The 55,206-nt window shown below is 73.5% G+C and carries 50 protein-coding genes (2 of these 50 only partly in view); 21 read left to right on the top strand and 29 right to left on the bottom strand.

Annotated elements, in window-relative coordinates; all coding sequences use genetic code 11:
* Positions 1 to 143, top strand: the final stretch of a protein-coding gene (locus ACZ58N_RS02820) for a roadblock/LC7 domain-containing protein (protein ID WP_281209658.1). It extends 256 nt beyond the left edge of the window; only the last 143 of its 399 coding nucleotides appear in the window; the start codon falls outside the window, past its left edge; it ends in the stop codon at positions 141 to 143.
* Positions 144 to 500: 357 nt separating this feature from the next.
* Complete coding sequence (locus ACZ58N_RS02815; RefSeq protein WP_471154777.1) at positions 501 to 1,256, top strand: DUF6397 family protein; 756 nt, start codon at positions 501 to 503, stop codon at positions 1,254 to 1,256.
* Here the strand turns inward: ACZ58N_RS02815 and ACZ58N_RS02810 are convergent.
* The 3 genes from ACZ58N_RS02810 to ACZ58N_RS02800 form a co-directional block, all read right to left on the bottom strand.
* The gene (locus ACZ58N_RS02810) at positions 1,220 to 1,618 is read right to left on the bottom strand and encodes a YchJ family protein (RefSeq protein ID WP_471154775.1); all 399 of its coding nucleotides are present in this window, start codon (positions 1,616 to 1,618) and stop codon (positions 1,220 to 1,222) included. The genes ACZ58N_RS02815 and ACZ58N_RS02810 overlap by 37 nt on opposite strands.
* 83 nt (positions 1,619 to 1,701) lie before the next feature.
* Positions 1,702 to 2,604 (bottom strand): acyl-CoA thioesterase, encoded by a 903-nt coding sequence (locus ACZ58N_RS02805; protein WP_471154772.1) that lies wholly within the window; start codon positions 2,602 to 2,604, stop codon positions 1,702 to 1,704.
* 109 nt (positions 2,605 to 2,713) lie between these two features.
* On the bottom strand, positions 2,714 to 5,236 hold the full coding sequence (locus tag ACZ58N_RS02800; RefSeq protein WP_471154769.1) for a DEAD/DEAH box helicase: 2,523 nt from the start codon (positions 5,234 to 5,236) through the stop codon (positions 2,714 to 2,716).
* A 145-nt stretch (positions 5,237 to 5,381) separates the two neighbouring features.
* On the opposite strand from ACZ58N_RS02800, the gene ACZ58N_RS02795 reads away from it, so the two are divergent.
* On the top strand, positions 5,382 to 6,173 hold the full coding sequence (locus tag ACZ58N_RS02795) for a metal-dependent hydrolase (protein ID WP_471154767.1): 792 nt from the start codon (positions 5,382 to 5,384) through the stop codon (positions 6,171 to 6,173).
* A 135-nt stretch (positions 6,174 to 6,308) separates the two neighbouring features.
* Positions 6,309 to 7,484, top strand: a complete 1,176-nt coding sequence (locus ACZ58N_RS02790) for a hypothetical protein (RefSeq protein WP_471154764.1) — start codon at positions 6,309 to 6,311, stop codon at positions 7,482 to 7,484.
* 128 nt (positions 7,485 to 7,612) lie between these two features.
* Here the strand turns inward: ACZ58N_RS02790 and ACZ58N_RS02785 are convergent, their stop codons facing one another.
* The 4 genes from ACZ58N_RS02785 to ACZ58N_RS02770 all read right to left on the bottom strand — a co-directional run bounded on the left by ACZ58N_RS02785 (position 7,613) and on the right by ACZ58N_RS02770 (position 14,905).
* Complete coding sequence (locus tag ACZ58N_RS02785; protein ID WP_471154761.1) at positions 7,613 to 9,394, bottom strand: ABC transporter ATP-binding protein; 1,782 nt, start codon at positions 9,392 to 9,394, stop codon at positions 7,613 to 7,615.
* Complete coding sequence (locus ACZ58N_RS02780) at positions 9,391 to 11,280, bottom strand: ABC transporter ATP-binding protein (RefSeq protein WP_471154758.1); 1,890 nt, start codon at positions 11,278 to 11,280, stop codon at positions 9,391 to 9,393. The genes ACZ58N_RS02785 and ACZ58N_RS02780 overlap by 4 nt, the downstream gene beginning before the upstream one ends.
* Before the next feature lie 162 nt (positions 11,281 to 11,442).
* Entirely contained in the window at positions 11,443 to 14,379 is a 2,937-nt protein-coding gene (locus tag ACZ58N_RS02775) for an FAD-binding and (Fe-S)-binding domain-containing protein (RefSeq protein ID WP_471155214.1), read from the bottom strand.
* A 64-nt stretch (positions 14,380 to 14,443) separates the two neighbouring features.
* Positions 14,444 to 14,905, bottom strand: a complete 462-nt coding sequence (locus ACZ58N_RS02770) for a MarR family winged helix-turn-helix transcriptional regulator (RefSeq protein ID WP_471154756.1) — start codon at positions 14,903 to 14,905, stop codon at positions 14,444 to 14,446.
* 85 nt (positions 14,906 to 14,990) lie between these two features.
* Here ACZ58N_RS02770 and ACZ58N_RS02765 point away from each other — a divergent pair, with 85 nt between their 5' ends.
* Positions 14,991 to 16,898: an ABC transporter ATP-binding protein gene (locus tag ACZ58N_RS02765; RefSeq protein ID WP_471154753.1), complete on the top strand. Its 1,908-nt coding sequence runs from the start codon at positions 14,991 to 14,993 to the stop codon at positions 16,896 to 16,898.
* Between the two features lie 63 nt (positions 16,899 to 16,961).
* The gene (gene mltG, locus ACZ58N_RS02760; RefSeq protein WP_471154750.1) at positions 16,962 to 17,909 is read left to right on the top strand and encodes an endolytic transglycosylase MltG; all 948 of its coding nucleotides are present in this window, start codon (positions 16,962 to 16,964) and stop codon (positions 17,907 to 17,909) included.
* 34 nt (positions 17,910 to 17,943) lie between these two features.
* On the opposite strand, the gene ACZ58N_RS02755 is transcribed toward mltG, so the two are convergent.
* The 9 genes from ACZ58N_RS02755 to ACZ58N_RS02715 form a co-directional block, all read right to left on the bottom strand.
* The gene (locus ACZ58N_RS02755; protein ID WP_471155212.1) at positions 17,944 to 19,032 is read right to left on the bottom strand and encodes an FAD-dependent oxidoreductase; all 1,089 of its coding nucleotides are present in this window, start codon (positions 19,030 to 19,032) and stop codon (positions 17,944 to 17,946) included.
* Positions 19,033 to 19,221: 189 nt separating this feature from the next.
* Entirely contained in the window at positions 19,222 to 19,698 is a 477-nt protein-coding gene (locus ACZ58N_RS02750) for a hypothetical protein (protein WP_471154748.1), read from the bottom strand.
* Between the two features lie 16 nt (positions 19,699 to 19,714).
* Positions 19,715 to 19,972 carry a hypothetical protein gene (locus ACZ58N_RS02745; RefSeq protein WP_281207413.1) on the bottom strand — a complete coding sequence of 86 codons (258 nt, stop codon included), beginning with the start codon at positions 19,970 to 19,972 and terminating at the stop codon, positions 19,715 to 19,717.
* A 161-nt stretch (positions 19,973 to 20,133) separates the two neighbouring features.
* Positions 20,134 to 21,489, bottom strand: coding sequence for a cytochrome P450 (locus ACZ58N_RS02740; protein ID WP_471154744.1), 1,356 nt, complete (start codon positions 21,487 to 21,489; stop codon positions 20,134 to 20,136).
* Between the two features lie 207 nt (positions 21,490 to 21,696).
* Complete coding sequence (locus ACZ58N_RS02735) at positions 21,697 to 22,386, bottom strand: HAD family hydrolase (RefSeq protein WP_471154742.1); 690 nt, start codon at positions 22,384 to 22,386, stop codon at positions 21,697 to 21,699.
* A 46-nt stretch (positions 22,387 to 22,432) separates the two neighbouring features.
* A complete protein-coding gene (locus ACZ58N_RS02730) occupies positions 22,433 to 22,912 on the bottom strand; it encodes an Lrp/AsnC family transcriptional regulator (RefSeq protein ID WP_281207411.1) in 480 nt (159 codons plus the stop codon).
* Positions 22,913 to 22,937: 25 nt separating this feature from the next.
* Positions 22,938 to 23,756, bottom strand: a complete 819-nt coding sequence (locus tag ACZ58N_RS02725; RefSeq protein WP_471154738.1) for a DUF1295 domain-containing protein — start codon at positions 23,754 to 23,756, stop codon at positions 22,938 to 22,940.
* Positions 23,753 to 24,514, bottom strand: coding sequence for a DUF1365 domain-containing protein (locus ACZ58N_RS02720; RefSeq protein ID WP_471155211.1), 762 nt, complete (start codon positions 24,512 to 24,514; stop codon positions 23,753 to 23,755). The genes ACZ58N_RS02725 and ACZ58N_RS02720 overlap by 4 nt, the downstream gene beginning before the upstream one ends.
* Positions 24,508 to 25,791: an NAD(P)/FAD-dependent oxidoreductase gene (locus ACZ58N_RS02715; protein WP_471154736.1), complete on the bottom strand. Its 1,284-nt coding sequence runs from the start codon at positions 25,789 to 25,791 to the stop codon at positions 24,508 to 24,510. Before ACZ58N_RS02715 ends, ACZ58N_RS02720 begins: the two co-directional genes overlap by 7 nt.
* Positions 25,792 to 26,080: 289 nt before the next feature.
* On the opposite strand from ACZ58N_RS02715, the gene ACZ58N_RS02710 reads away from it, so the two are divergent.
* The 3 genes from ACZ58N_RS02710 (at position 26,081) to ACZ58N_RS02700 (ending at position 30,234) form a co-directional block, all read left to right on the top strand.
* Entirely contained in the window at positions 26,081 to 27,607 is a 1,527-nt protein-coding gene (locus ACZ58N_RS02710; RefSeq protein WP_471154734.1) for an SDR family oxidoreductase, read from the top strand.
* Positions 27,608 to 27,802: 195 nt separating this feature from the next.
* Complete coding sequence (locus tag ACZ58N_RS02705; protein ID WP_471154731.1) at positions 27,803 to 29,176, top strand: cryptochrome/photolyase family protein; 1,374 nt, start codon at positions 27,803 to 27,805, stop codon at positions 29,174 to 29,176.
* Positions 29,177 to 29,223: 47 nt separating this feature from the next.
* Positions 29,224 to 30,234, top strand: coding sequence for a MerR family transcriptional regulator (locus ACZ58N_RS02700; RefSeq protein ID WP_471155210.1), 1,011 nt, complete (start codon positions 29,224 to 29,226; stop codon positions 30,232 to 30,234).
* On the opposite strand, the gene ACZ58N_RS02695 is transcribed toward ACZ58N_RS02700, so the two are convergent.
* A complete protein-coding gene (locus ACZ58N_RS02695) occupies positions 30,158 to 30,847 on the bottom strand; it encodes an RNA polymerase sigma factor (RefSeq protein WP_471154729.1) in 690 nt (229 codons plus the stop codon). The two genes, ACZ58N_RS02700 and ACZ58N_RS02695, sit on opposite strands and share 77 nt — an antisense overlap.
* A 76-nt stretch (positions 30,848 to 30,923) precedes the next feature.
* A complete protein-coding gene (locus ACZ58N_RS02690) occupies positions 30,924 to 31,646 on the bottom strand; it encodes a YoaK family protein (protein ID WP_471154726.1) in 723 nt (240 codons plus the stop codon).
* Between the two features lie 67 nt (positions 31,647 to 31,713).
* Here ACZ58N_RS02690 and ACZ58N_RS02685 point away from each other — a divergent pair, with 67 nt between their 5' ends.
* Positions 31,714 to 32,307 (top strand): histidine phosphatase family protein, encoded by a 594-nt coding sequence (locus ACZ58N_RS02685; RefSeq protein ID WP_471154723.1) that lies wholly within the window; start codon positions 31,714 to 31,716, stop codon positions 32,305 to 32,307.
* A gap of 37 nt (positions 32,308 to 32,344) precedes the next feature.
* On the opposite strand, the gene pdxR is transcribed toward ACZ58N_RS02685, so the two are convergent.
* Entirely contained in the window at positions 32,345 to 33,805 is a 1,461-nt protein-coding gene (pdxR, locus tag ACZ58N_RS02680; RefSeq protein WP_471154720.1) for a MocR-like pyridoxine biosynthesis transcription factor PdxR, read from the bottom strand.
* 46 nt (positions 33,806 to 33,851) lie between these two features.
* Here pdxR and ACZ58N_RS02675 point away from each other — a divergent pair, with 46 nt between their 5' ends.
* The 4 genes from ACZ58N_RS02675 to ACZ58N_RS02660 all read left to right on the top strand — a co-directional run bounded on the left by ACZ58N_RS02675 (position 33,852) and on the right by ACZ58N_RS02660 (position 37,872).
* A complete protein-coding gene (locus tag ACZ58N_RS02675; protein WP_471154717.1) occupies positions 33,852 to 34,304 on the top strand; it encodes a carboxymuconolactone decarboxylase family protein in 453 nt (150 codons plus the stop codon).
* Between the two features lie 75 nt (positions 34,305 to 34,379).
* On the top strand, positions 34,380 to 35,909 hold the full coding sequence (locus ACZ58N_RS02670) for an APC family permease (RefSeq protein WP_471154715.1): 1,530 nt from the start codon (positions 34,380 to 34,382) through the stop codon (positions 35,907 to 35,909).
* A 101-nt stretch (positions 35,910 to 36,010) separates the two neighbouring features.
* Complete coding sequence (locus ACZ58N_RS02665; protein WP_471154712.1) at positions 36,011 to 36,433, top strand: universal stress protein; 423 nt, start codon at positions 36,011 to 36,013, stop codon at positions 36,431 to 36,433.
* Positions 36,433 to 37,872 (top strand): MFS transporter, encoded by a 1,440-nt coding sequence (locus tag ACZ58N_RS02660; RefSeq protein ID WP_471154709.1) that lies wholly within the window; start codon positions 36,433 to 36,435, stop codon positions 37,870 to 37,872. The genes ACZ58N_RS02665 and ACZ58N_RS02660 overlap by 1 nt, the downstream gene beginning before the upstream one ends.
* Before the next feature lie 128 nt (positions 37,873 to 38,000).
* On the opposite strand, the gene ACZ58N_RS02655 is transcribed toward ACZ58N_RS02660, so the two are convergent.
* Positions 38,001 to 39,632, bottom strand: coding sequence for an FAD-dependent monooxygenase (locus ACZ58N_RS02655; RefSeq protein WP_471154707.1), 1,632 nt, complete (start codon positions 39,630 to 39,632; stop codon positions 38,001 to 38,003).
* Between the two features lie 326 nt (positions 39,633 to 39,958).
* Here ACZ58N_RS02655 and ACZ58N_RS02650 point away from each other — a divergent pair, with 326 nt between their 5' ends.
* Positions 39,959 to 41,455, top strand: coding sequence for an FUSC family protein (locus tag ACZ58N_RS02650; RefSeq protein ID WP_471155208.1), 1,497 nt, complete (start codon positions 39,959 to 39,961; stop codon positions 41,453 to 41,455).
* Positions 41,456 to 41,464: 9 nt separating this feature from the next.
* On the opposite strand, the gene ACZ58N_RS02645 is transcribed toward ACZ58N_RS02650, so the two are convergent.
* Entirely contained in the window at positions 41,465 to 41,971 is a 507-nt protein-coding gene (locus ACZ58N_RS02645; protein ID WP_471154704.1) for a hypothetical protein, read from the bottom strand.
* A 142-nt stretch (positions 41,972 to 42,113) separates the two neighbouring features.
* Between ACZ58N_RS02645 and ACZ58N_RS02640 the strand changes: the two genes are divergently transcribed.
* The 3 genes from ACZ58N_RS02640 to ACZ58N_RS02630 all read left to right on the top strand — a co-directional run bounded on the left by ACZ58N_RS02640 (position 42,114) and on the right by ACZ58N_RS02630 (position 45,464).
* Positions 42,114 to 42,929, top strand: coding sequence for a hypothetical protein (locus tag ACZ58N_RS02640; protein ID WP_471154702.1), 816 nt, complete (start codon positions 42,114 to 42,116; stop codon positions 42,927 to 42,929).
* Positions 42,930 to 43,202: 273 nt separating this feature from the next.
* Complete coding sequence (locus ACZ58N_RS02635) at positions 43,203 to 44,342, top strand: nitric oxide synthase oxygenase (RefSeq protein ID WP_471154700.1); 1,140 nt, start codon at positions 43,203 to 43,205, stop codon at positions 44,340 to 44,342.
* 54 nt (positions 44,343 to 44,396) lie between these two features.
* Positions 44,397 to 45,464 carry a lactonase family protein gene (locus ACZ58N_RS02630; protein ID WP_471154698.1) on the top strand — a complete coding sequence of 356 codons (1,068 nt, stop codon included), beginning with the start codon at positions 44,397 to 44,399 and terminating at the stop codon, positions 45,462 to 45,464.
* 83 nt (positions 45,465 to 45,547) lie between these two features.
* Here ACZ58N_RS02630 and ACZ58N_RS02625 read toward each other — a convergent pair whose 3' ends face one another.
* From ACZ58N_RS02625 to ACZ58N_RS02615, 3 genes are all read right to left on the bottom strand, one after another.
* Positions 45,548 to 46,477, bottom strand: a complete 930-nt coding sequence (locus tag ACZ58N_RS02625) for a sirohydrochlorin chelatase (RefSeq protein WP_471154695.1) — start codon at positions 46,475 to 46,477, stop codon at positions 45,548 to 45,550.
* 97 nt (positions 46,478 to 46,574) lie between these two features.
* Positions 46,575 to 47,261, bottom strand: coding sequence for a uracil-DNA glycosylase (locus ACZ58N_RS02620; protein ID WP_385571435.1), 687 nt, complete (start codon positions 47,259 to 47,261; stop codon positions 46,575 to 46,577).
* Between the two features lie 35 nt (positions 47,262 to 47,296).
* Positions 47,297 to 48,385: a WD40/YVTN/BNR-like repeat-containing protein gene (locus tag ACZ58N_RS02615; RefSeq protein ID WP_471154693.1), complete on the bottom strand. Its 1,089-nt coding sequence runs from the start codon at positions 48,383 to 48,385 to the stop codon at positions 47,297 to 47,299.
* A gap of 201 nt (positions 48,386 to 48,586) precedes the next feature.
* Here ACZ58N_RS02615 and ACZ58N_RS02610 point away from each other — a divergent pair, with 201 nt between their 5' ends.
* Both ACZ58N_RS02610 and ACZ58N_RS02605 read left to right on the top strand, forming a co-directional pair.
* Positions 48,587 to 49,687, top strand: a complete 1,101-nt coding sequence (locus tag ACZ58N_RS02610; protein WP_471154690.1) for an NADH:flavin oxidoreductase/NADH oxidase — start codon at positions 48,587 to 48,589, stop codon at positions 49,685 to 49,687.
* A gap of 132 nt (positions 49,688 to 49,819) precedes the next feature.
* Entirely contained in the window at positions 49,820 to 50,179 is a 360-nt protein-coding gene (locus tag ACZ58N_RS02605) for an ArsR/SmtB family transcription factor (RefSeq protein WP_471154688.1), read from the top strand.
* Here the strand turns inward: ACZ58N_RS02605 and ACZ58N_RS02600 are convergent.
* The 3 genes from ACZ58N_RS02600 to ACZ58N_RS02590 are packed head-to-tail and all read right to left on the bottom strand — an operon-like array spanning position 50,176 to position 52,675.
* The gene (locus ACZ58N_RS02600) at positions 50,176 to 50,577 is read right to left on the bottom strand and encodes a hypothetical protein (RefSeq protein ID WP_471154687.1); all 402 of its coding nucleotides are present in this window, start codon (positions 50,575 to 50,577) and stop codon (positions 50,176 to 50,178) included. The two genes, ACZ58N_RS02605 and ACZ58N_RS02600, sit on opposite strands and share 4 nt — an antisense overlap.
* 36 nt (positions 50,578 to 50,613) lie before the next feature.
* A complete protein-coding gene (locus tag ACZ58N_RS02595) occupies positions 50,614 to 51,969 on the bottom strand; it encodes an FAD-dependent oxidoreductase (RefSeq protein WP_471154684.1) in 1,356 nt (451 codons plus the stop codon).
* Between the two features lie 52 nt (positions 51,970 to 52,021).
* Entirely contained in the window at positions 52,022 to 52,675 is a 654-nt protein-coding gene (locus ACZ58N_RS02590; RefSeq protein ID WP_471154682.1) for a DUF305 domain-containing protein, read from the bottom strand.
* Positions 52,676 to 52,751: 76 nt separating this feature from the next.
* On the opposite strand from ACZ58N_RS02590, the gene ACZ58N_RS02585 reads away from it, so the two are divergent.
* The gene (locus ACZ58N_RS02585) at positions 52,752 to 54,239 is read left to right on the top strand and encodes an LVIVD repeat-containing protein (RefSeq protein WP_471154680.1); all 1,488 of its coding nucleotides are present in this window, start codon (positions 52,752 to 52,754) and stop codon (positions 54,237 to 54,239) included.
* A gap of 33 nt (positions 54,240 to 54,272) precedes the next feature.
* Here ACZ58N_RS02585 and ACZ58N_RS02580 read toward each other — a convergent pair whose 3' ends face one another.
* Both ACZ58N_RS02580 and ACZ58N_RS02575 read right to left on the bottom strand, forming a co-directional pair.
* Complete coding sequence (locus tag ACZ58N_RS02580; RefSeq protein WP_471154678.1) at positions 54,273 to 54,893, bottom strand: TetR/AcrR family transcriptional regulator; 621 nt, start codon at positions 54,891 to 54,893, stop codon at positions 54,273 to 54,275.
* Positions 54,894 to 54,930: 37 nt separating this feature from the next.
* Positions 54,931 to 55,206, bottom strand: partial view of a phosphatase PAP2 family protein gene (locus ACZ58N_RS02575; RefSeq protein WP_471154676.1) — the final stretch only. The gene runs 399 nt beyond the window's last position; only the last 276 of its 675 coding nucleotides appear in the window; its start codon lies off the right edge, out of view; its stop codon occupies positions 54,931 to 54,933.

Raw genomic sequence — 55,206 nt, 5'->3', positions numbered from 1 at the left:
TGGCGGCGGGTTCGGGCAGCTGCCTGTGTGCGCTCAGCGCCGCGGAGGCGGACATCGTCCAGGTCGCGTACGAGATGACGCTGCTGGTCAACCGGGTGGGCGAGCACCTGGGTGTCGCCGAGCGGCGGATCACCGGGGGCTGATCGAGGGCGCCGGCCGGAGTTGTCCACAGGGCCGGCGGGCTGTCGTCGCGCTGAGTTACGGTCTTCACACAGAGTGATCGTCACTCGTGGGGGAGGGCCGTGATGAAGACCGTGACGCAGCATGTGACGAAGACCGTGACGCAGGGCGCGACGGAGACCGTGACGCCGTGCGTGGCGCGGAGCGTGACGCCGTGCGTGACACAGCGATCGACGAGGGCCACGATGCGGGCCGCGGCGAGGGTCGACGCGAAAGCAACGTGGGAAGCGGGCGCGACAGCGTGCGCGCGATCGGCGCCGCCGCCGGGGCGGGTCGTTTTCGTGGAGGCGGAACCTCGGGGGGAACCGAGGCGTGACGCCTTGCTCGGCGGGGTCCGGGCGGCAGCGGAACTGGGTCTCGGCCGGGCCGAGTTCGCGCGCGCGGTGCAACTGGGGCTGGTGCGGGCGGGCCCGCGTGTGCCGGGCGGCGCGGCACGCTTCACCACGGCCGAGATGGACCGGGTCAAGGCCGCGGACGGATTCCCGGACGCACTGCGCGCCCGGGTCGAGACGGTGGCCGGGGCCGACGCCGGAGCGAGGCGGCTGGGGATCGGGCCGAGTCGGTTCACCCGGCTCGCACGGTGCGGGCACCTCACACCCGTCGGATACCGGGTCAACCGCTACCGCGCCGTCGTATGGCTCTATCTGGTGGCGGAACTGGCGGAGTTCGCCGCCACGGATCCGGGAGCGCTGCGCGGTGCCGCTTCCGAGGCGGACCGGGAGCTGATCGCCGCCCGGGGGGACCTGCGGCCCGTCGGCTGGCGCGGCCGGCACGTGGACCTCCTGATGGGACGGATCTCCGACCCGTGGGAGCGGGCGGCCGTCCCGGCCTCCGTGCTTCCCGAGGACGAGGTCCTGGCCGCCGTACCGGACCCGGCCGAGCGGATCGTCCTGGCCGCACTCGCGCCACCGCCGCCCTACGGACACCCGAAGGTACCGGCGGCCGCGGCGGTGGCGCACCGGCTCCTGAGGGCCCAGTCGCCGGACGAGATCGAGCGGTACCGCACCGGCCTGCACGCCGCTCTGGCCGGAGCGCGCCGTCAGTCGAACGCGACGGGGGACAGCGGGCCGACGTAGACCCAGGCCCCGTCCTCGCGGGAGAAGGCGCTGTGTTCGTGCAGCGAGCCCGTGTGGCCGCCCTCGCGGTAGTGCGCGCGGAACTCCACCGAGCCCTCCGTCTCGAACAAGCCACCCCGTGCGGTGGCGAGGATCTCCAACCGCTCCCAGCGTTGGCCGGGATCCAGGTCCAGCCTGCCCGGACGGGTCGAGGAGTGCCAGGAGCGCAGCAGGTAGGCGGTGTCGCCGAGCGCGAAGGCGCTGAAGCGCGACCGCATCAACAGCTCGGCGGTGGGCGCCTGGCCGCCCGCGTGGAAGCGACCGCAGCACGCCGGGTAGGCGGCGGGCAGCCCGCAGGGGCAGGGGAGGGCCGGGGTGGGCATGGGCGTGCTCAGCTCTTCGTGTGAGGAGGACGGACGGCGAGCACCGCGGTCGGACGACCGCCGCGGTGACGGACGACGGGCGGCTACTGCGGTGACACGGCCGGCTTGGACGCGTCGGGCGCGTACGGGCGGAACAGGCCTTCCTGGACCACGGAGACCAGCAGCCTGCCCTCCACGTCGTAGATCCGGCCCCGGGCCAGCCCACGGCCGCCGTGGGCGATCGGCGACTCCTGGTCGTACAGGAACCACTCGTCGGCCCGGAAGGGCCGGTGGAACCACATGGCGTGGTCCAGGGAGGCCATGTCGAAACCGCGCATGCCCCACAGGGGTTCCACGGGGATGCGCACGGCGTCGAGGAGGGTCATGTCACTGGCGTAGGTGAGGGCGCAGGTGTGCACGAGCGGGTCGTCGCCCAGCGGGCCGACCGCCCGCATCCACACCGCGCTGCGCGGGTCGGCGTCCTTGAGGTCCTCCGGGGTCCAGCGGAGCCGGTCCACGTACCGGATGTCGAAGGGCTGGCGGCGGGCCATCCGCTCCAACGCCTCGGGCAGCGCGCCCAGGTGCTCGCGGATCTCGTCCGCGACCTTCGGGAGGGATTCCGGATGCGGGAAGTCGAGGCGAGGGGGCAGCTGGTGCTCGATGCCGCCCTCCTCCGGGTGATGGAAGGAAGCGGTCAGATTGAAGATGGTCTTGCCCTGTTGGACCGCGGTGACCCGGCGCGTGGTGAAGGACCGCCCGTCGCGCACCCGCTCCACCTGGTACACGATCGGCACGCCGGGGATGCCCGGTCGCAGGAAGTACGCGTGGAGGGAGTGGACCGGGCGGTCGCTCTCGGTGGTGCGGCCGGCCGCGACCAGCGCCTGCCCGGCCACCTGCCCGCCGAACACGCGCTGGAGCGATTCCTGGGGGCTCGCGCCCCGGAAGATGTTGACCTCGATCTGCTCCAGGTCGAGCAGGTCGACGAGTCTCTCGGCGGGGTTCGTCATCAGGGGTTCTCCACTGTCGGGTCCGGCGGGAACGGCGGGTCCTTCGGAAGCCTGGGCTCCGTCGGGGGCTGAGGGTCCGTCGTACGGGACGGGCGTGTACGGGTTCGGCTCAGAGTTGGCCGAGCTCACCGACCGAGGTGACCCGGAGGACCGCCCGACCCTCCTCGTCGGACGCCGCGAGGTCGACCTCGGCACTGATGCCCCAGCCATGGTCCCCGTTCGGGTCGGCGAAGGTCTGACGGACGCGCCACAGCCCGTGCGCCGGGTCCTCCTCGATCTGCAGGAGCTTGGGGCCCCGGGCGTCGGGACCCGTACCGAGGTCGTCGTACTCGTCCCAGTAGCCGTCCATGGCCTCGCCCCAGGCGTCGGCGTCCCAGCCCGACTCGGCGTCCAGCTCGCCCAGCACGTTGACGTGGTCGAGGGCCGCCAGCTCGACCCGGCGGAACATGGCGTTGCGGACCAGGACGCGGAAGGCACGGGAGTTCGCCGTGACCGGCTTGACCTGGTCGGCCTTCTCCTGGGCCTGCTCCGCCGTCTCCACCTCCGGGTTCGCCAGCTGCTCCCACTCGTCCAACAAACTGGAGTCGACCTGACGGACCAGCTCGCCCAACCAGGCGATGAGGTCCTGCAGGTCCTCGGACTTCAGGTCGTCCGGGATGGTGTGGTCCAGCGCCTTGTACGCGCCGGCCAGGTAGCGCAGCACGATGCCCTCGGTGCGGGCCAGCTCGTAGTAGGAGGTGAATTCGGTGAAGGTCATCGCCCGCTCGTACATGTCGCGGATGATCGACTTCGGCGAGACGGGATGGTCCCGAACCCACGGGTGGCTCTTGCTGTACACGTCGTAGGCGTGGAGCAGCAGCTCTTCGAGCGGCTTGGGGTAGGTGACCTCCTGGAGCCGCTCCATCCGCTCCTCGTACTCGATCCCGTCGGCCTTCATCGCACCGACCGCCATGCCGCGTTCCTTGTTCTGCTGCGCGGCGAGGATCTGGCGCGGGTCGTCCAGGGTCGACTCGACGACGGAGACCATGTCCAGGGCGTAGGAGGGGGACTCCGGGTCCAGCAGGTCGAAGGAGGCCAGCGCGAAGGTGGACAGCGGCTGGTTCAGCGCGAAGTCCTGCTGGAGGTCGACGGTGAGGCGGATCGTGCGGCCCTCGGCGTCCGGGGTGTCGAGCTTCTCGACCACGCCGCCGTCCAGCAGCGAGCGGTAGATCGCGATCGCCCGGCGAATGTGCCGCAGCTGCGCCTTGCGGGGCTCGTGGTTGTCCTCCAGCAGGTGGCGCATCGCCTTGAAGGCGTCGCCCGGCCGGGCGATCACCGACAGCAGCATGATGTTGGTGACCTTGAAGCGGGAGGTCAGCGGTTCCGGGTCGGCGGCGATCAGCTTTTCGAAGGTGGTGTCCGACCAGGCCACGAAGCCCTCTGGGGCCTTCTTGCGGACCACCTTGCGGCGCTTCTTCGGGTCGTCGCCGGCCTTCGCCAGGGCCTTCTCGTTCTCGATGACGTGCTCGGGCGCCTGCGCGACCACGAATCCGGCCGTGTCGAAGCCCGCCCGGCCGGCGCGGCCGGCGATCTGGTGGAACTCGCGGGCGCGCAGCGTGCGGACCCGGTTGCCGTCGTACTTGGTGAGGGCGGTGAACAGCACGGTGCGGATCGGCACGTTCACACCGACGCCGAGGGTGTCGGTGCCGCAGATGACCTTCAGCAGACCGGCCTGCGCCAGCTTCTCGACGAGACGCCGGTACTTGGGCAGCATGCCGGCGTGGTGCACGCCGATTCCGTGGCGGACGTAGCGGGACAGGTTCTGGCCGAACTTCGTGGTGAAACGGAAGTTGCCGATCAGCTCCGCGATCCTGTCCTTCTCCTCGCGGGTGCACATGTTGATGCTCATCAGCGACTGCGCCCGCTCGACGGCCTGGGCCTGGGTGAAGTGCACGATGTACACCGGGGACTGCCGGGTCTCCAGCAGCTCGGTGATGGTGTCGGTGATCGGCGTGGTCACGTACTCGTAGGACAACGGGACGGGCCGGGTCGCCGAGCGGACCACGGAGGTGGGACGGCCGGTGCGCCGGGTCAGGTCCTCCTCGAACCGCTTCATGTCGCCGAGGGTGGCCGACATCAGGACGAACTGGGCCTGCGGGAGCTCCAGCAGGGGGATCTGCCAGGCCCAGCCGCGGTCCGGCTCGGCATAGAAGTGGAACTCGTCCATGACGACCTGGCCGATGTCCGCGTACTTGCCGTCGCGCAGGGCGATGGAGGCCAGCACCTCGGCGGTGCAGCAGATCACCGGGGCGTCGGCGTTCACCGAGGCGTCGCCGGTGAGCATGCCGACGTTCTCGGTACCGAACAGCTTGCACAGGTCGAAGAACTTCTCCGACACCAGCGCCTTGATCGGGGCGGTGTAGAAGGTGACCTTGTCCTGGGCCAGCGCCGTGAAGTGGGCGCCCGCCGCGACGAGGCTCTTGCCGGAGCCGGTCGGGGTGGACAGGACCACGTTCGCCCCGGAGACGACCTCGATCAGTGCCTCCTCCTGCGCCGGGTACAGGGTGATGCCCTGGCCCTCCGCCCACGAGGAGAAAGCCTCGAAGAGGGCGTCGGGGTCGGCGTTCGGCGGGAGCTGATCAATGAGGGTCACACCCCCCATCTTGCCTGGCTTCACCCCGGATCCGGGAACCGGCGGACAAGAGGAAGATCACCGCCGGTACGCTGGGCCGTCCGGGCGGCCCGATCGACTTCCTCAACAGGGCCCCAACACCGAGGTACCGGGGCGGGGAACGAGCATGATGGGTCCGGCGCACTCATTGTCGGGAGCAGCGGCCTGGCTGGGGGTGGGCGCCGCCGCGGCGGCCGCCGGACACCCGATGCCCTGGCCGGTCCTCGTCGTCGGCGCGCTGATCTGCGCGGGCGCCGCCCTGGCCCCCGACCTCGACCACAAATCGGCGACGATCTCCCGCGCCTTCGGCCCCCTCTCCAGGGTCCTGTGCGAGGTCGTCGACAAGATCTCGTACGCCGTCTACAAGGCGACGCGCTCCCCGCGCGACGCCCGCCGCACCGGCGGACACCGCACCCTGACCCACACCTGGCTGTGGGCCGTCCTCATCGGCGGCGGCTCCTCCGCCCTCGCGGTCACCACCGACCGCTGGGGCGTCCTCGCCCTGCTCTTCGTCCACCTCGTACTCGCCGTCGAAGGACTGCTGTGGCGGGCGGCCCGGATGTCGAGCGACGTCCTGGTCTGGCTGCTCGGCGCGACCAGCGCCTGGATCCTGGCCGGGGTCCTCGACCAGCCGGGCAACGGCGCGGGCTGGCTGTTCAGCGACCCGGGCCAGGAGTACCTGTGGCTGGGGCTGCCCATCCTGCTCGGCGCCCTGGTCCACGACATCGGCGACGCCCTGACCGTGTCGGGCTGCCCCATCCTGTGGCCGCTGCCCATCGCCGGAAAGCGCTGGTACCCGATCGGCCCACCGAAGATGATGCGTTTCCGCGCGGGCAGCTGGGTCGAGCTGAAGGTCCTCATGCCCGTGTTCATGCTGCTCGGAGGGGTGGGCGGAGCCGCCGCCCTGAACCTCTTCTAGGCGGCGTCGCCGGCGTGGCGTCGGCCGGCCCGGGCCGCCGCGGGCGGGCCGTCTGTTCAGGCGTGTCCCGGCCGGACATCATGTGCCCCGACGAGCCGTCGGAGCAGCCGGCTCGCACGACGTCCGGGGGGACTCATGGGCAACACCGGCAGAACGATCGGCGCGGGCACGGCGGGAATGCTCCTGGCCGCGCTCGCCGTCGTATCGCCCGCGCACGCGGATCCGGGGGCGACCGGCACGGCCGCGCCGGGCGGCGCGGCCGCCTGCAGACCCGCGCTGCGCGTACTGGATTCGCTCCCCGGATCGGGCGAGGGCAACCCCTGGCTGCACACCGACCAGGTGAACGGCATCGGACCGGCCGGCCTGTCCGTCGGGGTCTCCAGGGGCAAACCCGTCTTCTGGCTCGGCACCTCCGTGCGCGCCGTACCGTTGCCGGTCGGGGCGACCGGGGGCAGCGTCGAGGCCGTCAACCGCTTCGGCCTCATGGTCGGCACCTTCACCACCCCCACCGGCCCCAAGGCCTTCGCCCACCGGCCGGGCGCACGGGCGGTCACGGTGTTGCCGGGCGGCCAGTACGCGACCGCCGTCAACGACCGGGGCCACGTCGTCGGCCACCGCCGCGACCCCTCGACCGGTACGAGCACCGGCCTCGAATGGTCCGGCGGCGCGCTGCGCAGGGAACTGCCCGTCCCGCCCGGGTTCCGTCTCGACGAGGTCACCGGGATCAACAACGCCGGGCAGATCACGGGACACGGCTCAGGGCCCACCGGCAACGACGAGGACCCGTACGACATGAACCCGGGCCTGCTCTGGTCCGCCGACATGGCGTCCGCCCCCACCCTGCTCCGGCCGGTCGGTGGCGATTACGAGTACTACAGGCCGCAGGCCATCGACGAGAGCGGCCGGATCGTCGGCCACCGTTGGTACTCCCGGGCCATGGAGGACGACCCGCTCGTGTGGAGCGCCCCGTATACCGAACCCACGTACGCGCCCAGGCTCGCCGGCAGCACCAGCGGCACCTTCGAGGACATCAGTCCGCGCACCGGGGTCGCGGTCGGCCTCGCCACCACCTACGACCCGCCCGAGGACACCGTCGTTCGGGCCCAGTACCGGTCCGGCAGCGGCCCGATGCGCGCCCTGCGCGGACTGACCGCCACCGGCCACGCCGCCGCCCACGCCGTCGGCGACGACGATCGGGTGGGCGGGGTCGCGCTGGACGCCGGGAACGTGGCCCGCCCCGTCGTCTGGACGTGTGCGGGCCGGCAGGCGTACGAGCCCACCGCGACGGCTCGGCCGGGAAACCGCGGGTGACGGGCGGCGGATGAGGAGCGGCGGGTGTGCCCACGGACCGGAAGTCGGGGACCGTCCCGAAATCCCGGCCTTCCGGCCGCACCGAGGACGGCGACGCCCGACCGCCCCGCCGCCGCCCGGTCGGCCGGTCAGCCGTGCCAGGAACGCCACAGGGCCGCGTAGGCCCCGTCGGCCGCCACCAACTCGTCGTGCGAACCGAGTTCGCTGATCCGGCCCGCCTCGACCACCGCGATCACGTCCGCGTCGTGCGCGGTGTGCAGGCGGTGGGCGATGGCGATGACCGTCCGGCCGTCCAGCACCCGGGCCAGCGAACGCTCCAGGTGCCGGGCGGCACGCGGATCCAGCAACGACGTGGCCTCGTCCAGCACCAGGGTGTGCGGGTCCGCCAGCACGAGCCGGGCCAGGGCGACCTGCTGGGCCTGCGCCGGCGTCAGCGCGCTGCCGCCCGAGCCGACCTCGGTGTCCAGTCCGGACTCCAGGGACCTGGCCCAACCGTCGGCGTCGACCGCTCCCAGCGCCGCCCACAGTTCGGCGTCCTGCGCGCCCGTGCGGGCGAGGCGCAGGTTGTCCCGGAGCGAACCCACGAACACATGGTGTTCCTGGTTGACCAGGGCCACGTGCTCGCGCACCCGCTCCGCCGGCATCCCCGACAGCCGCGCGCCGCCCAGGGTCACCTCGCCGGTCCGGGGCGCGTAGATGCCCGCCAGCAGCCGGCCCAGCGTGGACTTGCCCGCGCCCGAAGGGCCGACCAGCGCCATCCGGGTGCCCGGAGCCACGGACATCGAGACGCGGTGCAGGACGTCCACGCCCTCCCGGTAGCCGAAGTGGACCTCGTCGGCGCGGACTTCGCGGCCCTCCGGGGAGAGCCGCCCGTCGCCCGCCGCCGGTTCGATCTCGTGGACGCCCACCAGCCGGGCCAGCGACACCTGGGCGATCTGCAGCTCGTCGTACCAGCGCAGGATCAGGCCGATCGGATCGACCATCATCTGTGCCAGCAGGGCCCCCGTGGTCAGCTGCCCCACCGACATCCAGCCCTGGAGTACGCCGTAGCCGCCGATCATCAGTACCGAACCGAGGATCGTCACGTAGGTGACGTTGATGACGGGAAAGAGGACCGTCCGGAGGTAGAGGGTGTACCGCTCCCAAGCCGTCCATTCCTTGATCCGCCGCTCCGACAGGGCGATCCGGCGCCGTCCCAGGCGGTGCGCCTCGACGGTTCGACCGGCGTCGACCGTCTCGGTCAGCACCGCCGCGACCGCCGCGTACCCGGCCGCCTCGGAGCGGTACGCGGCAGGCGCCCGCCTGAAGTACCAGCGGCAGCCGATCACCAGCACGGGAAGCGCCACCAGCGCGGCCAGAGCCAGCGGCGGCGCGGTCACGGCGAGGGCCCCGAAGAGCAGTCCGGCCCACACCACGCCGATGGCCAGCTGCGGCACGGCCTCGCGCATCGCGTTGGCCAGCCGGTCGATGTCCGTGGTGATGCGGGACAGCAGGTCGCCCGTGCCGGCCCGCTCCAGGACGCCCGGCGGCAGGCCGACCGAGCGGATCAGGAAGTCCTCGCGCAGGTCGGCCAGCATCTCCTCGCCGAGCATCGCCCCGCGCAGCCGTACCAGCCGCACGAAGCAGGTCTGGACGACCAGGGCCAGCGCGAACAACAGCCCCACGCGCCCCAGATGGAGGTCGCGCGCGCCCGCCGAGAGTTCGTCCACGACCCGGCCCAGCAGGTACGGGCCGACCATGGAGGCGATCACCGCGACGGCATTGACCGTCACCAGGATCACGAAGGCCCGCCGATGGCGCAGGAACAGGCCGCGCACATACCCCCGTACGGTGCCCGACGAGCCCACGGGCAGCGTCGCTGCCGTCTCGGGGGCCGCCGGATCGTACTCCGGTGGTGCCACGCCGATCATGCGGACTCCTCGATCTCCGTGAGTGCTTCTTCCAACCCGACCATCGTGGTTCCGGGTCGGCGGGGCCGATCGGGCCCGTCGGGTTCGCGGGTCACCACCGCCCGGTAGCGCGGTTCGTCCCGCAGCAGTTCGCGGTGCGTGCCCGCGGGAAGGGCACGGCCCTCATGGACGAGCACCACCCGGTCGGCCCGGTCCAGGAGCAGCGGCGAGGACGCCAGGACCACTGTGGTCCGGCCCTTGCGCAGGGCCGAGATCCCGTCGGCGATGCGCGCCTCGGTGTGCGAGTCGACGGCCGAGGTCGGCTCGTCCAGCACCAGCACCTCCGGGTCGGTGACCAGCGACCTGGCCAGCGCCAAGCGCTGGCGCTGCCCGCCCGACAGGGACCGGCCGCGTTCGGTGATGCGGGCGTCCATCGGGTCCGTGACCCCGTCGGGCGCCGACTGGAGCAGGGCCTCCAGGACGTCTCCGCACTGCGCCGCCGCCAGTGCCGCCGAGGGCTCCACGGCCCCCGAGGCCGGCACGTCGAACAGTTCGCGCAGCGTCCCGGACAGCAGCACGGGATCCTTGTCCTGCACGAGGACCAGCGTGCGCGCCGTGTCCAGCGCGAGGTCGTCCAGCGCGACCCCGCCGAGCAGCACGGACGGCTCCTCGGTCGCGTCGTCGTCCGCGGGTACGGGCTGCCCGCCGAGGCGTTCGGCGAGCCGGCCCGCCACGTCCGGGTCCCCGCACACCACGGCCGTGAGCCGGCCCGCCGGAGCCAGCAGCCCGGTACCCGGGTCGTACAGGTCGCCGCCCGGTGCGGGTGCGTCCGGAACACCGGCGGCCGCGATCTCGCCCCGGTCCGGGCCCGTTCCGGTGCCGGTCACCGGGACGGTCTCCGCCTCGGCGTCCGTGCGCGTCAGCGACAGCACCCGCGCCGCCCGCTGGGCGGAGGGACGCGAGAAGGAGTAGGCCATGGCGATCTCCTCCACGTTCCTGAGCGGGTACAGCATCAGGGACACGGCGCTGAACACGGCGACGAGCTCGCCGATGTCCAGTCGCCCGGCCAGTACGAGGGAGGAGCCGTACCAGACCACCGTGATGAGCAGCAGGCCCGGCAGGAACACTTGGATGGCCGAGATCAGCGCCCACATCCGGGCGCTGCGCACGGCGGCGGACCGCACCTCCTGGGAGGCCTCGCGGTAGCGGCCGAGGAACAGTTCCTCGCCGCCGATGCCCCGTAGCACCCGCAGGCCCGCGACGGTGTCGGAGGCGAGCTCGGTGGCCCTGCCCGCCTTCTCGCGCTGGAAGTCGGCGCGCCGGGTGGCCCGGGGCAGCAGCGGCAGCGACGCGAGCGCCAGCACCGGCATGCCCACGGCCACGACCACGCCGAGGGCCGGGGCGTAGACGACCAGGCCCACGCAGACGAGCACGATGGCCAGTGCGGCCGCCAGGAACCGCGAGACGGCCTCCACGAACCAGCCGATCTTCTCCACGTCACCCGTGGAGACGGCGACGACCTCACCGGCGGCGACCCGTCGGGTCAGGGCGGCGCCGAGCTCGGCCGTCCGGCGGGCGAGCAGCTGCTGCACGCGGGCGGCGGCGGTGATCCAGTTGGTGACGGCCGTGCGGTGCAGCATCGCGTCGCCCAGCGAGATGGCGATGCCGAGCAGCACGATCACCGCGCCGACGAGCAGCAGCCTCCGGCCGTCGCCCTTGACCACGGCCTCCACCCCGAACCCCACCGCGAACGGCAGGCCGGCGATGCCGCAGTGGTGCAGGAGGCCCCAGCACAAGCTCTTGGCCTGTCCGCCGAGTTGCCCCCTGCCGAGCCACAGCAGGAAACGGGGGCCGGAACGGGCGTCCGGTACCCCGGGATCCGGATACGGAAGATCGCTGATCTGCATGACGCCCCATGACTGGTCGAGTGGTTCAAGCCACGCAAGGTTCGCCTTTCGGAACAGGCCCGGGCAATCGATTTTCCGGCCCCGACCGGGGTGCGGGAGGGTCCCTCCCGCACGGGGGCGCGCACTCCGGCGCGCTCTCGGAGCGCGCGGGTCCCGGTCGGTTCAGGGGCGGGTGGCCCGTTCCAGTTCGAGCAGGACCGAGTAGTAGCTCCGACCGGTGGCCCGGTCCATGCCCACCTCGCACATCCGGTTCGCCGAGAGGTGCGCGTCGAACGGTCGCGCCACCACCTCCCGCGCCTCCGGGGCCGTCGCGGCGGCGGTCAGCTCCGGGTGGAGCATGCCGCGATCGCCCGCGAAGGCGCAGCACCCGACGTCGTCCGGCACCACGACCTCCTCGGCGCAGGCCTCGGCCACGGTCCGCAGCTGTGCCTCGTCGTCGAGGTGCCGCATCGAGCAGGTGGGGTGCAGTACGGCCGAGCCCACGGTCCGACGGACCTCCAGACGCGGCAGCAGCTCCTCCGCCGCCCAGACGACCGAGTCGACGATCCGCAGCGCGGCGTGGAGTTCGCGGTTGTCGTCGGTCAGGTACGGGACCACCTCGTGGGCGATGCCGAGCGTGCAGGACGAAGCGTCGACCACCAGCGGGAGAAGGCCGCCGGCGGTCCAGCCCCAGGCGGCCTCGACGATCCGGTTGGCCATCACCCGGTTGCCCGCCTCGTAGCCCTTGGAGTGCCAGATCGTCGCGCAACAGGTCCCCGTCACGTCGTCCGGGATCCACACGGGCCTCCCGGCCCGTTCCGAAACGGCCACCACCGCCTCGGGCAGGGACGGGCCGGGGCGCCCGTCCGGGCCGCCGAAGATCCGGTTGACGCAGGCCGGGTAGTACACGGCGGTCGCGGTGACCCGATCGGTCGCGGGCAGCCGGCGGGCGGCGGCCCCCGGGATCTGCGGCAGCCACTCGGGGACCAGGTCCGGGCGCACGGCCTTGCGCGCGGCGGCGGTCACGGCCCCCAGCACCCGGTCGGACACCGCGTCCGGGAGCGCGCCCGCGGCGGCCACGGCCAGCCGGGCGGCCGCCTCCACGCCGCGGAACCGCCGGGCCGCGAGGGCCGCGGCCCGCTCCTCGCGCGCGCTGTGCCGCCGGTGGCGGAAGTCCTTCATGAGCGCGCCGGTGTCGATGCCGACGGGGCAGGCGATCCGGCAGGTCGAGTCGCCGGCGCAGGTGTCGACGGCGTCGTACCCGTACGACCCGAGCAGCCCGTCGAGCACGGGGGAGCCGGGCTCCTGCCGCACCATCTCGCGGCGCAGCGCGATGCGCTGGCGGGGCGTCGTCGTCAGGTCCTCGCTGGGGCAGGTCGGCTCGCAGAACCCGCACTCGATGCAGGGGTCGGCGACCGCCTCCACCCGCGGGATCGTCTTCAGGCCGCGCAGGTGGGCCCGTGGATCCCGGTCGAGGAGGACGCGCGGGGCGAGGATGCCGTCCGGGTCGACGATCCGCTTGGTGCGCCACATCAGTTCCGTGGCCCGGGGACCCCACTCCAGCTCCAGGAAGGGGGCCATGTTGCGGCCGGTCGAGTGCTCCGCCTTCAGAGAGCCGTCGAACCGCTCCACGGTGAGCCGGCAGAACGCCTCCATGAACGCCGCGTACCGGTCGACGTCGGCGGGCTTCGCCGCGTCGAAGGCGAGCAGGAAGTGCAGGTTGCCGTGCGCCGCGTGACCGGCGACGGCCGCGTCGAAGCCGTGCTCCTCCTGGAGGGCCAGGAGCGCCTCACAGGCCTCGGCCAGCCGGGACGGCGGCACGGCGAAGTCCTCGGTGATCAGGGTGGTGCCCGGGGGCCTCGCGCCTCCGACGGCGGTGACGAAGGCCTTGCGGGCCTTCCAGTAGCCGGCGATCGTCCTCGGATCGCCGGTGAAGACGTTCGTCACCGAGGGGACCGGCGCCACGAGGTCCAGCGTCGGCAGCAGGTCGGCCGCGCGTCGTTCGAGGACCACGCGGCCCGCCGCGTCCGGAGCCCGGAACTCCACGAGCAGGGCGGCCGTTTCCTTGGTCAGACGCGCCCAGTCGGCGGGCACCCCCGGGACGCTGACGGACGCGCGCAGCGTGTTGCCGTCCATCAGCTCGACGGCGAGGGCGCCGGCCTCGTTGAACAGCGGGACCGCGGCCGCCGCGGCGGGCAGCGAGGGGAAGAAGAGCAGGGCGCTGGTGAGCTCACGGTCGAGCGGGACGGTGTCGAGTACGACCTCGGAGATGAAGCCGAGGGTGCCTTCCGAGCCCACCATCAGACCGCGCAGGATCTCCACGGGTGTGTCGCCGTCGAGGTAGGCGTCCAGTCGGTAGCCGGTGGTGTTCTTGATCTCGTACTTGGCGCGGATCCGGGCGACGAGCGCCGGATCGGCCTCGATCTCCGCCTTGACCGCCATCAGGCCGTGGCACAGGGCCGGCTCCGCGCGGGCCAGTTCCTCGTCCGCGAGCGGGTCCGCGGTGTCCACGACGGTGCCGGTCGGCAGGACGAGGGTCAGGGAGGAGAGGGTGCGGTACGAGTTCCTGGTGGTCCCCGCCGTCATGCCGGAGGCGTTGTTCGCGACGACGCCCCCGACGGTGCAGGCGATGGCGCTGGCGGGGTCGGGCCCCAGGATCCGGCCGTGGCGGGCGAGCGCGGCGTTGGCCCGCAGCACGGTGGTGCCCGGCCCGATGCGGGCCCGCAGGCCGCCGTCGAGGACCTCCACGCCCGTCCAGTGGCGGCGCACGTCGACCAGGATGTCCTCGCCCTGGGCCTGGCCGTTGAGCGAGGTGCCGGCCGCGCGGAAGACCACGTCCCGTTGTTTGCCGTGGGCGTACGACAGGACGGCGGAGATGTCGTCGATGTCCTCGGCGACCACCACGACCTGTGGCACGAACCGGTACGGCGAGGCGTCGGTGGCGTAGCGGACCAGGTCGGAGACCTTCCACAGGACCTTCTCCGGGCCCAACAGGTCGGTCAGGTCCGCGCGCAGGGCGCGGGGGGTGCCGGTGGCCAACCGGTCCGGCACCCGATCGGGGGCGGGACCGGTGGTGCCGTTCGGGCGCAGCGCGCCGGGTTTCGGTTCCAGCAGCGGCATGTACGACCCCTCGTCCGTCTCGGCGGCGTCCGGCGGAGCCGCCGCCCCGGCGCCGGAGCGCGGATCAGCAGGGGCGCTCCGCCGGGACATCCGCCAGTGCGTTCAGCAGGCCGCCGAGCACCTCGCGCTGTTCGGCGGTCAATGGAGCCAGGATCTCCTCCGCGGCGTCGGTTCGCGCGTTGCGCAGACGGCGCAGCGTGGCGCGGCCGGTTTCGGTGAGCTCGATCCGGATGACGCGGCGGTTCGCCGGGTCGGGTGCCCGGCGGACGCAATCGGCCGCCTCCAGGCCGTCCACGAGGGTGGTCACTGCACGCGGCACGACCTCAAGACGCGCGGCGAGATCGGCCATCCGGGGCGGTTGGTCGCCGCCGTGGTGGGCGACGAGGCGCAGCAGCCGGCCCTGGGCCGGGGTGATGCCGAGCGGCTCCATCTGGCGTTTCTGTATGCGGTGGAGCCGCCGCGTCAGACGCAGCAGCTGCTCGGCGAGGACGCCGCCCGTGGTGTCGCTCTCGGAACCGGTGCTCATACTGGGAACAGTACCAGGACCGGATTCATTGTGAGTATAGGTAACAATGAGCTAAGCTCATCGGAGTCTCGCCAGAAGGAGGCCCATGCGCCCCGAAGAACCGAACTGGACACCATCGAACGAAGCCCTCGACCCCACCCGACCCGGCCCCGCCGAGCGCCCGCGCGAGCTGCGACGGATCGTCGGCCTCTTCCGGCCCTACCGAGGCCGGCTCGCCGTCGTCGGCTCCCTGGTGGCCGCCTCCTCGCTGGTCGGCGTCGCCTCGCCGTTCCTGCTCAAGGAGATCCTGGACGTCGCGATACCCGAGGGCCGCACCGGCCTGCTGAGCCTGCTCGCCCTGGGCATGATCCTCACCGCGGTCGTCACCAGCGTGTTCGGCGTCCTCCAGACCTACATATCCACCACCGTCGGTCAGCGTGTGATGCACGACCTGCGCACCGCCGTCTACGCCCAGCTCCAGCGGATGCCCCTGGCCTTCTTCACCCGCACCCGCACCGGCGAGGTGCAGTCCCGCATCGCCAACGACATCGGCGGCATGCAGGCGACCGTCACCTCCACGGCCACTTCCCTGGTGTCGAACCTGACGGCCGTGATCGCCTCCGTCGTCGCGATGCTCGCGCTCGACTGGCGGCTCACCGTCGTCTCCCTGCTCCTCCTTCCCGTCTTCGTGTGGATCAGCCGACGGGTCGGGCACGAACGCAAGCGGATCACGACGCAGCGGCAGAAGCAGATGGCCGCGATGGCGGCCACGGTCACCGAGTCCCTCTCGGTCAGCGGGATCCTGCTCGGCCGCACGATGGGCCGCTCGGAGTCCCTCACCGCCGCCTTCTCGGACGAGTCGGAGAAGCTGGTCGGGCTCGAAGTGCGCTCCAGCATGGCCGGTCGCTGGCGCATGTCCACCATCGGGATCGTCATGGCCGCCATGCCGGCGCTCATCTACTGGGCGGCCGGACTGGCCCTGCAGACGGGCGCGCCCTCCCTGTCCGTCGGTACCCTCGTCGCCTTCGTCACCCTCCAGCAGGGCCTCTTCCGGCCGGCTGTGAGCCTGTTGTCGACGGGCGTGCAGATACAGACCTCCCTCGCCCTGTTCGCCCGGATCTTCGAGTACCTCGACCTGCCGGTGGACATCACCGAGAAGGCGGACCCGGTCCGACTGGAGCGGGCGAGGGGCGAGATCCGGCTGGAGGACGTGCACTTCGAGTACGAGGCCAGGAGCGGCCCGACGCTCACGGCGATCGACATCACGGTTCCGGCCGGCGGCTCCCTCGCCGTGGTCGGTCCGACCGGCTCCGGCAAGAGCACCCTGAGCTACCTGGTGCCGCGGCTGTACGACGTGACCGGCGGCCGGATCGCCCTCGACGGGGTGGACGTGCGCGACCTCGACTTCGACTCGCTGGCCCGCTCCATCGGCGTGGTCTCCCAGGAGACCTACCTCTTCCACGCCACCGTCGCCGACAACCTGCGCTTCGCCAAACCGGACGCCACCGACGAGGAGGTCGTCGAGGCGGCCCGCGCCGCCCAGATCCACGACCACATCGAGTCCCTGCCCGACGGCTACGAGACGCTCGTCGGCGAACGGGGCTACCGGTTCTCCGGGGGCGAGAAGCAGCGCCTGGCCATTGCCCGGACCATCCTGCGCGATCCGCCGGTGCTCATCCTCGACGAGGCCACCAGCGCCCTCGACACCCGTACGGAGCACGCGGTGCAGCAGGCCATCGAGCACCTGTCCCGCGGGCGCACCACCATCACCATCGCGCACCGCCTCTCCACCATCAGGGACGCCGACCAGATCGTGGTCCTCGACGGGGGCCGCATAGCCGAGCGCGGTACGCACGAGGAGCTGATCGGTGCCGACGGCCGCTACGCCGCACTGGTCCGGCGGGACCGGGACGCCGCGCCTGCCCCCGTCCCCGCGCTGGTCGCGGCCGGCGGGGCGAACCAGGCGGGCTCGGGCTCCGCCGAGGAGCAGGCGCCCACTCCGGTGAACGTGTGATCATCTGACTGGTGCGCGGGTGGAATGCCGGAAATGATGCGCTTCGCCGGTTAGCGTGCGCGTATGCGTCTTGAGTACCGGCAGCCACAGCGCCGCCCCCGGCTCACTCGCCGGGGCCGTCTCGCCTTCTTCCTCGGCACGCTGATCGCGCTGGGGGTGGCGGTCCTGATCCCGCTGTTCCCCCGGGCGCAGCCGCCCGAGAAGCCGCGTCAGTTGGCGATCCCCGAAGGATGGCGGGCCCCGCAGGTCTACACCGCGGTCGACCGCGCGCTCGGGCTCCCGACCGGCTCCACGAAGGCGGCCGTCCCCACGGCCGGGCTGGAGCTGCCCCCGGAGGCCAAGGGCAACCCGGAGGGCTACCTCTTCCCGGCGACGTACCCGGTGACCTCGAAGACCACCCCGGGCACGCTGCTCGCGTACATGGTGCGCACGGCCAACCAGAAGCTCGCGACGAAGGCCGTCGCCGACGGCGGCAGGGCGCACGGCATGACCCCCTACCAGACGGCCACCCTCGCCAGCATCATCGAGGCGGAGGCGGACACCCCCGCGGACATGGGGAAGGTCGCGCGGGTCGTGCACAACCGGCTCGCGAAGTCGATGCCGCTCCAGATGGACTCCACCATCAACTACGCGCTCAACCGCACCACCGTGGACACCAAGCTCAGCGACACCCGGATCGACCACCCCTTCAACACGTACGAACGCCAGGGCCTGCCCCCCACCCCGATCGACAGCCCCGGCCTGCGGGCCATGGCCTCGGCGGTCGCGCCCACCCCGGGGGACTGGCTGTTCTTCGTCACGGTCAAGCCCGGGGACACCCGGTTCTCCGCGACCTACGAGGAGCACAAGAAGCACGTCGCGGACTTCAACCGGCTGCGCGCCGCGGCGGGCCCCCCGGCCGCCGGCGGGACCGCGACCCCGGCGGCCCGCGGGACCCGCCCACCGGCGGTCCGCGAGACCTCGACCCCGGCCGCCCGCGGCGCCTCCTCCCCGGCCGCCCGGTCCACCTGAGCCCGGTCCCGGTCCGGACTTCCCGCTCTCCCGGCTATCCGCCGGCCGCGGCCGGTTCCGGGGTGCGGGTCAACAACCGGCGGATCTCGCGGACGGCGGCACCACCCGCGCGGTTGGCGCCGATCGTCGAGGCGGAGGGTCCGTAGCCGACCAGGTGGATCCGCTCGTCACGGACCGCCCGCGTGCCCTCGACCCGGATTCCCCCACCGGGCTCGCGCAGCCGCAGCGGCGCCAGGTGGTCGACGGCGGCCCGGAAGCCGGTGGCCCACAGGATCACGTCGGCGTCCACGCTGCGGCCGTCGCCCCACACGACTCCGGACGGGGTGATCCGTTCGAACATCGGGAGCCGCTCCAGCACCCCGGAGTCCAGCCCGGCCCGTACGGCGTCGGTCAGCGCCAGTCCGGTCACGCCGACCACGCTCCGCGGCGGCAGCCCCCGGCGGACCCGTTCCTCCACCCGCGCGACCGCCTCCCGGCCCTCCGCCTCGCCGAAGGCACCGTCCCGGAAGACGGGCGGCCGACGGGTGACCCAGGTGGTTTGCGCGGCCGTCCCGGAGATCTCCAGCAGGTGCTGGACGGCCGAGGTGCCCCCACCCACGACCACGACCCGGGCCCCGGCGAACTCGTCCGGCCCCGGATAGTCGGCGGTGTGCAGTTGGCGCCCCCGGAACAGCTCCTGGCCGGGGAGGCGGGGCCAGAACGGTCGGTCCCAGGTGCCGGTGGCGTTGATCAGCGCGCGCGCCGACCAGGTGCCCGCCGACGACTCCACCAGGAGCCGTCCCGCAGCGTCCCCGCGCACCGCCGAGACGTCCACGGGTCGGCGTACGCGCAGGTCGAAGCGGTCCTCGTAGGCGGCGAAGTACGCGCCGACCACCTCGGAGGAGGGCCGCGACGGATCGGCGCCGGTCAGTTCCATGCCCGGCAGCGAGTGCATCCCGTGCACCTTGGCGTAGGTCAGCGAGGGCCACCGGAACTGCCAGGCCCCGCCGGGGCGGGGCGCGTGGTCCAGCACCACGTGCTCGATGCCGGCCCGGGCCAGGTGGTAGGCGCCGGACAGGCCCGCCTGGCCGGCCCCGACGACCACGACGTCCACCTCTGCCGGTGCTTCCGCGTACCGCGCCATTTCGTTCACGGTTCTACCAACTCCGGCCACCCGTCGGATCTTCCCGCCCGAACCGGCGCTCCGGCGACGCGAGAGGCCGTACGGACGGGAAGGACCGCGGGCGGGGCGGGAACGTCGCCCGCCCCGCCCGCGGCGAGGATGAACGCCCGACGGGCCACCAGGTGCGGCGGACCTTCGGGAGCGGTGCGGTCAGGCCGAATCCCTGATCCATGCCGCCAGTTGCTCCGGGGTGGTCGACGGGTCCGCCACCAGGGTGGCGAGCTCGTCCTCCCGGAAGGTGGCCGTGGTGACGGCGGGGCAGCGGTGGCACGCGTCCACACCCGTCTGCTGCCACCACTGGCACCGGTTGCGGAGGTGGCACCGTGGGACCGCACGGGTGTCCGGGTCGGCCGCGGGCAGGGCCAGGACGCGTTCCACCAGCGCACAGTCGTCGCCCCGCCGGTTCACGCAGGCGGAGACGCAGTGCGAGGCGAAGCGCAGGACCCGCGTCGGCTCGATCCCGTCCGGGAGCGTCGAGAGGACTTCCGGCGCCGGGACCGGGTCGGCGAGGTACACCACCCGGCCGTCGGCCGCCGAACGGACGCCGAGGACGACGGACTCGGGAGCGCCGGCCTCGCCGCTCGGACACCAGGTCGGCGCGGTGGCCGATGTCTGCTCGCTACCCACGGTGCTCACCGTCCCGTCAGCCTTCGACCGCGTCGTACGAGGCGAGCACCTCACGGCCGACGGGGCCGCCGATGGTGCCCTGGAGCCCGAGGGCCTGTTCGTGCGCCACCGCCTGGGCGAGGTTCTCGTGCAGTTGCTCCACGGAGGTGATCCGCGCGCTGCCGGAGGAGGTGCCGCCGGCCGCGTTCGCCGCCCCGACCGCCGTGATCGCGATTCCCGCGGCCATCACGACCGCGGCGCCACCGGCCGCCAGTTTGTTCTTCTTCATTTCCATCGAGCCCTTTCCTGGTCCGGGGCGGCGCTGTCCCGCCGCCGAGGCCCGAGACTAGGAGCGGATTTCGGGCCGGAGGGGCAGTTGCCGGGGCAGTTCCCACAGCCGCCCCGGTCCGCCCCGACGCCCCCCGCCCCGCTCGCCCGCCTCACCCCGGCGGCCCCTCAGCGCGCGCGGACCGTCGCCGGGACCGGCCCCACCGGCTGGAGGGTGAGCCCCGGGAACACCTTCGCCGGTTCCGGCCCCGTGTCGAGGTGGAAGCGCTGCCCCAGCACCGCCAGTACGAGGGCCGCCTCGACCAGCGCGAACCGCGCCCCCAGGCAGGCGCGCGGTCCACCGCCGAACGGGATCCAGGCGTGCTCGGGCACCGGCTTCGCGGCGTCCGGGTCCCACCGCTCGGGCCGGAAGGCCGACGGGTCGGGGAACCAGCGGCTGTCGCGGTGCAGCGACCAGGGGCTCGTCCACACCGACGTCCCGGCCGGCACCGGCCGGCCGCCGAGCCGTGCGCCCTCCGTGGCCACCGCCGAGATCAGCCAGATCGGCGGGTAGAGCCGCAGGGCCTCCTTGACCACCTGCTGGGTCCAGGGCAACCGGGCGTAGTCCTCGTACCCGGGCAGCCGCCCGCCGAGCACCCGGTCCAGTTCTTCCGACAGCCTCGCCCTCGCGTCGGGTGCCGCCGACAACAGCTGCCAGGCCCAGGTCAAGGTGGTGGAGGTGGTCTCGTGGCCGCCGATGTAGAGCGTGACGGCCTCGTCCCGCAGTTCGGTGCGCGACAGCGGCTCCCCGTGCGGGTCGCGGGCCGCGAGCAGCCTGCTCAACAGGTCGTCGCGGTCCTCGCCGGCCGCCGCGGCCGACTCGTGCTCCCGTACGACGTGCTCGATCTCCCGGTCGAGGACGGCCACCGCCTCCCGCATCCGGCGGCGTCCCGGCGTGCGCACCCAGGGCGGCAGGAACAGCGTCAGCCCCCTGAACTCCGCCCCGAGTTCCCGCTGGGCGGTCGCCATGGCGGCGCTGATCGGACCCTCCCGACCGGCCGCGTCACCACCGAACAGCGTGCGCACCGCGATCCGCTGGGTGAGCCCGGCCATCTCGCGGTGGACGTCGATCCGGGCCCCCGGGGTCCAGCCGGAGGCCAGCGCGTCGGCGCATCCGACCATGGTGGCGGCGTACGCGCGCACCTGCCGGGGGCGTACGGCGGGCTGGACCAGTGCCCGCTTGCGCCGCCAGTCGTCCCCGGTGGCGACGACCACGCCGTTGCCCAGCAGGCTGCGGAACGCCCAGCCCAGTTCGGTCGGTCGGAAGGTGTCCTCGACGGCGCCGAGCAGTTCTCCGGCGTGCTCGGGCCGGGATACGAGCACGTTGCGGCGCGGCCCGAGGGCCCACGGCACCCAGTCGCCGTACCCGTCGCGCAGCGACTCGAAGAAGGCCAGCGGATCGCGGGCGAAGGCCGGCAGGTTCCCGATGAGGGGCCACCGGCGCGGTCCGCGCTCGGCTCCCCGGGGCAGTGGTGTGGCGGTCACGCGGGCATGGTGACAGCGCGTGCCGGAGGTCACCAGGGTGCGTACGGAGGCTCCTGGGAGCCGCGGGTCCGTCAACCGCGCCCGCGCCCGAGCGCGGAGGTCCGTCGAGGGGGCCCGCACCCGGCCGGGCGTCCCGTCGGGCGGCGCCGCCGTCGGAGGTTCCCGGCCGGGAGTTCGGCGGCCGGGCGTCCCCGGCCGGTGTGCCCGTCAGGCCGCGCCGCGGCCCGCCCCGTGTGCGAACAGCCAGTCGTGGGCCGTGTCCGCGCTGAACTGGGCCTGACCGCCCGCGAAGAGCAGGCCCGAGGTCGCGAAGGCCGGATCGGACGCGGTGTCCGCCACGTACGGCACCGCCACGCAGGCCATCCCGGCCGCACGGGCGGCCTCGGCGCCCGGTGCCGCGTCCTCGATCACCACGCAGTCGGCGGGCGCGGCACCCAACCGGCGGGCCGCCTCCAGGAACACGTCGGGAGCGGGCTTGCCGTGCGCGACCTCCTCGGCGGAGACCACGGTCGTCAGCAGCGCGTCCAAGCCGGTGCCCACCAGGACCGCGTCGATGGCCTCGCGGGACGAGCCCGAGGCGACGGCCATCGGGACGCCCCGCGCGTGCAGCCGTTCCACGAACCGGCGCATCTCGGGGAAGGCCACGGTCCGGGTCCGGGCCAGCTCCAGGTAGGCGGCGTTCTGCTCCGCGAGGAGCTGCTCGACGGGTGCGGACAGACCGTGGCGCTCCTTGAGGATCTCCAGGGTTTCCAGGGTGCCGATGCCGATGAAACGGGAGTGCTGCTCCCACGTGAAATCGGGGACGCCGTGCCGCTCCAGGGTGAGGCGGCCCGATTCGTAGTAGTTCGGCTCGCTGTCCACGAGGGTGCCGTCGAGATCGAATATGACGGAAATCATCCGCTGTGCCCGTCCTGCCGGTCGTATGCCTGTCCACACCATCCTGTCAGGGTTTGCGTGCTGTCCTGCCCACGGCTTCGACCAAGGGGAGCAGCCGGTGCGCGACCCGTTCGCGCAGCGCCACCTCCGTCCGGGTGCGGACCACGCCCGGCAGCCTGATCAGCTGCTGGATCACATCCTCCAGGTGCGCGTTGTCGCGGGCCGCGACCCGGGTCAGCAGGTCACCACCGCCCGTGATGGAGAAGGCCTCGATGATCTCGGGCACGGCGGCCAGCGCGTCGCCGACCTCGTCCAGGTGTCCCTGGGTCACCTCGATGTGCACGAAGGCCAGCACGGGGTGCCCGAGGGCGGCGGGGGAGAGCACCGGACCGGTTCCGGTGATCACCCCGGTCCGTTCCAGACGGTCCATCCGGGCCTGGAGCGTCCCCCGGGCCACCCCGAGGATCCTGGCGTACTCCCGGACGCTGGTGCGCGGCTGCTCGATCAGCAGGCGCAGGATCCGGGTGTCGAGCTCGTCCACGGCCATGCCGCGACTGTACCAATGGCCTGGTTCATCCGGATTGCCCGCTGCCGTGCCGCAGCGGCGGCCGCGGCAGGAAACCGCTGGTCCGCGCCAGGTACTCGGCGTATCCCGGCCGACCCGCCATGTGCTGCTCCAGCAGCCGTTTCCCGCTTCCCGCGGTCAACAGGTACGACATCGTCAGCGGCGCGACGACGGACACCGAGGCCGCCTCCACCGACCCGGCCGCGACCAGGAAGAGGCCCCACCAGACGCAGAAGTCACCGAAGTAGTTCGGATGCCGGGTCCACGACCACAGGCCCCGGTCCATGATCTTCCCCCGGTTCGCGGGGTCGGCCTTGAACCGGGCCAGCTGGTGGTCGCCCACGGCTTCGAAGGCGACACCGGTCGCCCACAGCAGCGTCCCCAAGACGGCGAGGACGAACGCGGGCGCGCCCGTTCCGCCGGTGACGTACGAACCCGCCTGCACCGGCAGCGAGATCAGCCAGACCAGCGCCGCCTGGAGCAGATAGACCGTGCGCAGCGCGTACAGGGTCCGGTTCCCCGGGGCGCGGGCCAGCATCCGCTCGTACCGGGGGTCCTCGCCGTGCCCCCGGCTCCGCCACGCGATGTGTACGGCCAGCCGCAGGCCCCACACCACGGTGAGCACCGTCAGGAGCAACGCGCGCCCGGCGCCCGCGCCCGACATCCCGTACGTGGCGAGCGCGACGGCCGCGAAGGCCGCGCCCCACGCCACGTCCACCACACGGTGCGTGCCCTTGCGGACGCCGACCGCGAACGCGACCAGCATCACGGCCAGTGCCGCGCCCGCCGACACGGCCAGATTGACCCCGAAACCGCCCCAGTTCATCGCGTGCCTCCCGCGCCGCCCACCGACATCCCCGCCTGCGGCACGTGCGGCGGCCTCGGCCGCACCGCCGCCCCGCGCGACAACAGCCGGACCCCGTGGAATCGGATGCCGACCGCGACGGCCGCCGTCGACCAGGGGTAGCGCAGCACGGCCCGCAGGACTCCCCGTACGCCCGCCGGCCGGCGGCTGCCGCGCACGGTCGCCGTCAGACCCGCCCCGTCGGACCCGCCCGTGAGCCGGACGCTCAGCGCGAGCTCCGCGCCCGGCTCGGGCAGGCGCATCCGGTAGTCGCCGTCCATCCCGAGGAAGGGGGAGACGTAGAACTCCTTGGGGACCGGGTCCGTCTCCCGGGCCGCTTCCGGGCCGAGCAGGTAGCAGTGCCGGCCGCCGTACGTGTTGTGCACCTCCGCGACCACGTGCAGGAGCGTTCCGTCCGGGGCACGGCACCAGTACACCGACAGCGGGTTGAAGACGAAGCCGAGCACCCGGGCGTGCGCCAGCATCGACACCCGCGTCCCGGGCGGCAGCGCGATACCGCGCGCGGCCAGGAAACGGTCGAGCCCCGCGCGGATGCTGGGCTCCGAGCCGCCGAAGTGGTCACGGGCGTCGAAGCCGGCCAGCACGCGCACCGGCCACGGCAGGCGCGGCGGCTCCGCCAGGTCCACCAGCCACAGGTAGGTGCGGTGCCGCATCCCGTACGCGGGCCCGCCGACCCGCACGTGCCGGATGTCCGCCTCGTACAGCGCGGCCCTCACCAGCCCACCCCCAGCGCGGCCGCCGCCTCGACGCCCGAGCGGCAGCCGTCCTCGTGGAACCCCCACCCGTGGTAGGCCCCGGCGAAGGCCGTCACCGGCCCCGACAGCCCGGGCAGCAGGCGCTGAGCCGCGACCGACTCCGGGGTGTAGACCGGATGCTCGTAGACCATCTCGGCAAGGACCAGATCGGGCCGCACCCGCTCGTCGGCCCCCAGCGTCACCACGTACGGCTCCGGCGCGTCCAGCCCCTGGAGGCGGTTCATGTCGTAGCTGACCTGCACCGGTACCTCCTCGTCCGGGCGGCACGCCGACAGCCGGTAGTTCCAGCAGCCCCGGGCGCCGGCCGAGCGCGGCAGCACCGACGCGTCGGTGTGCAGGACCGTCCGGTTGCGGGAGTAGCCGAAGGCGCCGAGCACCTCCCGCTCGGCGTCCGTCGGATCGGCCAGCATCCGCAGGGCCTGGTCCGCGTGGACGGCCACGACCACCGAGTCGTACCGGGCCCGCGTCCCGTCGGAGGTGGTGACCAGCACCCCCTCGGGGGTCCGGGCCACCTCCCGCACCGCGCTGGCCACCCGTACGGCGCCCGCGCCCAGCTCCTCCCGCACCCGTTCCACGTACCGCGCCGAACCGCCCTCGACGGTGCGCCAGCTCGGCGAGCCGCCCACCGACAGCAGCCCGTGGTGGGCGAGGAAACGGAACAGGTAGCGGGCCGGGTAACGCAGCGCGGTGCCCGGAGGGCAGGACCACACCGAGGCCACGAGCGGAATCGCGAAGTGCCCGGTGAAGTACGCGCCGAAGCCGCCCCGCTCCAGGAACTCGCCCAGAGTGGGCTCACGGGCCCCCTCGGGCGCGGTCAGCAGCCGCCGGGACTGCCGGTGGAAGACAGGCACCTGCGCCAGCATCCGCAGGTACGCGGGCCGCAGCGAACCCCCGGGCCGGGCGAACAGCCCCCGCGGCCCCCGAGCACCCGCGTACTCCAACCCGCAGCCCTCGCAGTGCACCGACAGGCTCATCGTCGTCGGCCGGGTGGCCACGCCCAGCTCGCGGAAGAGCCGCAGCAGGTGCGGGTACGTCCGGTCGTTGTGCACGATGAAACCCGAGTCCACCGACCGGACCTGCCCGTCGGGGCCCTTCACCTCATGGGTGTGGGCGTGGCCGCCCAACCGGTCGTCCGCCTCGTACAGCGTCACCTCGTGGCCGCGTGCCAGTACGTACGCCGCGGTCAGCCCCGATACGCCGCCGCCGATCACGGCGGTGCGCGGTCGTCCTCGTTCGCTCATCCCGCTCCCTCCTTCGCCTTCGCCCGGTACTTCGGAGCCGGAGGGGGCTCCGGATGTGTCCCGGGCGAAACATCCCGGTTGTGCCCTCACTCGCCCCCGGGCCGCCCTCCCGACCCGCCCCCCGAGCCGGCCCCCGGGCCCCGCCCCGGCAGCGCGCATCCGGCGGGCCGGGTCCGCCCGAAGCCCGTACGGAAGGCGCGGACGCCGGGTGGGCCGACCGCCCGTCACGACGGGCGCGCCGGGCCGGGACCGGCGACGATGGACCGGCCACGACGGAGGGAAGACGACCATGACCGGACCGCACTGCCTGGTCACCGGGGCCACCGGCTACATCGGCGGCCGCCTGGTGCCCGAACTCCTCGACTCGGGACACCGCGTCCGCTGCCTGGCCCGGTCCCCGGAGCGGCTGCGCGATCACCCCTGGGCGGGCCGGGCCGAGGTCGTGCGCGGCGACGTCACCGACGCCGCGTCGATCGCGGAGGCCCTGCAGGGCATCGACGTGGCCTACTACCTCGTCCATGCCCTCGGCACCGGGCAGGACTTCGAGGACCGCGACCGGGCCGCCGCGCGGATCTTCGCCGAACAGGCCCGCGCGGCCGGCGTCCGCCGCATCGTCTACCTCGGCGGACTCACCCCGGCCGGGATCCCGCCCCGCGATCTCTCCCCGCACCTGCGCTCCCGCGCCGAGGTCGGCGACATCCTCCTGGCCTCCGGGGTGCCCACCACCGTCCTGCGTGCCGCCGTCATCATCGGCTCCGGCTCGGCCTCCTTCGAGATGCTGCGCTATCTCACGGAACGGCTGCCCGTCATGGTCACCCCCAGTTGGGTCGGCACCCGCATCCAGCCCATCGCGGTCCGCGACGTCCTGCGCTACCTCGTCGGGAGCGCCTCGATGCCGCCCGAGGTCAGCCGGGCCTTCGACATCGGCGGCCCGGACGTGGTCACCTACGAGGAGATGATGCGCCGCTACGCCACCGTCGCCGAACTCCCCAAACGGCTCATCGTGCGCGTGCCGATGCTGACCCCGCGGCTGTCCAGCCACTGGATCGGCCTGGTCACCCCGGTCCCCAGGGCGCTGGCCCGGCCGCTCGCCGAATCCCTGCGCCACGAGGTGGTCTGCGACGAGCACGACATCGCCCAGTGGGTCCCCGACCCGCCCGGCACCCCCATCGGCTTCGACCGGGCCCTCGACCTGGCCCTCCAACGGGTCCGGGAGGCCGACGTGACCACCCGCTGGTCCTCGGCGTCCCTGCCCGGCGCCCCCAGCGACCCCCTGCCCACCGACCCCGACTGGGCGGGCGGCAGCCTCTACACCGACCGGCGCGAGATCGCCGTCGGCGCCTCGCCCGCCGCCCTGTGGAAGGTCGTGGAGGGCATCGGCGGGGACAACGGCTGGTACTCCTTCCCGCTGGCCTGGGCGGTACGGGGCTGGCTGGACCGGCTCGTCGGGGGCGTCGGCATCCGACGCGGCCGACGCGACGCGGCCCGGCTGCGGGTCGGAGACTCCCTCGACTTCTGGCGGGTCGAGGAGATCGAACCCGGCCGCCTGCTCCGGCTCCGCGCGGAGATGCGGCTACCGGGCCTGGCCTGGCTGGAGATGTACGCGGATCCGGCTCCCGACAAGGAGACCGACCTGCGGACCGACGCCGAAACCGGACCGGGCCGGGGCACGCTCTACCGCCAGCGGGCCCTGTTCCACCCCCACGGCCTGCTCGGACACATGTACTGGTGGAGCGTCTCCCCCTTCCACGCGATCGTCTTCGGCGGCATGGCCCGCAACATCGCCCGCGCCGCCGAACGCCTCGACGAGGGCTGACCGGCGGATCGGCGCGACCCACCGGGGGACAGGGCGACCGAGGGACGGGCCCGCCGGGGACGGGCCCGCCCGGCGCGTCCGGACGCCGCCGGGCGACCGTGCCGCCCCACCGCCGTCGCCCGTGCATCCGGGAGGCCCCCGGTCGCCGAAGAACCGCACGACAAGCCCTGCCCCCCAGCCCGACGCGGAGCCGAGATGAACATCGCGGTGGTTCTCTACACCTCCGACCTGCGCCTGCACGACCATCCTCCGCTGCGGGCCGCCCTCTCCTCCTGCGACCGCGTCGTCCCCTTCTTCGTCCGTGACCGGGCCATCGAGGCCTCCGGCTTCCCCGCGCCCAACCGGCAGGCTTTCCTCGCCGACTGCCTCGCCGACCTCGACGCCGGACTGCGCGAACGCGGAGGGCGGCTGGTGATCCGCTCCGGCGACGTCGTGGCCGAGGTCTGCGCCCTCGTCCAGGAGGCCGACGCCGACGAGGTGCACATGGCCGCCGGGGTCAGCGCCTACGCCCACGCGCGGGAGGAACGGCTGCGCGCCGCCCTCGAAGCACAGGGCCGCCGGCTCTACGTCCACGACACCGTGGTCACCGCCGTCGCGCCCGGCGCCGTGCTCCCGGCCGGCTCCGACCACTTCGCCGTCTTCACCCCGTACCTGCGCCGCTGGTCGGACCTTCCGCTGCGCGCCCCCGCCGCCGCCCCGCGCGCCGTGCCCGTCCCGCCGGACATCGGCTCCGAACCCCTGCCCGCGCGCGGCGACGTCACCGGCACCTCCCCGGGCCTCGCCCGCGGGGGCGAACGCGAGGCCCGCCGCCTGCTGACGCACTGGCTGCGCGCCGGCATCACCCGCTACGAGGACGTCCACGACGACCTCGCGGGCGACGCGACCTCCCGGCTCTCCCCGCACCTGCACTTCGGCACGCTGTCGGCCGCCGAGGCCGTCCACCGCTCCCGGGCCGCCGGCGGACCCGGGGCCGATGCCTTCGTACGTCAGCTGTGCTGGCGCGACTTCCACCACCAGGTCCTCGCCGCGCGCCCCGCCGCCGTCACCGAGGACTACCGGCCCCGCCAGGACCGCTGGCGCACCGGATCCGCCGCCGAGGAGGAGATCCTCGCCTGGAAGGAGGGCCGCACCGGCTACCCCGTCGTCGACGCCGCCATGCGCCAGCTGGCCCACGAGGGCTGGATGCACAACAGGGGCCGGTTGCTGGCCGCGAGCTTCCTCGCCAAGACCCTGTACGTGGACTGGCGCACCGGAGCCCGCCACTTCCTGGAGCTGCTCGTCGACGGCGACCTCGCCAACAACCAGCTCAACTGGCAGTGGGTGGCCGGCACGGGCACCGACACCCGACCGAACCGGGTCCTCAACCCCGTGCGCCAAGGCCTGCGTTACGACCCCGAAGGCCGTTACGTCCACCGCTGGGTACCGGAACTCGCAGGGCTGGCCGCCCCCCGCATCCACGAACCGTGGCGGCTGACCGGCCCCGAACGGGCCAAGTACGACTACCCGGAGCCGGTGGTGGAGCTCGCCGACGGCCTCGACCGCTTCCGGCGCGGGCGGGACGGGGAGTGAGGGCGCCCCGCGCCGGCCCCGCGTCGTATCGTGAGCCGGTGGACCCCCTGCCGCCGCCCCCGGACCCGTCGCGGGACCTGCCCGACGCGGCCCTCAGCACCGGAGCCGTCGCGCGGCGCCTCGGGGTGTCCCCGACCACGCTCCGCTCCTGGGAGCGCCGCTACGCCATCGGTCCCGCCCGGCGGGAGGACGGTCGCCACCGCCGCTGGACCTCCGAGGACATCGCCCGCCTCGACATGATGTGCCGCCTCACCGCGCGGGGCGTGCCCCCGTCCGAGGCGGCCCGGGCCGCGCTCGGCGGAGCCCCCGACACCTCCGCCGGGACCCCGGGTGTGGCCGCCAACCCGGGCGGGCGTGGCGCCCTCCCCCTCGGGGAGGTGCGGCCGGAGGGCCGGGGGCTCGCGCGGGCCGCCGTACGGCTCGACGCGCCGGCCGTGGCCGAACTGCTGGACGCCGCCCTCGCGGAGCACGGCCTGGTCACCGCCTGGGAGGACATCATCGCCCCGACCCTGCACGCCGTCGGGCGCAAATGGGTCTCGGCGGGGGAACGTTACATCGAGGTCGAGCACCTGCTGTCCTGGCACGTCTCCGCAGCGCTGCACCGGATCCGGCCCGCCCCCAGCAGGGCGGGAGCCGCCCCGGTGCTGCTCGCCTGCACCCCCGGCGAGCTGCACAGCCTGCCGATCGAGGCGCTCGCCGCCGCCCTCGGCGAACGGGGCATTCCGGTACGGATGTTCGGCGCGGCCCTGCCCGCGGAGGCCCTGCACGACGCGGTGCGGCGCACGGGCCCCCGCGCCGCGGTGCTCTGGGCCCAGTCCCGAACGACCGCCGACCGGGGCCTGGCCCAATCGGTGGCCGGCATCGAATGGGGGCTGCGCGGCGCTCGCGGTCGTTCGACGCTGCTCCTGGCGGGACCGGGCTGGGCCGGCACGCCCACCCCGAGGGGCGAGCGGCTGTTCGGTCTGCGGTCGGGCCTGGACGTCATCTCGGCGCTGGCAGCGGGCCCGGCTCCAGCGACCGGCGCAGCAGGTGCAGAGCCCGCCGCATGTGGCTCTTGACGGTCCCCAGCGGAAGCCCGGTGCGGGCCGCGATCTGGGTCTGGCTCAGGTCGGCGTAGAAGGCGAGGCACAGCACGCGCCGCTGCGCGGAGGGCAGCCGGGCCAGCTCGCCCAGGATCAGGACCCGGTCCAAGACCTGCTCGGGCTCCGGCCGCCCGGGGTCTCCGGGGCTGGGGGCCAGCTCGTGGACGGTCACCGTGGCGGCCTCCACGGCCCGGGCCCGCCGGGTCCGCGCCTCCAGGGCGTCCGCGATCTTGTGGCGGGTGATGCCGGTGAGCCAGGCCCCGAGGCCGCCGGGCCCCGGGCGGTAGCCGCCGCGCCCGCGCCAGGCCGCGAGGAAGACCTGCTGGGTCACGTCCTCCGCCTCGCGCTCGTCACCGAGCGAACGCCGCGCGAGGGAGTGCACCAGAGGCCGCCAGCGGCGGTAGACCTCCTCCATGGAGCGCTCGTCACCCGCCGTGAATCCGGCGGCGACGGCGGCACTGGGGTCGGCGGGCCGCTCCGCGGCCCCTTCCCCGACCCCGGCCGCAGCCAGGGTGGCGAGGGACCCGGCGGGGCCGTCGATCCGGGTGCCGTCGCGCCGGCCGGGGTCCTTCGGGTCTTGGTCGTCCATGCCCCGAGCCTCGCCAACCCGGCCGCCCCGACCAACTTGCATCGTTTCCGCATCGAATCACGCGCCGTCGAGCGGCCTATCCCTTGCCGCCCGTGTGCAGTGACGGCCGTCCCAGATACGCGGCGGCCACCACGAGGACCACCACGGCGGCGGGCACCAGCAGCCAGTTCACGGTGCATCCGGCGCGCAACAGCAGGGCGCCCGTCAGACCGCCGGCGAACATCGAGGCCACCGCCCAGGCCCGCCGCGCCCACGACCCGGTGCCGTACCCGAGGGCCATGTCGCGGCCGAGGGCCGAGCCCGCGAGGAGGGACGTCATCGACCGGGTCACCAGGGTCGTCGGCACTCCGGGGACGTTGACCCGCATGCTGGTGACCGTGCGCACCCCCATGGCGACGGCCAGGACGGCCGTGGCGGTGAGGTGCCGGGGGCCCGGATGCCCGTACTGCGTATCGACACCCCAGGCGATGCCCGCGGCGGCCAGGATGAGGGTTCCCTCGACGGCCAGCCCCGTGACGAACCAGCGCTGCCCCCGGACCTCCATGGCCGCCTCCAGCCGGGCCCCGCACACCGCGCCGACCGCGAAGGACACCAGCGACAGCGCCGACGCCAGGGCCGGCAGGTTCCCCTGCTGCGCCAGCCCGAAGGCCAGGAACAGGACGTTGCCCGTCTGCATCGCCGTGAAGGCCGGGCCCAGGGCCAACAGACTGGCCGCCTCGATCATGCCGGTCACCCAGGTCAGGACCATCATCATGACGGTCAGCGGAGCGGGACGGACCGGTCGCTCACCCGTGTTCATGACTGCCGAGGGTGACACGCCCACCCCGGGGCGACCGTCACCGACATGCGGCCGTAAGGTCCGGCACATGAGTGATCTGCTGCTGGTGAGGCACGGTGAGACTGCCTGGAGCGCCGACGGACGCCACACGGGGCTCACCGACGTACCGCTGACGGCGCGCGGGGTCGAGGAGGCCATCTCGCTGGCCCCCTTCTTCCTCGGCAGCGCACCCGCGCTGGTCCTGACCAGTCCGCTCAGCCGCGCCGTGGCCACCGCCCAGCTCGCCGGGCTGAGCGACGGCGTCCCCGAGCCGGACCTCCACGAGTGGGACTACGGCGGCTACGAGGGCATCACCACCGTCGAGATCCAGCGCACCCGGCCCCACTGGTCGCTGTGGACCGACGGCGTCCCGGCGGGCGACGCCCACCACCCGGGTGAGAGCGCGGCCCAGGTCGGCGCCCGCGCCGACCGGGTGCTGGCGCGGGCTGCCAAGGTCCTGCGCGAGGAACGGGGCAACGTCGTGCTGGTGGCCCACGGACACTTCCTGCGCGTCCTGACCGCCCGCTACCTCGGGCTGCCCCCGACGGACGGACGCCTCTTCCTGTTGCGCACCGGCACGGTCAGCACCCTGTCCACGGAACACGGCCTGCCGGTCATCGCGGGCTGGAACACCCGGGCCTGACGCCGCCGCGGCGGACGGGGCCCCGGCCGTTGACCGGTCAGGGCGCCTCCCGCGACGGCGGGTCCGGCAGCGCCGGCAGCAGCGCGTCCAGGGCCCCGGGGAAGGCGTGCTCGGTCGGGGTGCCGAAACCGAGCACCAGTCCGTCGCGCGGTGGCATGGCGCTGTCGGGATGCCGGTACGCCCGCAGCCCGTCCAGGGCCAGGCCCTGCCGGCGGGCCGCGCGCAGGGCCGCCTCCTCGGTGTCCGGCGGCAGTTCCAGGACGGCGTGCAGCCCGGCGGCGATCCCGCCGACCCGCACGTGCGGGGCCTCGGCCGCGAGGCGGGCCGTCAGCAGGTCCCGGCGGCGCCGGTACACCTGACGCATCCGGCGCAGGTGACGGTCGTAGGCGCCCGAGGCCATGAACTCCGCCAGGACCAGCTGGTCCGTCACCCCCGACCACATCTCGCGGGGTCCCTTGACGGCCAGCACCTCGTCCACGAGCCGTCCGGGCAGCACCATCCAGCCCAGGCGCAGCGCGGGCGACAGGCTCTTGCTCGCCGAGCCGATGTAGACGACCCGCTCGGGGTCGAGGCCCTGGACGGACCCGACCGGCCGGCGGTCGTAGCGGAACTCACCGTCGTAGTCGTCCTCGACGACCAGCCCGCCGGTCGCCCGGGCCCAGTCCACCACCTCCGCCCGCCGGGCGGGGTGCAGCGGGCCCCCGGTCGGGAACTGGTGGGCGGGGGTGAGCAGGACGGCCTCCGCGCCGGTCCCCGGGAGCTCGCCGACGCGGGCGCCGCCGGCGTCCAGCCCGAGCGGAAGCGTCGTCAGGCCCGCCGCCGCCAGTACGTCGCGGTGGAACGGGAGCCCGTACGACTCGACGGCCACGGGCCCGGTCAGTACCCGACCCAGCAGCTCCAGCCCGTGCGCGAAGCCCGAGCAGACCACGATCCGTTCGGGGGCGGTCCGCACCCCCCGGACCCGGGCGAGGTACTCGGTGAGCGTGCGGCGCAGTTCGGGCCGGCCGCGCGGATCACCGACCCCGAACGCGTCGTGCGGTGCGACGGCGAGCGCCCGCCGGGCGGCGCCGAGCCAGGCCGTACGGGGGAACGCGGACGCGTCGGGGGAGCTGGGCAGCAGGTCGTGGACGATGCGCGGGCGGGAGGGCCGGGCCGGCCCTCCCGCTCCGTCCGGCCGCAGCGGGGCGGCCCGCCGGGCCACCCGGGTGCCGGAACCCTGACGGGCGGCCAGCCAGCCCTCCTCGACGAGTTCGGCGTAGGCGCCGGCGACGGTGTTGCGGGCGATGCCCAGATCCGCGGCGAGGGCCCGGTACGGCGGCAGCCCGGTGCCGGGCGCGAGCCGGCCCGAACGGATGGCCTCGCGCAGGGCGTTCATCAGCCGGACCCGCACGCTGCCTTCACCGCCCAGTTCGAGGTGCAGGTCACTGCCGGTTCCCGGCCCCGCCGCAGCGGCGGCAGCCGCCGGCACCTCCGCGGAATTGACCCTCGATCTCTGCATGGAAATGAACCCTACCGGGGGCCGATTCCCCTTCTAGATTCTTCACATGACAACTTTTCAGGTTCCTGAGCGCATGAACTTCACCGCGGTCGCCCCCAAGGTCTTCAAGGCGGTCCTGGCCCTCGACTCCGCCGCCCGCCGGGGCCTGGACCCGGTCCTGCTGGAGCTCGTCCAGATCCGCGCCTCGCAGATCAACCGTTGCGCCTACTGCATCGACTACCACACCACCGACGCCCGCAAGGGCGGCGAGTCGGAGGCGCGCATGCACGCGCTCGGCGCCTGGCACGAGTCGAGCCTGTTCACGGTCGCCGAGCGCGCCGCGCTCGCCCTGACCGAGGAGATGACCCTGCTGCCCGGGGGCGTCTCCGACGCCGTCTACGAGGAGGCGGCCCGGCACTTCGACGAGGAGACCCTGGCCCAGCTGATCGCCCTGATCTGCACCGTGAACGTCTGGAACCGGATGAACGTCACCACCCGCAAGACCCCCGGAACCGAGTAGTACGCCGGCCCGCTCCTCCCGCACCCGGCCCCGGTCCGCCTCGCGCGCCGGGGCCGCGTGCGTGACGATGCGTGTATGGGTGATGGTGACGCCGGACCGGGCGGGGCGATCCGGGACTCCGGTCCCGACGAGAGACTGAAGGCCAACGCGATCGGGTTCCTCGACGCGCTCGTCATCGGCCTGAACTCCACCTCGCCCGCGTACTCGCTCGCGGCCGTCATCGGCCCGATCGTGGCGCTGGCGGGGATCTACGCCCCTGGCGTCATGCTGGCGTCCTTCGTCCCGATGCTGCTGATCGCCGCCGCCTTCTACTACCTCAACAAGGTCGACCAGGACTGCGGCACGACCTTCTCCTGGGTGACCCGGGCCATGGGCCCCTGGGCGGGTTGGCTCGGCGGCTGGGCCATCGCCATGACCGGTGTCCTCGTCATCGGTTCGCTCGCCGACGTGGCCGTGCACTTCGGCCTGCTCGCCGCCGGACTCGACGGCTGGGCGGCGAACGAGTTCATCCGCCAGTCCCTCGCCGTCCTGGTGATCCTGGTGATGACCGGGATCTGCGTGATCGGCACGGAGATGTCCGCCAAGCTGCAGAACGTGCTGATCCTCGCCCAGGTGTTCTTCCTCCTGGTCTTCGCGGTCGTCGCGCTCTACCGCGTCTACGCCGGCACCAGCACACTCGACGGCACCCGGCCCTCCCTCGCCTGGCTCAACCCGTTCGGAGCGGGCGGCGCCGCCCTGACCGGCGGTCTGCTGCTCGGCGTCTTCATCTACTGGGGTTGGGAATCCGCCGTCAACCTGACGGAGGAGGTGGAGGACTCCGCGACCGCACCGGGCAGGGCGGGCATCTGGTCGACCGTGGTCCTTCTGGTCACCTACCTGTCCGTCGGCTTCGCCGTCGTCGGCTACGCGGGCACGCGGTTCCTCGCGGAGAACGCCGGCGAGGAGGAGGCCGTCTTCGCCGTCCTCGCCCACGAGGTGCTCGGCGGCTGGGACTGGCTGGTGCTGCTGGCCGTCTGCACCTCCGCGCTCGCCTCCACCCAGACCACGATCATTCCCGCCTCCCGCACCGCCCTTTCCATGGCCCGCCGGCACGCGCTGCCGCACCGCCTCGCCCACATCCACCACCGCTTCCGCACCCCGGACGTGAGCACCTGGTGGGTGGCCGGCATCGCCATCGGCTGGTACATCATCGTCAACCGGATCAGCGAGAACGCGCTCCTGGACTCGCTGACCGCGCTCTCCCTGCTCATCGCCTTCTACTACGCCCTCACCGGCCTGGCCTGCGCCATCTACTACCGCCGCCACCTGCTGGAGAACCTGCACAACTTCCTGCTCATCGGCCTCGGCCCGATCATCGGCGCCGGCCTGCTGGCGTGGCTGCTGGTGGAGTCCATCGGCGACATGTCCAACCCGGAGAACTCCGCCGGCGGAGTGTCCTGGTTCGGCCTCGGGCCGCCGCTGGTCATCGGGATCGCCATCGCCGTCGTCGGCGTCCTCGTCATGTGCTTCTGGCGGCTGCGGGACGGCACGTTCTGGCTGGAGCGGCGCGGAGTGGCCGACCCCGCGCTCGTCCACGCGGGCAAGCAGGAGGACACCCGGAAGTAGCCCGCCCGGCAGTGACCCGCGCGTAGCGGCCCGCCCGCACGGAACGCGCCCACCGCACCGCACCGAGCGGCCCCCCGTACGGAAGGAAGGAGGTACCCCCGATGTCCGTGGTCCTCGGATACGACGAATCGCCCGGCGCGGAACGGGCCCTGCAGGTCGCCCTGGAGGTCGCCACCGCCTTCGGCGAGCCCCTGGTCCTCGTCCACGGAGCGAACGCCCCCGGCGCCACCGGCGAGGAGTACCGCGCCCACCGGGAAGCCGTCCGCCAGGCCGGCCGCACCGCCCTCGCCCGGGCCGTCGCCGCCGCCGACGAGGCGGGCGTCCCCTCGACCGTGGAGATCGTCGACGACAAACCGGCGCAGGCCCTGCTCGCGGCAGCCGAACGCCACCGGGCGCGGGTCATCATCGTCGGGAGCTGGGGCGACAGCCCCATGCGGGGCGCCCTCCTCGGCTCCACCCCGCACAAGCTCCTGCACCTCTCGCCGATCCCCGTGCTGTGCGTCCCGACGGAGGCCCTGCCCTGATGACCACCCGCACGGGAGCCGGTCCGCGGCGCGGCCTGTTCTCCCCCCGGGACCGCGCCGTGATCGCCGCGGCGTCCATCTCCATGCTGCTGGTACAGATGGACTGGTTCGCCCTGAACCTGATGCTCCCCGCCATCGGTCGGGACTTCCACACCCCCTCCACCGACCTCCAATGGCTGGTCAGCGGCTACATGCTGACCCTGGGCGCCCTGATGATCACCGGTGGCCGCGCCGCCGACCTGCTCGGCCGCCGGCGCGTCCTGGTCGCGGGCCTGACCGGGTTCGCGGTCGTCTCCGTCGTGTGCGCCGCCGCCCAGGACACCGCCTGGCTCACCGCCGCCCGCGCGGTCCAGGGCTGCACCGCCGCGCTCGTCCTGCCCGTGTCCGTCGCCGTGGTCACCGCCTACTTCCGCGACGACCGCCAGGGCCGCGCCGTGGGCACCGTCCTCGCCTTCAGCGCCGTCGGCACCGCCCTCGGCCCGTTCGTCGGCGGCGTCTTCGCCGAACACCTCAGCTGGCGCGCCGTGTTCCTGCTGAACGTGCCGTTCGCCGCGGCCGCCGCCCTGCTCCTGCTGCGCCACGTCCCCGAGACCCGGGACGAGGCCGCCGGCCACGGGCTGGACGTCCCCGGCGTCCTCACCCTGGCCGGCGGCCTCAGCGCGGTCATGATCGGGGTCGACCAGGGCGGGAACTGGGGCTGGGCCGCCCCGCAGACCCTCGCCTGCCTCGCCGCGGGGGTCGCCCTGTTGGCGGTGTTCGCCGTCGTCGAACGGCGCTCCCGCGAACCCCTGCTGGACCTGGCCCTGCTGCGCAACGGGCCCTTCGTCACCGTGACCCTCGCGGGATCCCTGTCCAACATCGTGTACTGCCTGGTCGCCGTCTTCTCGGCGCTCTACCTCCAACAGGCGCGCGGGCTCTCACCGCTCGACTCCGGGCTGATCTTCCTGGCCCTGTCCGTCGGGGCCGGCTCCGCCAGCTACTGGTCGGGACATCTCGCGCTGCGCGTGCGCCCCGAGACGTTGATGGCCGGCGGCATGCTGCTCAGCGGGGTCAGCCTGTTCGTCCTGACCCAGGTCACCTCGCTCGTCGCCTACACCGCCGTCTTCGCCGTCGTCGGGATCGGCGTGGGCCTCGGCTGGGCCCTGACGAACGTGGCCACCCAGTCCTACGTCGAGGCCGGACGCCTCGCCGCGGCGTCCGGCCTCGTCCTCACCTCCCTGGTGCTGCTCGGGGCGGTCGCCGTCGCCGTGGCCTCCACCGTGCTGGAGGCGCTCAGCGGATCCGCCGCCCGCGCCGCCTCGGACGGACCCGCCATCGAGTCCGTCCTGCGCGCGGCGGCCCTGCTGTCGGTGCTCGGCGCCGCCGCACTGGCTGTCGTCGTGCGCCGCAACCCCCGCTCCGGGGCCACCCCCGGGAATACCTCTCCCACCGTGCTGTGACGATCGCCCGCGGGACCCTGCCGACGTCCCTCGTGTCGATGACGCCGCCGCACCCGATCGTGCGTGAGGGCCCCCGATGGTGCGGCACGGTCACGGGCGGACCGCCGGCGGTACCCGGTCCGCCCCGGTCAGTCCCGGAAGATCCCCGCCAGGTACGCGGCCACCCCCGCGGCCGTCGGCGGTTCGATCCGGGCCCCGAGGTAACCGTCGGGGCGCACCACGAACGCCGTCTGCCCGCGTGCTCCGTAGAGCCGGCCGAACTCGCCCCGCCCGTCGCGGTACACGGGCAGGGCGGCGGCCCCGGCGGGCGCGGTCCCGCCCTCGGTGAGGACCGCGTACGCCGCAAGCCGTCCCCGGGGCAGCCCGTCGATCAGCTCGGCGAGCTCGGGGACGCAGGGGTTCTGCGCGTCGTCGGCGTACAGCAGGAGCACGTGCTCGCGCTCCCGCAGCAGGTCGAACAGTCGCAGGGGTTGGGTGGCGACCTCCCCGAGGAGTCCGCCGCAGTCGGGCGCCCGGTCACCGGCCCGCAGTCCGTCGGGGTCCGCCGGCGCGGGTCCGGCGAGCGGGCCCCCGCGGTAGCCGACGAGGAGCTGGGCCTCCCGCATCATCAGCGTCGCCGGGTCCTCCGGGTCGGCCTGGACGCCCTCGGCGGCGTGCCGGACGGTACGCCCGACGACCTCCTCGCCGATCGGCCGCCGCTCGCCGTCGTAGCTGGCCGTCAGCGCGGGGTGGGCGCGGCCCTCGACTGCCGGGGCGAGCTTCCACACCAGGTTCCACGCGTCCTGGATGCCGGTGTTCATGCCCTGTGCCCCGGTCGGCGGATGGATGTGCGCGGCGTCCCCCGCGACGAAGACCCGCCCCTCGCCGTACCGGTCCACGATCCGGTGGCTGATCCGGAACACCGAGGACCAGCGCATGTTCGTCGCGGTCACCGGCCGTGGTGACAACCGGTCCAGGACCGCCTGGATGTGGTGCAACTCGGGGGCACGACTTCCCCCCAGCCCGTGCACGACCCCGTCACCCCCGCCCTGCCGCACGGCCCCGTCGACGAGCTCGGGCGGCACGACCATGGACATGCGGTAGCGGCCCGGCCCGGGCAGCGGGATGCAGACCAGCACGTCGTCGACGCGGCCCGCCGCGTCATGGTGCATCGACCGCACCCCGTACCCGTACGGCAGGTCCCAGCCGACCTCCACGTCCGCGAGCATGTACTCCTCGGGGAAGGCCCCGCCCTCGAAGGACAGCCCCAGCCCCTTGCGGACAGTGCTGTGCGCCCCGTCACAACCCACCAGGTACCGGACGCGCAGTTCCTCCTCGCCGCCCGGCCCGGTCAGTCGGGCCGTCACCCCCTCCGCGTCCTGGGCGAAGGACACCAGCTCGGTCCCCCGCTCGATCCGGGTCCCGAAGCGCGCCAGGTGCTCCTCCAGGATCCGCTCCGTCTCGTACTGCGGGAGCGCCGCGAAGCCGTAGGGCACCTCGGGCGGCAGGAACAGGTCGATGCGCTCCTGCTCCTCCCCGTCGATCCAGATCAGTTGCCCCCGCATCGGGACGGCCACGTCGAGCACGTCGCGCACCATCCCCATCCGGTCCCAGACCTCCAGGGTGCGCGGCTGGACGCCCACGGCCTTCGCGTACGGCAGCCGTGCCGGCAGCCGGTCGACGATCCGGCAGGACACCCCGCGTCTGCGCAGTTCCGCCGCGGCCGTGAGTCCCACCGGGCCGGCGCCCACGACCAGAACATTCGTTCCGTGAGGGTTCATCCCTCCATGGTCTGCGGAGGTCCCCGCTCCGGCCACCGCAGGGACGACCGGGCCGACGGGGGTCCGATGGTCCGTCCCCGGCCGAAGATCACGGCGCCGGACCGGGCCATTGGCCCACAGATCACGGCCTCACTTGAGCCATTGCCCCTCAGGGTGGTTATCTGTGGGGTATCCATGTACTTACGGCGCCACGCAGCGCCGGACGGCAACGAGGCCGGTCCGGACCGTGGCGCCTTCGCCGTGCCTCCACGCAGCCCACCACCCCCGGGCCGCGGGCGGGGCGGCGTGCTCCATCGCAAGGGGGGCGGCACACCGCCGTGAAGAGGATGTTCGTGGCTCCGGATCCGGGGCGTACCAGACTCAGGAACTCGACCCGGGCGGTCGTCGGAGTGGCGCTCGCCGTCACCGTGGCCGAACTGGCCGGCCTCTCCCTGACCGCGTCCATCACGGGCGGGCTCGCGGCCCTGCTCGCCCTGTTCACCGTCCTCGACGCGAACGTGCGCGCCCAGCGCGTGACCACCGCCCTGCTGCCGGTGGCCGGCTTCCCGGTGCTGGCGCTCGCCACCACCCTGCACGGCGTACCGGCCGCCCGCGACGCCGCCTTCCTGGCCGTCGTCTTCGCAGGGGTGTACGCCCGCCGCTGGGGTCCCCGCGGTCACGCCCTGGGCATCTTCGGCTTCATGATGTTCTTCGTCACCCAGTTCCTGCACGCCGTACCCGCGCAGCTGCCCGAACTGTTCGCCGCCGTCTCGCTGGCGCTGCTCTCCGCGGGCGCCGTGCGGTTCGTGCTGTGGCCCATCGAACGCCGCACCCCGCCCGCCGCCGCCCCGCCCGGCCTGCCCGGCACCGGCCTGGCCCGCCCCACCACCCGGCAGGCCTTCCAGGCCACCGCCGCCTGCGCCTTCGCCCTCGCCATCGGCCAGGTGCTGTCCGAGGACCGCTGGTACTGGGCCGTCGGAACCGCCTGGTGGATCTTCGTCAACACCGCCTCGCGCGGTGAGACCCTCGTCCGCGGATTCCGTCGGGTGCTCGGCACCGTGATCGGCATCGCTGCCGGGCTGCTGATCGCCGTACCCCTGCACGGTGCTCCCGCGCCCACCGCGGCCCTCGTCGCGGTCTGTGTCTTCGGCATCTTCTACACGGCGGCGCCCTCGTACTCCTGGATGATGTTCTTCGTCACCGTCATGGCCGGACTCCTGTACGGGCTGCTCGGCGTGCTCCACCCCGGCCTGCTGCTCCTGCGCTTCGAGGAGACCGCCGTCGGAGCCCTCGGAGCGGCCCTGGCCGTCGTCCTGATCCTCCCGGTGACCACCCACGGTGCCAACGACGCCTGGATCCAGCGCGCCCTGCACTGCGTACGGGCCGCCACCGGAGCGGCCCTGGACCGCCTCGCCGGGGACCCGGCCGCCGATCCCGGCCCGCACGCCGCCGAGCTGGAGCTGCTGCTCGCCCGCGTACGGATGGCGCTCGCCCCGCTCGTCCACCCGCTGAGCCCGCTGCGCGCCCGCAAGGCCCGGGCCCGGCAGGTCCTGTCGCTGCTCGACGACTGCGCCCGCGAGGTGCGCGGCCTCGTGGTGGTCGCCGCCGACCCGCAGGCCTCCCACGACGCCCGGTTGGCCGCGGCCTGTTGGCGGGTCGAGGCGGCCGTCGAAGCACTCACCGCCCCGTCGGGTCACGTCGGCCCGGCCACCGCCGCCGAGCCGGCCCGGCCCGCCGCGGCCGAACCCGCCCTGGCCCACCTGCACGGGCTGGAGCAGGCCCTGACGGCCCTGGCCACCCCGCTGCGCACCGATCCGCGGGCCCCGCTCGTCATCACCGCGTAGCGGCAGCCCTCAGGGGCCGGCGGAGGGGGACGCCGGGCCGGTCGACTCCGGGCCCGGCAGCTTCTTCGAGGTGCCCCCGTCGCACTGGAGACCGACGGACACCGCCGTCGTGGGCTCGCCGGCGACCGGGGTGATCGACGCGGCGTGCGCGGTCCAGTTGGCCTTGCGGAGGCTGCGCCCGCCGGGGAGGGCGGCCGGAACGGCCCGCCAGCCCCGTGCCTCCGCCTTCCCGAAGGCATCCCGCGCGGCGGCGTCGGCCGTGTCCGTCGCGTGCTCGGCGGACAGGTACTCGTGGCACTCGATCGCGATGTGGTCCTGGGGCATGCGCTGTACCTGGAGCCCGGCCTCGGCCAGGGCGGACGTCAGGTCGGCGACCGCCGCGTCCGCGGTCATCGGAGGGCCCGAGTAGCGCTCCTCCAGGGGGCCGAGGTCCGCGAGCGGGTTCACGCAGCCGCTCACCGTCGTCATCGACACCAGCGCCAAGCCCACGGCGACCGCTGTCAGTCCCACCCGCATGTGCCACTTCCTCCCCGATGTACCGCAGAAGTCTCGCACGACAAGATCACGACCGGCGGCCCCTCACGGCGCCGCCTCGCGCGCCCGCGGGGCCGGGGCCAGGCTGGTAGGGGAGCGATCGGACGCGGACGGAGGACGGCCGGTGGACACGGGAGCGAGCGACCCGGCCCGGGAGGCGGCCGGCGGATTCCTGGACAACCCCGTGGTCGGGATGTCCCCCTGGATCGTCTTCTCGCTCCTGGTGGGTCCCGGCCGCTTCGAGATCGCGGTGGCGCTCTCCCTCGCCGTCGCCCTCGTGCTGGTGATCGGCGGCCGGATCGTCAATCGGGGCAGCTCCTGGAAACTCCTGGAACTCGCCGACGTGATCTTCTTCGCGGTCCTCGCGGTCGTCGGCCTGATGGCGGACGACGGCACCCGCCGCTGGCTGGAGACCTACGCCGGTGAGGTGTCCAACATCGCGCTCGTCGTCATCGCCTTCGGCTCGATGGCGCTGCGGAATCCCTTCACCCTCCAGTACGCCCGCGAACAGGTCGACCGGGCGCACTGGGACGCCCCGGAGTTCCTGCGCGCCAACTACGTGATCACCGGCGTGTGGGGGCTGGCCTTCCTGGTGTCCGCGCTCGCCGGCGCCTACGGCGACCTGGTGCTGCGCAACCCGAACAACCTCTGGACGGGATGGATCATCCAGATCGCGGCCATCGTCGCGGCGGTCCGCTTCACGGTCTGGTACCCGAAGGTGGTGCGCGCCCGCGCGGTGGGTCGTGAACGGGGCCCGCTGTCCCCGGCCGCCCTGCTGGTGCCGGTCGCCGGGGTGCTCATCCCGGCCGGCATCGCCGTGTTGATCTTCGACGGCGACCTGTGGTGGTTGGGCGTGGCCCTGATCGTCGTCGGCAGCACCCTCACGCGGGCCCTGCACCGGAGGGCCTCGGACGCTCCCGTCGGCGACGTTCCGACCTGAGGCGACGGCGGGACCGCTCCCGTCCCGGAGCCGCGTGCCCGGCCTCCCGCCCGGTGTACCGGGCGGGTCCCGACCGACTCCCGGGCCCGGCCGGATGGTACGCCCGCAGGGTTCGCCTCCGCAGGCACACGCTCGAAGATCACTCGGAGGTGTGCTCCGGGTGTTCGCGGGGCCCTTCGTCGACCTGCCGCGTGTACAAACGGTGAGGGTTGATTGCGCGTTCGTCCGGCACGTACACAGTGGCTCTGGTCGTACAGGGGGTAACCGCCCGGAATGGAAATACTGCAGCGGCGGTCGAGCACCGCCCAGGTGTGGGAGGAAGCCGAGGAGTTCATCCGGCTCTTCCACCAGGAGAATCCCCGGGCCGGTGATCCGCGCCTGCGGCTCGCCGCGGTACGGGCCGAGCTCGCGGAGACGGGCACCTACCGGCACACCCCGGAAGAACTGGTCCACGGGGCCCGCGTGGCCTGGCGCAACAGCAACCGCTGCATAGGCAGGCTCTATTGGAATTCGCTCCGGGTGCGTGACCGGAGGGGGCTGACCGATTCCAAGGAGATCGCCGACGAGTGTTTCGAGCACCTGCGGGAGGCGACCAACCGCGGCCGGATCCGGCCCACCATCACCGTCTTCGCCCCGGACGCCCCCGACCGGCCCGGCCCGTTGATCTGGAGCGAGCAGCTCGTGCGGTACGCCGGGTACGGCGACCACCCGTCCGTGACCGTGGGCGACGCCCGCAACGGTCCGCTCACCGAAGTCCTGTTGGGGCTCGGCTGGGCCGGCGGCCCGGGCACCCCCTTCGACCTGCTGCCGCTGGTGGTCCAGGGCGTCGATGACAAGCCCCGCTGGTTCGACGTCCCCGCGGACGCCGTGCTGGAGGTGCCGATCCGCCACCCCGACGAGCGCGACGACTGGTCCGACTGGGGACTGCGCTGGCACGCCGTACCGGCCATCTCCAACATGTGCCTGGAGATCGGCGGCATCCACTACCCGGCCGCCCCCTTCAACGGCTGGTACATGGGAACCGAGATCGGCGCCCGCAACCTCGCCGACACCGACCGGTACAACCTGCTCCCCGCCGTCGCCCGCCGACTCGGCCTGGACACCTCCACCGACCGCTCGCTCTGGAAGGACCGGGCCCTGGTGGAACTCAACCGGGCGGTACTGGAGTCCTTCGACCGGGCCGGGGTCACCATCGCCGACCACCACTCCGAGTCCCGGCGGTTCCTCTCCCACCTCGAACGCGAGGAACGCAAGGGGCGGGACGTGGGGGCCGACTGGTCCTGGATCGTTCCGCCGATCTCCGGTTCCGCCACCCCGGTGTTCCACCGGACGTTCGAGGACCGGCCCAGCACCACGGCGTACGTCCACCATTCCGGAGCGCACGACCGGGCCAGAGGACGGGACTTGGTCTAGACCTTCTGTTACCGTCGGCTCCGAACGGATCCGGAACGGCGGAGAGGGGCACCGGTGAACGGCGCGGACAGTACGGACCACGGCGGCGGGCACCGGGCCTACATCGGCTCGTTCACCTCGGGGGGCGGCCGCGGCATCACCGTCGCGGCCGTGGATCCGTCGACCGGAGCGCTGACCCCGCTCTCGGTCGCCACGTTCCTGCCGGACCCTTCGTACCTGACGGTCTCCCGGTCCACCGGCACCGTCTACGCGGTGAGTGAGGCCGAGCAGGGCGCGGCGGGCGCGTTCCGTCCCACCGTGGAAGGGCTCGTCCCGGCCGGGCCCGCTGTCCGTGTGGGCGGCTCCGGCCCCACCCACCTCAGCCTGGCGGGAGACCGCCTGCTCACCGCCAACTACACCTCCGGCAGCGTCAGCAGCCTTCCCGTGGCCGCCGACGGCGGTCTTTCCGGACCGGCCTCGGTCCTCACCCACCGCGGTGCGGGGCCGGACGGTGATCGACAGGAGGCACCGCACGCGCATCAGGTGCTGCCCGACCCGTCCGGTCGCTGGGTGCTGAGCGTGGACCTCGGCACCGACTCGGTACGGGTCTGCGCCCTCGACGCGGCCACCGGAGCGCTCCGCCCGCACTCCGAGGCGCGGCTGCGCGCCGGGAGCGGGCCGCGGCACCTCGTCTTCCACCCGACCGACCCGGTCGTCCACGTCCTGCACGAGTTGGAGCCGCAGCTGACCGTCTGCCGCTGGGACGCGGAGTCCGGGCGGCTGGAACCGGTCTCCGAGGTTCCGGTCGCCTCCAGGGGCGCCTCAGGGGCCGTACGGGCCTATCCGTCCGCGGTCGTCGCCTCGCCGGACGGGCGCTTCCTGTGGGCGGCGGTGCGGGGCGCGGACGTCATCGTCACGTTCTCGCTGACCGGCGGCGCGGAAAAGCCGCAGCTCACGGGTACCGTCGGATGCGGCGGCAGCTGGCCGCGCGATCTCGCCGCCGACCCCTCGGGACGTCGCCTGTACGCGGCCAACGAGCGGTCCGGGGACGTCACCTGGTTCGACGTCGACCCGCTGAGCGGGCAGCCCCGCCGGGCGGGCTCGGTCGCGGTCCCGGCCGCCACCTGCGTGACCTTCGGCTGACGCCGCGCCCCGCGGGCCCGGGCGCGCGCGAAGGGCCCGCCCCGGTGCCGTCCCGGGTGCGGGCCCTTCGCGCGTCACGGGTCCTACTGCGAGACGGCGCCCAGGGTGATCCCGAGCGCGGCGCTGTACTGGGCGACGGCGAGCTTGCCGAGCGCCGGGTAGGCGCCGAGCACCTCGGCGGCGGCGCAGTCCGCCTCCTTGCAGGCCGAATCGAGCAGGCCCTCGGCCGCCTCGGGGCCGATCAGGTAGGGGGCCAGCGCGAGCTGCGCCGAACCGGAACCGCGCAGCTCGGCGGCCACGGACGCCACCGAGCCCTCCTGGTCGAGGGCCGCGGCCATGACGGGCACCGCGAGTCGGGCGGCCAGCAGCATTCCGGTGATGCCGGCGGCCTGGACGGCCTCCTCGCCGCCGGTGGTCGCCAGGATGATGCCGTCGGCGGCGGTGGCCACGGTGAACAGGCGCGCGCGGTCGGCGCGGGCGAGGCCGGCCTCGGAGAGGCGCACGTGCAGACCCTCGGCGAGCAGCGGGTGCGGACCGAGCACGTCGGCCAGCTCGGCGGCGGCCGAGGAGTCCATCAGCGCCTGGCGCACCCGGCGCAGCAGACCGCCGTCGGGGCCGGCCAGCAAGGGCACGACCACGGCGTCCGGGCCGGTCGGCGCGGGCACCTCGTGCCCGGCCGCGCGCGCGAACTCGGCGCGCGCGGCGCGCTCGTGCGCGACGCCGGTCAGCACGCCGGACAGTGACGGGAACTCGGCGCCCGCGGCGTCCTCGCCGTCGGTGCCCTCCAGGTAACCGATCCGGGCGTCCAGACCGGGCAGCTCGGAGCGGCCGATGCTGATGATCTCTTCCGCGAGGCCCCGCGAGGCGGCCGAGGGGGCACCGGGCACGGCGAGCACCAGCGCGGGTGCGCCCTCGGGCGCCACCGCGGGCTCGGGCCGGCGGTGCCGTCCGGTCTGGCGGGGTCGCGGCATTCGTACGGGCAGGCCATTTGCGGGCCCAGTGGGGGAGCTCATGGCGCCGCATGCTACTGGTTTATCGGAACGGGGTGTTCGGGCAGGGCCCGGGCGGGCGGCATCTGTCCGTATTTATCCGTTGAATGTCATATAAGGTTCAACTGACTGTGGGCAAGCGCCAGTCGACGGGCTGTGCTCCCTGACGGACCAGCAGGTCGTTGGTCCTGCTGAAGGGCCGCGAGCCGAAGAACCCGTTGGTCGCGGACATGGGGGAGGGGTGGACGGACTCCACCGCCGGCAGCTCGCCCAGCAGCGGCCGCAGGTTGCGGGCGTCGCGTCCCCACAGCACCGACACCAGGGGCTTGCCGCGCGCCGCGAGGGCCCGGATCGCCTGCTCGGTGACGGCCTCCCAGCCCTTGCCGCGATGCCCGCCGGTCTTGCGCGGCGCCGTCGTGAGGGCGCGGTTCAGCAGGAGCACGCCCTGTCGGGTCCACGGTGTCAGGTCGCCGTTGGCCGGGCGGGGCATGCCGAGGTCCGTGTGCAGCTCCCGGAAGATGTTGTCCAGGCTGGGCGGCACCGGTTGGACGTCGGGCGCCACCGAGAAGGACAGGCCCATCGCGTGCCCCGGGGTGGGGTACGGGTCCTGTCCGACGATGAGCACCCTGACCTCGTCGAAGGGCTGCTGGAACGCGCGCAGCACGTTCGCCCCGGACGGGAGGTAGGTTCTGCCCGCCGCGATCTCGGCGCGCAGGAAGTCGCCCATCGCGGCGACCTGCGCCGCCACCGGCTCCAGAGCCCGGGCCCAGCCCGGCTCGACGATCTCGTTCAAAGGTCTCGCTGCCACGGTTGATCACTCTAGTGGCTCAACGGGGCAACGCCTCAACCGAGCGCGGCGGCCCGCACGCACAGCACGTCCGGCAGGTGTTCGGCGAGCAACTGCCAGCTGTCGCCGTCGTCGTGGCCGGCGTACAGCTCGCCGTTGCGGTTGCCGAAGTAGATGCCCACCGGGTCGGCGTCGTCCGTGCACAGGGCGTCGCGCAGCACCGTGCCGTAGTGGTCGCCGGCCGGCAGGCCTTTCGTGAGCGGCTCCCAGGTGGCGCCCGCGTCCCGGGTGCGGAAGACCCGGCAGCGGTGCTCCGCCGGGACCCGGTCGGAGTCGGCGTTGAGCGGGAAGACGTACGCGGTGTCGGGCCGGTGCGGGTGTGCGGCCACGGCGAAGCCGAAGTCGGAGGGCAGCCCGGCGCCGATGTCGGTCCACTGCGAGCCGGCGTCGTCGCTCCGGTACACGCCCCAGTGGTTCTGGAGGTACAGCCGGTCGGTGTTCCCGGCATCCTGTGCGATCTTGTGCACGCACTGGCCGAACTCGGGGTTCGGGTCGGGCAGGAACACCGCCGAGACCCCGCGGTTGGCCGGGGACCAGCTACGCCCGCCGTCGCGGGTGCGGAACACCCCCGCGGTGGAGACGGCGACGGTGACGGCCAAGGGGTCGGTCGGGTCGGTGATCACGGTGTGCAGCCCCTCGCCGCCGCCCCCCGGCTCCCAGGCCGAGCGGCTGGGATGCTCCCACAGGGGGCGCACCAGCTCGAAGGACTCGCCGCGGTCGGTCGAGCGGAACAGGGCGGCCGGTTCGGTTCCCGCGTAGACCACGTCGGGGGCCTCCGGGCCGGCCGGGTGCAGTTGCCAGACGCGCTCCAGGGACGCACCCGTGTCCTGCGGGAACCTCACGGCTGCAGCGGCCGGTTCGCGCCAGTTCGCGCCGAGGTCGTCGGAGCTGAAGACGGAGGGGCCCCAGTGGGTGCTGTCGCCGCCGACCAGCAGTCGCGGCGCGGGTCCCCGGCGGTCGATCGCGACCGCGGACACGGCCTGGGCGTTGAAATGGGGGCCGTCGAACTTCCAGGGGCCGGTGCCCGCGCGTCGTCCGATGAAGAGCCCCTTGCGGGTGCCCACGAGCAGTAGCACGTCGGTCATGGCCGACACCTCCGGACGTCCTTGTCCTTCACGACAGCTTTCCAGCCAGTCTGCACCCACCCACCGACAGGGGCCGTGCGGCGCGCGGCACCTCCGTCTCATTGTACGAGAAAACTCGTACTACGAGAGATTCCGTAGTACGGTACATCTCGTACTTAGCGCCGATCCCCGGTGCGCGTCCGGTCACGTCTGGAGAGCCCCATGAGTGCTGCACCCGCCGCCTTCACCGCCCTGTTCCAGCCCTACGCCCTGCGTTCGGTGACCGTCCCGAACCGCGTCTGGATGGCCGCGATGTGCCAGTACAGCGCCGAGCCCACGGGCCCCGGCGCCGGCGTCGCCACCGACTGGCACTTCGCGCACTACGCGGCCCGCGCCACCGGCGGCACCGGCCTCATCATCCAGGAGGCCACCGCCGTTTCCCCCGCCGGTCGGATCTCCCCCTACGACCTGGGCATCTGGAACGACACCCAGGTCGAGGCGCTCCGCCGGATCACCACCTTCCTCAAGGCGCGGGGAACCGTCCCCGGCATCCAGATCGCCCACGCAGGGCGCAAGGCGTCCACCGACCGGACCTGGAAGGGCGGCGGGCCCGTCGGTCCGGAGGCGCACGGCTGGCAGCCGGACGCCCCCAGCGCGGTCCCGTTCGCCGAGGGCCACCCGGTGCCGCACGAACTCACCCCCGACGAGATCCGTACGATCATCGGCGAGTTCGCCGCCGCCACCCGCCGCGCCCTCGCCGCGGGCTACGAGGTCGTCGAGATCCACGGCGCCCACGGCTACCTCATCGGTGAGTTCCTCTCCCCGCACAGCAACCGGCGCACCGACTCCTACGGCGGCTCCTTCGAGAACCGCACCCGCTTCGCCCTCGAAGTCGTCGAGGCCGTCCGCGCCGCATGGCCCGAGGGACTCCCGCTGTTCTTCCGCATCTCCGCCACCGACTGGCTGGAGCGGGACGGCTGGACCGCCGACGACACCGTCCGACTGGCCGGGCTCCTCCGGGCGCGCGGCGTCGACCTGCTCGACGTCTCGACCGGCGGCCTCGCCCCCGGCGTGACGATCCCGCTCGGCCCCGGCTACCAGGTGCCGTTCGCCGCCCGCGTCAAGGCGGAGACGAGCCTGCCGGTGGCCGCCGTCGGCCTGATCACCGAACCCGAACACGCGGAGAAGATCCTCGCCAACGGCGAGGCGGACGCCGTGCTGCTCGGCCGGGAACTGCTCCGGGACCCGCACTGGGCCCGCCGGGCGGCCCGCGAACTCGGCGCGGAGATCCCCACGCCGGAGCCCTACCACCGCGCCTGGTGAACCGGTGCGGCGCGGCGGCCCCCACGCACCGCGCCGCACCCCGACCCGTCCTACGACGTTTCTCGTACGATGGGCCCGCGGCGGGTCCGGTGCCCCCCGGCCCACCGACCGACCGAACGAGCGGAGCAGGACATGACGGAACGTGACGCGGCCCGTGTCCTCGAACACCCCGAGCCGGCGGCGATCCGGCTGGAAGGGGTCCTCCACGCGCTCTCCGACCCGCTCCGGCTGTCCATCGTCCGGGACCTCGCGGCCTCGGAGGCCGAACTGGCCTGCTCCCACTTCGACCTGCCGGTCACCAAGTCGACGACGACCCACCACTTCCGCGTCCTGCGCGAGAGCGGGGTCGTGCGCCAGACCTACCGCGGCACCGCCAAGATGAACGGCCTGCGCAGCGCCGAACTCCAGAGCCTCTTCCCCGGCCTGCTGGACAGCGTCCTCATGGCGGCCGACGCCGAGGCGTCCCGCCTGACCGGAACGGCCCGAAGCTAGGGCCGGGCGTCCATGCGGTGCATGATCCGGCCGTCCGGGCCGAAGACGTCCATGAAGTAGCCGTTCTTGAAGAAGGCCCCCTCCTTGGTCGTCAGATGGGTCATGACCGAGGCCGACTGGACGTCGAAGCGGGTGCTGTCGTCGTTGCGGGTCCGCACGACCACCCGGGGCACGCCCTCCGGCCCGCCCTCGATCCGGATTCCGTACACGTCCGGGTCACCGCCGGCCGCCCGGTAGCGCTCGGCCAGGGCCGTCGCCTCCTGGGGGACGGCCGTCGTCGTGGCCGTCGGGCCGGGTACGGCCTGCGTCCGGGGCTCCTCCGTGCAGCCCACCAGCAGCGTGGCTCCCGCCAGCGCGGCCAGTGCCGCGTACGTACCCCGTCGTGCGGTGTGTCCCATCGCCAACTCCCCTGATCGGTAAAGGATTCGGCGACCCTACGCGAGGCCCGCCGCGCCCCGGAGGCCGGCCCAGTCGGGGATCTTCACCGAGCGGCGTCCCAGAGAGCGGCCGAGTTCCGCCTCGGCCGTCTCGATGGCCAGCCATCCGGGCCACTCCACCGGTCGCAGCCCGGCCGCGCGCAGCGCGTCCAGCGGGTCCCGGGGGAGTTCGCGGCGCGCGAGTGCGCCCGCGTCCTGGAGCAGCGAGGACACCGTCTCCTTGGCGCAGGGCCGGTTCGTCCCGATCACCCCGGTCGGTCCGCGCTTGATCCAGCCCGCCACGTACTCGCCGACCGAGGCGCGGCCCGCGCGCAGCACCCGGCCCGCCGCGTGCGGCACGGTCCCCCGCGCCCCGTCGAAAGGCAGCCCGGGCAGCGGCACTCCCAGGTACCCCACCGAACGCAGCACCAGTTCGGCCGGGAGGTCCTCGTACGCGCCCGTGCCCGTGACGCCGCCCCGGCCGTCGGGGGAGGTCCGCTCGCAGCGCAGGGCCCGCACCCGGCCGTCCGGCCCGCCCAGCACCTCCACGGGCCGCAGGTGGAACCGCAGGGTGAGGAGCCGGGCCTGCCCGGCACCCGCCCCCGGTCCGGTCCAGCCGCGCAGCACCTCGACGTTGCGCCGGGCCACCGCGGGCAGGGCCGCCGCCGCGACGGGGTCCGCGTACGCCGGGTCGAGGGCCGCCTCCGCGGCGTCGACCCGGATCCCGACGCCCGGCAGCGTGCCCAGTTCGCGGAGTTCCTTGGTCGTGAACCGGCCCTGCGAGGGGCCGCGCCGGGCCACCATGGACACCTCGCGCACCCCGCTGTCGCCGAGCGCGCCGAGCGCCGGCTGGGGCATGTCGGTCGGCATCAGCTCCGCCGCGCCCCGGGCCAGGATCCGGGCCACGTCCACGGCGACGTTCCCCGCGCCGACGACCACGGCCGAGCGGACGCCGCTCAGGTCGAAGGAAGCGGCGTCCGGATGGCCGCTGTACCAGGACACGAAGGCCGTGGCGGAGTGCACACCGGCCAGCTCCTCGCCGGGGATGCCGAGCAGCCGGTCGCGGGCGGCGCCCACGCAGTAGACGACGGCGTGGTAGAGCTCCGACAGCCGGGCCGTGGAGAGCGGCCCGGAGCCGACCTCGACGTTGCCGAGGAAGCGGATCCGGTCCTCCTCCAGGACGGTGCGCAGGCTTCCGGTCAGTGATTTGATCTTCTCGTGGTCGGGGGCCACCCCGTACCGTACGAGGCCGTACGGGGCCGGCAGCCGGTCCAGCACGTCGACCCGTACGCCGGGCACCTCGCGCTGCTGGACCAGTGCCTGGGCGGCGTAGACCCCGCTCGGGCCCGAACCGACGACGGCGACACGAAGCACGGCGGAGCTCCTCCCGCAGGTGCAATCAGAATGACACCGACCCCCGGAGCCGTCAGCCCATCGCGCGCATCCGGTGGATCTCGGCGCTCTGGGTGGCCACCACCTCGGTCGCCATCTCCTCGACGGCCAGGTTGTTGCCCCCGGAGAGCGCCTCGCCCGCCATCTTCAGGGCGCCCTCGTGGTGCGCGGTCATCAGCGTCAGGAAGAGCCGGTCGAAGTCGGCACCCCTGGCGTCGCGCAACTGCTCCAGCTGCTGGGGCGTCGCCATGCCGGGCATGGCCCCGTGGTCGTGGCCCCCGGCGCCGGCGTCGGGGGCGGGGTGCCGGGCGACCCATTTCTCCATGGCGCCGATCTCGGGTCCCTGGGCGGCCGCGATCCGCTCCGCGACCCGCTTGACCCCGTCCGCGGAAGCGCGTTCCGGGGCCAGCGCGCTCATCGCGAGGGCCTGGCGGTGGTGCTCGGTCATGTTGCGCACGTACGCGTGGTCGGCGGCGTTGGGGCTGTCGTCGGGGCGTTCCCGCGCGGCCTGTTCGGGGGTGAGGGTACGGGCCTTCTCGCCCGGCCTGCCGGGCGCGACCACCACCGTCGCCCCGTCGCCCACCGCGTCGGCGGCGCCGTCGTCCTCGCAACCGGTGAGCGTGAGGAGGAGTCCGGCGGCCAGCGCCGCCGCCAGGAATCGGCCGACCAATGCATTTGCCATGTCCATGGAAACGACGATACTGCCGGGGTCCAGGTTCCGTTCCCACGAGGAGCGGGACGTTCGGGCCCCCACGGGAGGCACAGTGACCTCGCTGCACACCGTCAGAGTGCGCCACCGGAGTCTGGGGGTGGCCTTGGCCGCCGCAGGACTCCTCACCACGCTCCTCGCGACCGCCGGACCGGCGGCCGCCACCCCCGACCCCGGGGACTTACGGCCGGGTGCCGGCTCGGGAGGGAGCGCCGCTTCCGCCCCGGACCGCGAACTCGCCCCCGGCGAGATCCCCGGCCAGGACGAGATCGTCCACAGCCGCAACATCAAACCGTTGGCCAACATCCCCAGTGCCAACCCCGACGGCATCAACACCGACCTGGCGTTCGAGGGCCGGTACGCCTACGCGGGCAACTACGACGGCTTCACCGTCTACGACATCGCCAATCCCAAGTCCCCGAAGGTGGTCAGCCAGGTCCTGTGCCCGGGCGGCCAGAACGACATCTCCGTCTCCGGCGACCTGCTCTTCCTGTCCACGGACTCCTCGCGCAGCGACGACTCCTGCAACAGCGTCTCGCAGCCCGCGACGGAGAAGTCCTCCTGGGAGGGCATCAAGATCTTCGACATCAAGGACAAGAAGAACCCGAGGTACATCAAGTCCGTCGAGACCGCCTGCGGCTCCCACACGCACACGCTGGTGCCGGGCGGCCGTGACCTCTACCTCTACGTCGCCTCCTACTCCCCGAACGAGGCCTTCCCGGACTGCAAGCCCCCGCACGACGGCATCTCCGTGGTGAAGGTGCCCAAGAAGGCCCCCACCAAGGCCGCCGTCGTCGGCTTCCCCGTCCTCTTCCCGGACGGCGGCAACCCGGGCGCGCCCGCCAACCCGGGGGTCTCGAAGACCACCGGCTGCCACGACATCACGGTGCTGCCCTCCAAGAACCTGGCCGCCGGCGCCTGCATGGGCGACGGCATCCTCTTCGACATCACCAGGCCGGAACAGCCCCGGGTGATCGACCGGGTCCAGGACAACGTGAACTTCGCCTTCTGGCACTCGGCCACCTTCAACGAGCGCGCCAACAAGGTGGTGTTCACCGACGAACTCGGCGGCGGTGGCGGCGCCACCTGCAACGAGGCGACGGGACCGAACCGGGGAGCCGACGGCATCTACGACATCACGGGCCGAGGCGACCAGCGCAAGCTCGTCTTCAAGAGCTACTTCAAGATCCCGCGCCACCAGGCCGACACCGAGAACTGCGTCGCCCACAACGGCTCGCTGATCCCGGTCGGCGGCGGCCGCGACATCATGGTCCAGGCCTGGTACCAGGGCGGCGTCTCGGTGTGGGACTTCACCGACTCCACCCGCCCCAAGGAGATCGGCTACTTCGAACGCGGCCCGCTGACCACCGACGCACTCGGCCTCGGCGGCTCCTGGTCGGCGTACTACTACAACGGGCACATCTACTCGAACGACATCGTCAAGGGCCTCGACGTGCTGCGGCTCGACGACTGGCGCACCGACAGCGCCAAGTGGGTGCGGATGGACCGCCTCAACGTACAGACCCAGCCCGACTACCGCTGACCCCGGCCGCGCCGGTCCTCGCGCGCGCCACCGTCACACGAACGTTCCGCCGGGCGGTCCGCCGTCCGGCGGGACACCGAGCTCCCAGTCCAGTCCGTACCGCTGGAACAACTCGGCGCGCAGCCGGGGCCCGGGCATCGGGGCCCCCGGCAGCAGGACCGCGACCACCGCCCCCATCAGCAGGGCCCGCAACAGCGGGTAGTCCGCGTCCACGTCGGCCGAACCGTACCGGGCGAGGGTGTCCCGGAGCAGCTCCGCGAGGCGCTGCTGCTCCGGGCACCGGATGAACCCTTCGGCCGTGAGGATGCCCGCCATGTGCGTGCGCATCAGCCGCGGGTGGTCCCGGGCCAACCCGAGGACCGCGTCGATCGCCCGGGCGAGCCGCTCGCGGCCGTCCGTGCTCCGCGGCTCCCGTTCCAGCGCCGCTTCCAGCGTCAGGTGCATCAACCGGTGCACGGCGGACTGCAGGAGCTGCCGCTTCCCCGGGAAGTAGTACGAGACCAGGCCGCGGGCGGCGCCGGCGCGGTCGGCGATGTCGCCGAGCGTCGTGGCCTCGAAGCCCCGCTCGGACACCAGCTCGACCGTGGCCTGCAGCAGCCGCTCCCGGGAACGTCTGCGCAATTCTTCATTGACCGATGCGCTGCGCGGGGACATGCTTACTCCTGCGTTGACTGGCTCCGGGCCAATATACTCAGCGCACGGTGTCGTCTGTTCGGGGCGACGCGGGGGATCGCCCCGGGCAGGCACACCGGCACGCCGCGAGCGCCACCAGGGCAACCAGGGCCACGCCCAGGAGCCAGCCCGCGAGGACGTCCGAGAACCAGTGGACTCCGAGGTAGAGCCGGGTGAAGCCGACCCCGAGCACGGAGACCACGGCCACCGCCCACGCGCCGTACAGCACCGGCCGCGCGACCGTCCGCGGCATCAGCCACAGCAGCAGTCCGCACACGACCGTGGCCGTCATCGC

It is taken from the genome of Streptomyces sp. NPDC040432 (assembly GCF_055595445.1).
The sequence above is the reverse complement of the archived record's forward strand: the minus strand, read 5'-3'. Positions and strand labels throughout refer to the sequence as shown.

What these genes read in the sequence shown, in the direction of transcription:
- ACZ58N_RS02810 (WP_471154775.1), bottom strand. Translation starts at nt 1,618, where the DNA reads ATGCCCACCCCGGCCCTCCCCTGCCCCTGCGGGCTGCCCGCCGCCTAC.
- ACZ58N_RS02805 (WP_471154772.1), bottom strand. Translation starts at nt 2,604, where the DNA reads ATGACGAACCCCGCCGAGAGACTCGTCGACCTGCTCGACCTGGAGCAG.
- ACZ58N_RS02795 (WP_471154767.1), top strand. Translation starts at nt 5,382, where the DNA reads ATGATGGGTCCGGCGCACTCATTGTCGGGAGCAGCGGCCTGGCTGGGG.
- ACZ58N_RS02790 (WP_471154764.1), top strand. Translation starts at nt 6,309, where the DNA reads ATGGGCAACACCGGCAGAACGATCGGCGCGGGCACGGCGGGAATGCTC.
- ACZ58N_RS02785 (WP_471154761.1), bottom strand. Translation starts at nt 9,394, where the DNA reads ATGATCGGCGTGGCACCACCGGAGTACGATCCGGCGGCCCCCGAGACG.
- ACZ58N_RS02780 (WP_471154758.1), bottom strand. Translation starts at nt 11,280, where the DNA reads ATGCAGATCAGCGATCTTCCGTATCCGGATCCCGGGGTACCGGACGCC.
- ACZ58N_RS02775 (WP_471155214.1), bottom strand. Translation starts at nt 14,379, where the DNA reads ATGCCGCTGCTGGAACCGAAACCCGGCGCGCTGCGCCCGAACGGCACC.
- ACZ58N_RS02770 (WP_471154756.1), bottom strand. Translation starts at nt 14,905, where the DNA reads ATGAGCACCGGTTCCGAGAGCGACACCACGGGCGGCGTCCTCGCCGAG.
- ACZ58N_RS02765 (WP_471154753.1), top strand. Translation starts at nt 14,991, where the DNA reads ATGCGCCCCGAAGAACCGAACTGGACACCATCGAACGAAGCCCTCGAC.
- mltG (WP_471154750.1), top strand. Translation starts at nt 16,962, where the DNA reads ATGCGTCTTGAGTACCGGCAGCCACAGCGCCGCCCCCGGCTCACTCGC.
- ACZ58N_RS02755 (WP_471155212.1), bottom strand. Translation starts at nt 19,032, where the DNA reads ATGGCGCGGTACGCGGAAGCACCGGCAGAGGTGGACGTCGTGGTCGTC.
- ACZ58N_RS02745 (WP_281207413.1), bottom strand. Translation starts at nt 19,972, where the DNA reads ATGGAAATGAAGAAGAACAAACTGGCGGCCGGTGGCGCCGCGGTCGTG.
- ACZ58N_RS02735 (WP_471154742.1), bottom strand. Translation starts at nt 22,386, where the DNA reads ATGATTTCCGTCATATTCGATCTCGACGGCACCCTCGTGGACAGCGAG.
- ACZ58N_RS02730 (WP_281207411.1), bottom strand. Translation starts at nt 22,912, where the DNA reads ATGGCCGTGGACGAGCTCGACACCCGGATCCTGCGCCTGCTGATCGAG.
- ACZ58N_RS02725 (WP_471154738.1), bottom strand. Translation starts at nt 23,756, where the DNA reads ATGAACTGGGGCGGTTTCGGGGTCAATCTGGCCGTGTCGGCGGGCGCG.
- ACZ58N_RS02715 (WP_471154736.1), bottom strand. Translation starts at nt 25,791, where the DNA reads ATGAGCGAACGAGGACGACCGCGCACCGCCGTGATCGGCGGCGGCGTA.
- ACZ58N_RS02710 (WP_471154734.1), top strand. Translation starts at nt 26,081, where the DNA reads ATGACCGGACCGCACTGCCTGGTCACCGGGGCCACCGGCTACATCGGC.
- ACZ58N_RS02705 (WP_471154731.1), top strand. Translation starts at nt 27,803, where the DNA reads ATGAACATCGCGGTGGTTCTCTACACCTCCGACCTGCGCCTGCACGAC.
- ACZ58N_RS02695 (WP_471154729.1), bottom strand. Translation starts at nt 30,847, where the DNA reads ATGGACGACCAAGACCCGAAGGACCCCGGCCGGCGCGACGGCACCCGG.
- ACZ58N_RS02690 (WP_471154726.1), bottom strand. Translation starts at nt 31,646, where the DNA reads ATGAACACGGGTGAGCGACCGGTCCGTCCCGCTCCGCTGACCGTCATG.
- ACZ58N_RS02685 (WP_471154723.1), top strand. Translation starts at nt 31,714, where the DNA reads ATGAGTGATCTGCTGCTGGTGAGGCACGGTGAGACTGCCTGGAGCGCC.
- pdxR (WP_471154720.1), bottom strand. Translation starts at nt 33,805, where the DNA reads ATGCAGAGATCGAGGGTCAATTCCGCGGAGGTGCCGGCGGCTGCCGCC.
- ACZ58N_RS02675 (WP_471154717.1), top strand. Translation starts at nt 33,852, where the DNA reads ATGACAACTTTTCAGGTTCCTGAGCGCATGAACTTCACCGCGGTCGCC.
- ACZ58N_RS02670 (WP_471154715.1), top strand. Translation starts at nt 34,380, where the DNA reads ATGGGTGATGGTGACGCCGGACCGGGCGGGGCGATCCGGGACTCCGGT.
- ACZ58N_RS02665 (WP_471154712.1), top strand. Translation starts at nt 36,011, where the DNA reads ATGTCCGTGGTCCTCGGATACGACGAATCGCCCGGCGCGGAACGGGCC.
- ACZ58N_RS02660 (WP_471154709.1), top strand. Translation starts at nt 36,433, where the DNA reads ATGACCACCCGCACGGGAGCCGGTCCGCGGCGCGGCCTGTTCTCCCCC.
- ACZ58N_RS02655 (WP_471154707.1), bottom strand. Translation starts at nt 39,632, where the DNA reads ATGAACCCTCACGGAACGAATGTTCTGGTCGTGGGCGCCGGCCCGGTG.
- ACZ58N_RS02650 (WP_471155208.1), top strand. Translation starts at nt 39,959, where the DNA reads ATGTTCGTGGCTCCGGATCCGGGGCGTACCAGACTCAGGAACTCGACC.
- ACZ58N_RS02645 (WP_471154704.1), bottom strand. Translation starts at nt 41,971, where the DNA reads ATGCGGGTGGGACTGACAGCGGTCGCCGTGGGCTTGGCGCTGGTGTCG.
- ACZ58N_RS02635 (WP_471154700.1), top strand. Translation starts at nt 43,203, where the DNA reads ATGGAAATACTGCAGCGGCGGTCGAGCACCGCCCAGGTGTGGGAGGAA.
- ACZ58N_RS02625 (WP_471154695.1), bottom strand. Translation starts at nt 46,477, where the DNA reads ATGAGCTCCCCCACTGGGCCCGCAAATGGCCTGCCCGTACGAATGCCG.
- ACZ58N_RS02615 (WP_471154693.1), bottom strand. Translation starts at nt 48,385, where the DNA reads ATGACCGACGTGCTACTGCTCGTGGGCACCCGCAAGGGGCTCTTCATC.
- ACZ58N_RS02610 (WP_471154690.1), top strand. Translation starts at nt 48,587, where the DNA reads ATGAGTGCTGCACCCGCCGCCTTCACCGCCCTGTTCCAGCCCTACGCC.
- ACZ58N_RS02605 (WP_471154688.1), top strand. Translation starts at nt 49,820, where the DNA reads ATGACGGAACGTGACGCGGCCCGTGTCCTCGAACACCCCGAGCCGGCG.
- ACZ58N_RS02600 (WP_471154687.1), bottom strand. Translation starts at nt 50,577, where the DNA reads ATGGGACACACCGCACGACGGGGTACGTACGCGGCACTGGCCGCGCTG.
- ACZ58N_RS02590 (WP_471154682.1), bottom strand. Translation starts at nt 52,675, where the DNA reads ATGGACATGGCAAATGCATTGGTCGGCCGATTCCTGGCGGCGGCGCTG.
- ACZ58N_RS02580 (WP_471154678.1), bottom strand. Translation starts at nt 54,893, where the DNA reads ATGTCCCCGCGCAGCGCATCGGTCAATGAAGAATTGCGCAGACGTTCC.